The organism is Rubricella aquisinus (assembly GCF_014199445.1).
Taxonomy (GTDB): Bacteria; Pseudomonadota; Alphaproteobacteria; order Rhodobacterales; family Rhodobacteraceae; genus Rubricella; species Rubricella aquisinus.
Genome location: NZ_JACIJS010000005.1, coordinates 278,542 through 334,607, shown reverse-complemented (window position 1 = coordinate 334,607; position 56,066 = coordinate 278,542). Strand labels below are relative to the sequence as shown.

General features: G+C 61.8%; 55 protein-coding genes and 1 pseudogene (2 of these 56 only partly in view). 21 read left to right on the top strand and 35 right to left on the bottom strand.

What is annotated here, in order from left to right:
• Both FHS89_RS10280 and FHS89_RS10275 read right to left on the bottom strand, forming a co-directional pair.
• Nucleotides 1-180, bottom strand: the 5' end (the start) of a protein-coding gene (locus FHS89_RS10280) for an anti-sigma factor (protein WP_184011261.1). The gene continues 486 nt to the left of window position 1, outside the view; 180 of the gene's 666 nt are visible here — the first part of the coding sequence; it begins with the start codon at nt 178-180; the stop codon falls past the left edge of the window.
• Nucleotides 177-719 carry a sigma-70 family RNA polymerase sigma factor gene (locus tag FHS89_RS10275; protein ID WP_184011259.1) on the bottom strand — a complete coding sequence of 181 codons (543 nt, stop codon included), beginning with the start codon at nt 717-719 and terminating at the stop codon, nt 177-179. Before FHS89_RS10275 ends, FHS89_RS10280 begins: the two co-directional genes overlap by 4 nt.
• 186 nt (nt 720-905) lie before the next feature.
• On the opposite strand from FHS89_RS10275, the gene FHS89_RS10270 reads away from it, so the two are divergent.
• Nucleotides 906-2,036, top strand: coding sequence for a class I SAM-dependent methyltransferase (locus FHS89_RS10270; RefSeq protein WP_184011257.1), 1,131 nt, complete (start codon nt 906-908; stop codon nt 2,034-2,036).
• A 26-nt stretch (nt 2,037-2,062) separates the two neighbouring features.
• On the opposite strand, the gene FHS89_RS10265 is transcribed toward FHS89_RS10270, so the two are convergent.
• Both FHS89_RS10265 and FHS89_RS10260 read right to left on the bottom strand, forming a co-directional pair.
• Nucleotides 2,063-5,113 carry an efflux RND transporter permease subunit gene (locus FHS89_RS10265; protein WP_184011255.1) on the bottom strand — a complete coding sequence of 1,017 codons (3,051 nt, stop codon included), beginning with the start codon at nt 5,111-5,113 and terminating at the stop codon, nt 2,063-2,065.
• A gap of 1 nt (nt 5,114) precedes the next feature.
• Entirely contained in the window at nt 5,115-6,257 is a 1,143-nt protein-coding gene (locus FHS89_RS10260) for an efflux RND transporter periplasmic adaptor subunit (protein WP_184011253.1), read from the bottom strand.
• A 139-nt stretch (nt 6,258-6,396) separates the two neighbouring features.
• Between FHS89_RS10260 and FHS89_RS10255 the strand changes: the two genes are divergently transcribed.
• Nucleotides 6,397-6,981, top strand: coding sequence for a TetR/AcrR family transcriptional regulator (locus tag FHS89_RS10255; protein WP_184011252.1), 585 nt, complete (start codon nt 6,397-6,399; stop codon nt 6,979-6,981).
• Here the strand turns inward: FHS89_RS10255 and FHS89_RS10250 are convergent.
• A complete protein-coding gene (locus FHS89_RS10250; protein ID WP_246413748.1) occupies nt 6,966-7,556 on the bottom strand; it encodes a TlpA disulfide reductase family protein in 591 nt (196 codons plus the stop codon). The two genes, FHS89_RS10255 and FHS89_RS10250, sit on opposite strands and share 16 nt — an antisense overlap.
• Nucleotides 7,557-7,586: 30 nt before the next feature.
• Here FHS89_RS10250 and argH point away from each other — a divergent pair, with 30 nt between their 5' ends.
• Nucleotides 7,587-8,981, top strand: a complete 1,395-nt coding sequence (gene argH, locus FHS89_RS10245; RefSeq protein WP_184011250.1) for an argininosuccinate lyase — start codon at nt 7,587-7,589, stop codon at nt 8,979-8,981.
• A gap of 112 nt (nt 8,982-9,093) precedes the next feature.
• Here argH and FHS89_RS10240 read toward each other — a convergent pair whose 3' ends face one another.
• The 3 genes from FHS89_RS10240 to FHS89_RS10230 are packed head-to-tail and all read right to left on the bottom strand — an operon-like array spanning nt 9,094 to nt 11,400.
• Entirely contained in the window at nt 9,094-9,822 is a 729-nt protein-coding gene (locus FHS89_RS10240) for a lysophospholipid acyltransferase family protein (RefSeq protein ID WP_184011248.1), read from the bottom strand.
• A 4-nt stretch (nt 9,823-9,826) separates the two neighbouring features.
• Nucleotides 9,827-10,726: an FtsX-like permease family protein gene (locus tag FHS89_RS10235; RefSeq protein WP_184011246.1), complete on the bottom strand. Its 900-nt coding sequence runs from the start codon at nt 10,724-10,726 to the stop codon at nt 9,827-9,829.
• Nucleotides 10,723-11,400 carry an ATP-binding cassette domain-containing protein gene (locus FHS89_RS10230; RefSeq protein WP_184011244.1) on the bottom strand — a complete coding sequence of 226 codons (678 nt, stop codon included), beginning with the start codon at nt 11,398-11,400 and terminating at the stop codon, nt 10,723-10,725. The genes FHS89_RS10235 and FHS89_RS10230 overlap by 4 nt, the downstream gene beginning before the upstream one ends.
• Nucleotides 11,401-11,584: 184 nt before the next feature.
• Between FHS89_RS10230 and FHS89_RS10225 the strand changes: the two genes are divergently transcribed.
• Complete coding sequence (locus FHS89_RS10225; RefSeq protein WP_184011242.1) at nt 11,585-12,928, top strand: zinc-ribbon domain-containing protein; 1,344 nt, start codon at nt 11,585-11,587, stop codon at nt 12,926-12,928.
• Nucleotides 12,929-13,014: 86 nt separating this feature from the next.
• On the opposite strand, the gene FHS89_RS10220 is transcribed toward FHS89_RS10225, so the two are convergent.
• From FHS89_RS10220 to FHS89_RS10210, 3 genes are read right to left on the bottom strand one after another with little or no spacing between them, the layout of a single operon-like run.
• Complete coding sequence (locus FHS89_RS10220; RefSeq protein WP_184011240.1) at nt 13,015-15,570, bottom strand: TIGR02302 family protein; 2,556 nt, start codon at nt 15,568-15,570, stop codon at nt 13,015-13,017.
• A 28-nt stretch (nt 15,571-15,598) separates the two neighbouring features.
• Nucleotides 15,599-16,873, bottom strand: a complete 1,275-nt coding sequence (gene lysA / locus FHS89_RS10215) for a diaminopimelate decarboxylase (RefSeq protein ID WP_184011238.1) — start codon at nt 16,871-16,873, stop codon at nt 15,599-15,601.
• 5 nt (nt 16,874-16,878) lie between these two features.
• Nucleotides 16,879-17,196 (bottom strand): DUF2834 domain-containing protein, encoded by a 318-nt coding sequence (locus FHS89_RS10210; protein WP_184011320.1) that lies wholly within the window; start codon nt 17,194-17,196, stop codon nt 16,879-16,881.
• A 118-nt stretch (nt 17,197-17,314) separates the two neighbouring features.
• Between FHS89_RS10210 and FHS89_RS10205 the strand changes: the two genes are divergently transcribed.
• On the top strand, nt 17,315-17,899 hold the full coding sequence (locus FHS89_RS10205; protein ID WP_184011236.1) for a Pr6Pr family membrane protein: 585 nt from the start codon (nt 17,315-17,317) through the stop codon (nt 17,897-17,899).
• Nucleotides 17,900-18,085: 186 nt separating this feature from the next.
• Here the strand turns inward: FHS89_RS10205 and FHS89_RS10200 are convergent, their stop codons facing one another.
• Nucleotides 18,086-19,042 carry an acetyl-CoA carboxylase carboxyltransferase subunit alpha gene (locus FHS89_RS10200; RefSeq protein WP_184011233.1) on the bottom strand — a complete coding sequence of 319 codons (957 nt, stop codon included), beginning with the start codon at nt 19,040-19,042 and terminating at the stop codon, nt 18,086-18,088.
• 122 nt (nt 19,043-19,164) lie between these two features.
• Between FHS89_RS10200 and FHS89_RS10195 the strand changes: the two genes are divergently transcribed.
• The 3 genes and pseudogenes from FHS89_RS10195 (at nt 19,165) to FHS89_RS10180 (ending at nt 21,069) form a co-directional block, all read left to right on the top strand.
• Nucleotides 19,165-19,620 (top strand): GNAT family N-acetyltransferase, encoded by a 456-nt coding sequence (locus tag FHS89_RS10195; protein WP_221229370.1) that lies wholly within the window; start codon nt 19,165-19,167, stop codon nt 19,618-19,620.
• 66 nt (nt 19,621-19,686) lie between these two features.
• Nucleotides 19,687-20,528 (top strand): annotated as a pseudogene (locus FHS89_RS10190) (AraC family transcriptional regulator).
• A gap of 97 nt (nt 20,529-20,625) precedes the next feature.
• Nucleotides 20,626-21,069, top strand: coding sequence for an AraC family transcriptional regulator (locus FHS89_RS10180; RefSeq protein WP_184011227.1), 444 nt, complete (start codon nt 20,626-20,628; stop codon nt 21,067-21,069).
• 219 nt (nt 21,070-21,288) lie between these two features.
• On the opposite strand, the gene FHS89_RS10175 is transcribed toward FHS89_RS10180, so the two are convergent.
• Nucleotides 21,289-22,260 (bottom strand): HpcH/HpaI aldolase/citrate lyase family protein, encoded by a 972-nt coding sequence (locus tag FHS89_RS10175; RefSeq protein WP_184011225.1) that lies wholly within the window; start codon nt 22,258-22,260, stop codon nt 21,289-21,291.
• A 147-nt stretch (nt 22,261-22,407) separates the two neighbouring features.
• Between FHS89_RS10175 and ftsY the strand changes: the two genes are divergently transcribed.
• The 4 genes from ftsY to FHS89_RS10155 all read left to right on the top strand — a co-directional run bounded on the left by ftsY (nt 22,408) and on the right by FHS89_RS10155 (nt 25,705).
• Complete coding sequence (gene ftsY / locus FHS89_RS10170; protein WP_184011223.1) at nt 22,408-23,400, top strand: signal recognition particle-docking protein FtsY; 993 nt, start codon at nt 22,408-22,410, stop codon at nt 23,398-23,400.
• 90 nt (nt 23,401-23,490) lie between these two features.
• A complete protein-coding gene (locus tag FHS89_RS10165; protein ID WP_184011221.1) occupies nt 23,491-24,396 on the top strand; it encodes a DMT family transporter in 906 nt (301 codons plus the stop codon).
• A gap of 1 nt (nt 24,397) precedes the next feature.
• Complete coding sequence (locus FHS89_RS10160; protein WP_184011219.1) at nt 24,398-25,000, top strand: septation protein A; 603 nt, start codon at nt 24,398-24,400, stop codon at nt 24,998-25,000.
• Nucleotides 25,001-25,705 carry a hypothetical protein gene (locus FHS89_RS10155; RefSeq protein ID WP_184011217.1) on the top strand — a complete coding sequence of 235 codons (705 nt, stop codon included), beginning with the start codon at nt 25,001-25,003 and terminating at the stop codon, nt 25,703-25,705. It begins immediately after the preceding gene.
• Here the strand turns inward: FHS89_RS10155 and FHS89_RS10150 are convergent.
• From FHS89_RS10150 to FHS89_RS10115, 8 genes are all read right to left on the bottom strand, one after another.
• Nucleotides 25,702-26,247 carry a DsbE family thiol:disulfide interchange protein gene (locus FHS89_RS10150; protein WP_425502787.1) on the bottom strand — a complete coding sequence of 182 codons (546 nt, stop codon included), beginning with the start codon at nt 26,245-26,247 and terminating at the stop codon, nt 25,702-25,704. The genes FHS89_RS10155 and FHS89_RS10150 overlap by 4 nt on opposite strands.
• Nucleotides 26,240-26,401, bottom strand: a complete 162-nt coding sequence (gene ccmD, locus FHS89_RS10145; RefSeq protein ID WP_184011215.1) for a heme exporter protein CcmD — start codon at nt 26,399-26,401, stop codon at nt 26,240-26,242. The genes FHS89_RS10150 and ccmD overlap by 8 nt, the downstream gene beginning before the upstream one ends.
• Nucleotides 26,398-27,132 carry a heme ABC transporter permease gene (locus FHS89_RS10140; protein ID WP_184011213.1) on the bottom strand — a complete coding sequence of 245 codons (735 nt, stop codon included), beginning with the start codon at nt 27,130-27,132 and terminating at the stop codon, nt 26,398-26,400. Before FHS89_RS10140 ends, ccmD begins: the two co-directional genes overlap by 4 nt.
• A gap of 144 nt (nt 27,133-27,276) precedes the next feature.
• The gene (locus tag FHS89_RS10135; RefSeq protein ID WP_184011211.1) at nt 27,277-28,308 is read right to left on the bottom strand and encodes a quinone-dependent dihydroorotate dehydrogenase; all 1,032 of its coding nucleotides are present in this window, start codon (nt 28,306-28,308) and stop codon (nt 27,277-27,279) included.
• Nucleotides 28,305-28,640, bottom strand: a complete 336-nt coding sequence (locus FHS89_RS10130) for a DUF952 domain-containing protein (protein WP_184011209.1) — start codon at nt 28,638-28,640, stop codon at nt 28,305-28,307. Before FHS89_RS10130 ends, FHS89_RS10135 begins: the two co-directional genes overlap by 4 nt.
• A 32-nt stretch (nt 28,641-28,672) precedes the next feature.
• Nucleotides 28,673-29,614 (bottom strand): DMT family transporter, encoded by a 942-nt coding sequence (locus FHS89_RS10125; protein ID WP_184011207.1) that lies wholly within the window; start codon nt 29,612-29,614, stop codon nt 28,673-28,675.
• A gap of 54 nt (nt 29,615-29,668) precedes the next feature.
• Complete coding sequence (locus FHS89_RS10120) at nt 29,669-30,004, bottom strand: DUF3140 domain-containing protein (protein ID WP_184011205.1); 336 nt, start codon at nt 30,002-30,004, stop codon at nt 29,669-29,671.
• Complete coding sequence (locus FHS89_RS10115) at nt 30,001-30,261, bottom strand: DUF7218 family protein (RefSeq protein WP_184011203.1); 261 nt, start codon at nt 30,259-30,261, stop codon at nt 30,001-30,003. The genes FHS89_RS10120 and FHS89_RS10115 overlap by 4 nt, the downstream gene beginning before the upstream one ends.
• 92 nt (nt 30,262-30,353) lie before the next feature.
• Here FHS89_RS10115 and FHS89_RS10110 point away from each other — a divergent pair, with 92 nt between their 5' ends.
• A complete protein-coding gene (locus FHS89_RS10110; RefSeq protein WP_184011201.1) occupies nt 30,354-31,028 on the top strand; it encodes a DUF2161 domain-containing phosphodiesterase in 675 nt (224 codons plus the stop codon).
• Here FHS89_RS10110 and FHS89_RS10105 read toward each other — a convergent pair.
• From FHS89_RS10105 to FHS89_RS10095, 3 genes are all read right to left on the bottom strand, one after another.
• A complete protein-coding gene (locus FHS89_RS10105; protein ID WP_184011199.1) occupies nt 30,982-31,377 on the bottom strand; it encodes a GFA family protein in 396 nt (131 codons plus the stop codon). The genes FHS89_RS10110 and FHS89_RS10105 overlap by 47 nt on opposite strands.
• Nucleotides 31,378-31,379: 2 nt before the next feature.
• On the bottom strand, nt 31,380-32,750 hold the full coding sequence (locus tag FHS89_RS10100; RefSeq protein ID WP_184011197.1) for an aminotransferase: 1,371 nt from the start codon (nt 32,748-32,750) through the stop codon (nt 31,380-31,382).
• 681 nt (nt 32,751-33,431) lie between these two features.
• Nucleotides 33,432-33,887 carry a hypothetical protein gene (locus FHS89_RS10095; RefSeq protein ID WP_184011194.1) on the bottom strand — a complete coding sequence of 152 codons (456 nt, stop codon included), beginning with the start codon at nt 33,885-33,887 and terminating at the stop codon, nt 33,432-33,434.
• A 295-nt stretch (nt 33,888-34,182) separates the two neighbouring features.
• Between FHS89_RS10095 and FHS89_RS10090 the strand changes: the two genes are divergently transcribed.
• Together FHS89_RS10090 and FHS89_RS10085 are read left to right on the top strand one after the other, a co-directional pair.
• The gene (locus tag FHS89_RS10090; protein ID WP_184011192.1) at nt 34,183-35,772 is read left to right on the top strand and encodes a bifunctional metallophosphatase/5'-nucleotidase; all 1,590 of its coding nucleotides are present in this window, start codon (nt 34,183-34,185) and stop codon (nt 35,770-35,772) included.
• Between the two features lie 328 nt (nt 35,773-36,100).
• A complete protein-coding gene (locus tag FHS89_RS10085) occupies nt 36,101-41,212 on the top strand; it encodes a beta strand repeat-containing protein (protein ID WP_184011190.1) in 5,112 nt (1,703 codons plus the stop codon).
• 5 nt (nt 41,213-41,217) lie between these two features.
• On the opposite strand, the gene FHS89_RS10080 is transcribed toward FHS89_RS10085, so the two are convergent.
• The 8 genes from FHS89_RS10080 to FHS89_RS10045 all read right to left on the bottom strand — a co-directional run bounded on the left by FHS89_RS10080 (nt 41,218) and on the right by FHS89_RS10045 (nt 49,493).
• Nucleotides 41,218-42,606, bottom strand: coding sequence for a hypothetical protein (locus FHS89_RS10080; protein ID WP_184011189.1), 1,389 nt, complete (start codon nt 42,604-42,606; stop codon nt 41,218-41,220).
• On the bottom strand, nt 42,606-43,712 hold the full coding sequence (locus tag FHS89_RS10075; protein WP_184011188.1) for a TFIIB-type zinc ribbon-containing protein: 1,107 nt from the start codon (nt 43,710-43,712) through the stop codon (nt 42,606-42,608). The genes FHS89_RS10080 and FHS89_RS10075 overlap by 1 nt, the downstream gene beginning before the upstream one ends.
• Nucleotides 43,705-44,115 (bottom strand): hypothetical protein, encoded by a 411-nt coding sequence (locus FHS89_RS10070; protein ID WP_184011187.1) that lies wholly within the window; start codon nt 44,113-44,115, stop codon nt 43,705-43,707. Before FHS89_RS10070 ends, FHS89_RS10075 begins: the two co-directional genes overlap by 8 nt.
• Nucleotides 44,116-44,125: 10 nt before the next feature.
• Nucleotides 44,126-45,244, bottom strand: coding sequence for an SPFH domain-containing protein (locus tag FHS89_RS10065; RefSeq protein ID WP_184011186.1), 1,119 nt, complete (start codon nt 45,242-45,244; stop codon nt 44,126-44,128).
• Nucleotides 45,245-45,255: 11 nt separating this feature from the next.
• Nucleotides 45,256-46,464: a GSCFA domain-containing protein gene (locus tag FHS89_RS10060; RefSeq protein ID WP_184011185.1), complete on the bottom strand. Its 1,209-nt coding sequence runs from the start codon at nt 46,462-46,464 to the stop codon at nt 45,256-45,258.
• A gap of 3 nt (nt 46,465-46,467) precedes the next feature.
• On the bottom strand, nt 46,468-47,625 hold the full coding sequence (locus FHS89_RS10055; RefSeq protein ID WP_184011184.1) for a toxic anion resistance protein: 1,158 nt from the start codon (nt 47,623-47,625) through the stop codon (nt 46,468-46,470).
• 5 nt (nt 47,626-47,630) lie between these two features.
• Complete coding sequence (locus tag FHS89_RS10050) at nt 47,631-48,539, bottom strand: 5-bromo-4-chloroindolyl phosphate hydrolysis family protein (RefSeq protein ID WP_184011183.1); 909 nt, start codon at nt 48,537-48,539, stop codon at nt 47,631-47,633.
• Nucleotides 48,540-48,680: 141 nt separating this feature from the next.
• On the bottom strand, nt 48,681-49,493 hold the full coding sequence (locus tag FHS89_RS10045; RefSeq protein WP_184011181.1) for a TerC family protein: 813 nt from the start codon (nt 49,491-49,493) through the stop codon (nt 48,681-48,683).
• A gap of 219 nt (nt 49,494-49,712) precedes the next feature.
• On the opposite strand from FHS89_RS10045, the gene FHS89_RS10040 reads away from it, so the two are divergent.
• The gene (locus tag FHS89_RS10040; RefSeq protein WP_184011179.1) at nt 49,713-49,919 is read left to right on the top strand and encodes a cold-shock protein; all 207 of its coding nucleotides are present in this window, start codon (nt 49,713-49,715) and stop codon (nt 49,917-49,919) included.
• Nucleotides 49,920-50,003: 84 nt separating this feature from the next.
• Here the strand turns inward: FHS89_RS10040 and gatA are convergent, their stop codons facing one another.
• The 3 genes from gatA to FHS89_RS10025 form a co-directional block, all read right to left on the bottom strand.
• The gene (gene gatA / locus FHS89_RS10035) at nt 50,004-51,488 is read right to left on the bottom strand and encodes an Asp-tRNA(Asn)/Glu-tRNA(Gln) amidotransferase subunit GatA (RefSeq protein WP_184011177.1); all 1,485 of its coding nucleotides are present in this window, start codon (nt 51,486-51,488) and stop codon (nt 50,004-50,006) included.
• 5 nt (nt 51,489-51,493) lie between these two features.
• Nucleotides 51,494-51,781 (bottom strand): Asp-tRNA(Asn)/Glu-tRNA(Gln) amidotransferase subunit GatC, encoded by a 288-nt coding sequence (gene gatC / locus FHS89_RS10030; RefSeq protein ID WP_184011175.1) that lies wholly within the window; start codon nt 51,779-51,781, stop codon nt 51,494-51,496.
• A gap of 160 nt (nt 51,782-51,941) precedes the next feature.
• On the bottom strand, nt 51,942-52,598 hold the full coding sequence (locus tag FHS89_RS10025) for a ceramidase domain-containing protein (RefSeq protein ID WP_184011173.1): 657 nt from the start codon (nt 52,596-52,598) through the stop codon (nt 51,942-51,944).
• A gap of 57 nt (nt 52,599-52,655) precedes the next feature.
• Between FHS89_RS10025 and FHS89_RS10020 the strand changes: the two genes are divergently transcribed.
• The 5 genes from FHS89_RS10020 to FHS89_RS10000 all read left to right on the top strand — a co-directional run.
• Nucleotides 52,656-53,348: a metal-dependent hydrolase gene (locus tag FHS89_RS10020; protein ID WP_184011171.1), complete on the top strand. Its 693-nt coding sequence runs from the start codon at nt 52,656-52,658 to the stop codon at nt 53,346-53,348.
• 9 nt (nt 53,349-53,357) lie between these two features.
• The gene (locus FHS89_RS10015; protein WP_184011169.1) at nt 53,358-54,020 is read left to right on the top strand and encodes a M35 family metalloendopeptidase; all 663 of its coding nucleotides are present in this window, start codon (nt 53,358-53,360) and stop codon (nt 54,018-54,020) included.
• Between the two features lie 63 nt (nt 54,021-54,083).
• Entirely contained in the window at nt 54,084-55,142 is a 1,059-nt protein-coding gene (locus tag FHS89_RS10010; protein WP_184011167.1) for an AI-2E family transporter, read from the top strand.
• Complete coding sequence (locus FHS89_RS10005; RefSeq protein WP_184011165.1) at nt 55,139-55,849, top strand: HdaA/DnaA family protein; 711 nt, start codon at nt 55,139-55,141, stop codon at nt 55,847-55,849. Before FHS89_RS10010 ends, FHS89_RS10005 begins: the two co-directional genes overlap by 4 nt.
• A 32-nt stretch (nt 55,850-55,881) precedes the next feature.
• Nucleotides 55,882-56,066, top strand: the start of a protein-coding gene (locus FHS89_RS10000) for an RNA degradosome polyphosphate kinase (protein WP_184011163.1). The gene runs 1,996 nt beyond the window's last position; the window shows 185 of its 2,181 coding nt (coding positions 1-185); the start codon lies at nt 55,882-55,884; the stop codon falls past the right edge of the window.

The following is a 56,066-nucleotide window of genomic DNA, read 5'->3' as shown; positions in this document are numbered from 1 at the left end:
GGGCTCATCAGGCAGGGTTTCGGCAAGCGGGGTCAGACGCTCTGTCCAGTCCCGCACCTCCGCGCGCAGGGCAGGATCGGTCGCAAGGCGGGCTTCGAACGTGGCGCGCTCCTCCGCGCTCAACACGCCAAGCACATATTCAGCTGCGCCGATTTCCTCATCCTTCTCATCTTGGGTCATCGGGCCATACACTCCTTCAGGCTCAGGAGGGCGCGGCGCAACCATGTGCGCATCGTGTTGAGCGGCACATCATGGCGCGTCGCCAACTCCTGATAGCTGTCGCCATTGAGATAGGCCCCGCGCACGGCTGCGGACTTCTCGGCGTCCAACTCATCAAGGCAAGCAAGCACCCGCTGCTGTTCGGAGCGCGCAATGCTCTGCCGTTCCGGTCCCGGTGTACTGTCGGCAAGGTCATATTGCGTGTCGATATCGTCCGCCGCCGGTTTGCGCTGCCGCAGACGGTCAATGGCGTGATTGCGCGCGATCGCGACCAGCCACGAGATCGGGCTGTATTGCGATGCCGCAAAGCTATCGGCGCGGTGCCAGATTTTGACGTAAACCTCCTGCATACTGTCCTCAGCCTCCCCCCGATCTTTCAAGATACGCAGGATAACGGCAAAGAGTTTCGCGCTGGTCGCCGTATACAGGTCTTCAAACGCGGATCGGTCGCGCAACGCGCAGCGCGCGATCAGGTCAGATATGTCGTCGGGTGTGGTCATGCGACGGCACGTTCCTCAATATGCGTGCCGTACCCTATGTCGCAATCGCGGCCATGTCATTACGAGACTGCGGGCGTATGGAGTAGGGTTCGCTCCGCAATTGGCCACTGCTGTCGATTGGGGCTTTTGCCCTGCGCGCGATCCGCTCATACTCGCCTTGACCGGCGACCAGCCAAAGGATGCGACATGGTGATCACCCAATGCGCGGATCATATCCTGCGCGCTTTTGCCTCTTGGCCGGAGGCGGCCCTCTGCGCGCGGGACACGCGCTTGCTGGCGTTTTGTCGTGAGGTGACGCAAAAACCCGCGCTGGCGAATGAACTCGGCTCCGCATGGCGCAGTTTCGAAGACGATCTGTTCCTTCAGCCGGGATTTCTGGATTTCTTGCTGCCGCTTGAAGATGAAGCGGTGCGCGCGGCTCAGGCCGATCTGGCGCGTTTGCAGATCGCAGGCGTGGCCACACCCGACCGGGCGGAGGCGCAGGCGTTTCTGCGTGGGCTCGCGGCGCAAACGGCTGATCCGGGCCGGTCGCTTCTGGAAAGCAGCCTTGTCAGTTGTTTCCGCCGTCGTGGCCTGCGCCCGCGCTGGCCGTTTTATGCCCGTTTTCTGCTGATCACGGATGCGGTTTATCAGCGGTTTGTCGATGACGTTCACGCGGCGGTGTTTGCGCGGCTGGTGCATCAACAGTTTCTCCAGCGCCGCCATTGGCCGACGAGCTATTGCGGCGGGTATTTCTATCAGGGGTCGGCAGCGTTGGGCATTCGCGGCGTCAAACCGAGCGAGGAGCGGTACGAAGCCTATCAGCTAGACCGTTATCTGACCTCAGACAGCAGGGTGCTGGATATCGGCGGCAATGCCGGTTTCCTTGCCGCGAAAATGGCGCAACGGGCCGCACAGGTCGACATGATCGAGCTGAACCCGTTTCTTGTGCGGGTCGCGGATGAGGTGAAATCTGCGTTGTCCTTAAATAACCTGCGTACGATTGTGGATGATTTCCAGTTCTTCGACAGCCCCGCAGGCCAGTATGACGTGGTCGTGTCCCTCTCGAACCACGCGACCATCGACACCCGGCTTTCGATCGATTTTCACGCCTATATCGACAAGATCGCGCGCCTTTTGGCACCCGGTGGGCTGCTGATCTTTGAAAGCCACAACATCAACGGGCCGGGCCGGGGGCTGCCGGGGGATGACGGGGATATCGAGGATAAGATCGCTTATATGCAAACCCGGTTTGAGGTGCTTGACCGCTATATGGTCGATTGCTGGGTGCCCGCGCTCGATATCGACAAGCTGTTCTTGGTGTTGCGCAAAGCATAGCCCGACCCTGATGGGCCGGGCCGGGATCAGGCCATCCGCTCCTCACGCCGTCCCTTGCGGAACAGCGTGTGATAGAACACTGGTGCGGCGAGCAGGGTCAGGACAGACGCGAAGGCCAAGCCGCCCATGATCGTCACCGCCATGGAGGCAAAGAACGCGTCCGTCAGCAGTGGGATCATGCCAAGGATCGTCGTGCCCGCAGCGAGCACCACAGGCCGGAGACGAGAGACAGACGCGGTCACGATCGCTTCTGTCTGAGGCAGGCCGGTGGCGCGCTGCAAATCAATCTCCTCCACCAGCACGATACCGTTCTTGATCAACATCCCCGACAGGCTCAACAGGCCCAAAAGCGCGGTGAAGCTGAACGGCAGGCCGGTCGCCAGCAGGCCCACCGCCACCCCATTCACCGACATCGGCACCAGAAGCCAGATCACCAATGGCTGACGCAGCGCGCCGAACAAAAGGATGGAGATCAGGACCATCACCAACAGGCTTAGAGGCAATTGCTGACCCAGCGATTCCTGTGCCTGCGTGGAGTTTTCATATTCCCCACCCCATTCGAGCGCATAGCCCACCGGCAGGTCAATCGCTTCGATCAGCGGGCGCACTTCAGCAAAGGCGGTGGCGGGGGTCACGCCATCCACCGTGTTGCCCTGCACCGTGATCGTGGGCAGACGGTTGCGCCGGTGCAAGAGCGTGTCGGAGACCTCAATCTCGAACCCGTCGATTACCTGCGCGAGCGGGACGTAATCCTGCGCGGCATCGGACCAGACGATCTGATCCAAGAGATAGCCGGGATTTGCGCGCTCCGCCTCTGGCGCGCGGACATAGATCGGGATGATCCGGTCGCGCTCCTGAAACTGCCCCGCGCGCAGACCATCCGTGGCGATCAGCAGCGTGCTGGCCACATCGTCCCGGTCCACGCCAAGGGCTTGTGCGCGGTCGGTGGCATAGATCGGCCGGATCACCGGCTCCCGCTCCCGCCAATTGTCGCGGATCGTGTGCAACAACCGGTCGTTTTCGCGGAAGATCGCCTCTGCCTGCTCCGCAAGATGGCGCAGCACATCGGGGTCTTTCCCGCTGAAGCGGGCCTCCACATCCGCGCCACCGCCGGGGCCAAAGATGATCCGCTCCAGCCGGATTTCCGCCGTCGGATCGGAGCGGTCGATGAACGCCTGAAGATCATCCTTCAGGGGCGGAATTTCCTCGATCGTTTGGGTGCGGATCAAAAGCTGCCCATAGGACGGATCAGGCCGGCCCGGCTCATAGGGCAGCATATAGCGGCTGATCCCCTGACCCACGGTGGTGGTGACGCTGACCACATCGTCGCGCTCCAGCAGCCAATCCTCGATCTGGGCCAACCCGTCAGAGGTTTGATGGATCGTGCTGCCCTGCGCGAGCTTATAATTAAGATAGAAAATCGGCGTGTTCGAGTTGGGGAAGAATTGCTGCTTCACCTGACCAAATGCCACGAAACAGGCCGCCGTGATCCCGATCAGGGCGAGGATCACCAGCCAGCGCACCCGAAGCGCACCGCGCAGGGTCGCGGCATAGCCCCGGAAGATGATGCCGCCATAGGCGTCCTCCCCATCGGCCAGCCCGCCCACACGGAACAGGTAATGCGCGAGAAGCGGCGTGACCGTGACGGCCAGCACCCAGCTGAGCATTAGCGAGATGCCGATCACCGCAAAGAGGGAGAACAGGAATTCACCCGTCGCATCTGGCGACAATCCGATCCCGGCAAAGGCCATGATCCCGATGATCGTGGCCCCCAGAAGCGGGATTTGGGTCTTTGACGCGACCTCTTTTGCGGCCTCATGCGCCTTGCGCCCTTTGCGCATTTCGACCTGCATGCCTTCGGCCACCACGATGGCGTTATCCACCAGCATCCCCATCGCGATGATGAGCGCGCCCAGCGAAATCCGCTCCATCTCGATGTTGAAGATCGACATGAAAAAGAAGGTGGAGATCACGGTCAGCAACAGGGTGATCCCCACCACCGCCGCCGCGCGCCAGCCCATCGCAACGGCAAGCACGATGATCACGATGCTGACGGACATCGCGAGGCTGATGAGGAACGAATTGCTCGCCTCATCCACCACGGTGTGCTGTTCATAAATCGAATGGAGCGTCACGCCGAAGGGGATTTCGGTTTGCAATTCGGCCAGTTTCGCGTCCACCGCGCGGCCCACATCCACGATGTTTTCCGAACTCAGGCCCGCAACGCCAAGGGTAAACGCCTCCACCCCGTCAAAGCGGATGATCTGGTCGGGATCGTCAACGCGGGTGCGGTAGACTTCCGCCAGATCGGTGAGGTTGATGATCTCCCCACCGACACCGAGTGTCAGGCTGGAGATGCGGCTCACACTGTCATAGCCCTGCGGCGCATCAAGCTGGATGGAGCGGCCCGCACTTTCCGTCGATCCTGCATCCTGCACCTGATCGCTGGCGTTGATCGCCCCGATGATCGCGCCGGGCGGCACGCCGAAATTCGCGGTCTGCTCGGACGAAGGTTCGACGAAAATCGCCTCCTCGGGCAGGCCCTGCAATTCCACATCCGCGACACCATCCACGGCCAAAAGCTCGCGGCGCAGGAAATTGGCGATCTCGTGGATTTGCGCGTCCGAATAGCCGGGTGTCTCGACCGCATAGAGGATACCGAACACATCGCCAAACGCGTCGTTCACGATGGGCGGGCGCGCGCCAGCGGGCAGGTTTCCGGCCGCGTCGCCGACCTTGTTGCGCAATTCGTCCCAGATTTGCGGAAGTTCGGTGCCGTCATAGGTCGGCTTCATTTCCACTGTGATCTGCGACAGGCCCGCCTGATTTCGGGAGGTGATCCGGTCGATCTGTCCCATCTGTTGAATGGCGGATTCCAACGGCTCGGTCACTTCGGTTGCGACCTCCTCCGCCGTGGCGCCGGGATAGGGCGTGATGACAACAGCGGCCTTGATGGTGAAGGCCGGATCTTCGAGCCGCCCGACGGAGGAAAACCCCCACAGCCCCCCGAACACACAAAAGGCGATCAGGAGCCATGTATAGAGCGGCTTTACGATAGCGGTGCGCGCGATATCCATGTCAGTTGATCTCGTTAAAGCCAAGGAACCGGCGGACGGATTGCCCATCCTGCAAGAGATGCCCACCGGACAGGACGATTTCTTGCCCCGCTTGCAGATCGCCGTCGATCTGGAGCGTCGTTCCATCCACGCTCGACAGGGTCACGGGCACGCGGGCGACTTGCCCCTCATCCGCGCCAGTGGGGGAGAACACCATGACATAGGGCCGCGCATCCGCGTCAAACATCACCGCAGAGGCAGGCACGACGAAACCGGGGCGCAGCGTCTGATCAACCCGCACGACAACGCTGGCGGATTGGCCGGGGATCGGGTTGAGGTCCGCGCGGTCGGGCAGCGCGACAGAGACCGTGTAGGTTTGCCCGACGCCATTGGTTTCAGCCGTGAATTCGCGCAATTCCACCGGAATATCGGCATTCCGGTCGGACAATGTGGCGGTAAAGCCCACGGCGCGCGGATCCTCGATCAGATCGAACAGGCGCTCGGGGATGTCGATCTCGATCCACACCTCGGACATATCATGAAGCCGCAGGATCGGCTGACCGGGGGAGACCGTGTTGAAATTGGCGACCAACCGGTTCGCGACCAACCCGTCAAAGGGTGCGCGCAGGGTTGCGTCCCGCAGCGCGTCGCGGGCTTCGCGCAACTGCACCTCGGCGAGGGCCGCTTGGGTCTCTGCGTCCTCGGCCTGCACGCGGGAGCCGACATTTTGGTCGGCCAGCGTATCAAGCCGCGCGACCGTCCGCTCCGCCTGCTCAAGGGACAATTCGGCGCGGGTGACAGCCCGGCGGAAGGGTTCCAGATCCAGCTCCGCCAGAAGCTGCCCTTCCTCGACATAAACGCCCTTTGGCGCGTCGAGCCGCTGGATTTGCCCGCCCACCTGAAACGCCAGATCGACCGTCTGACGGGCCGCGACCTTACCGAAGAATTGCCGTTCCAACGCGCCGCCTTGTGCCTCAAGCGTCATCAGGCTCACCGGGCGCAGGGCTGGTGCTGTATCAGCCTCTTGGGCTTTGGCCGCCATGCCGCACAGGGCGATGCTGGCGAGGATCATCATGCCCAAAAGTCCCGGTTTCACAACGTCTTGCCAGTATGACAGCTTGGCGCCGGGATTGCGCGCGGCGCGGATGTGACGGGGGATCGGCATTGAATTTCGCATTTGCATCACCACATAAAATCAGGTTACTGACGGGTCAGTCACCTATTTAGGATAGATATCCATGAGTCAAGATATCGACACCCAAAAAAATGAACAAAACGGTTCAGATCGGCGGAATCAGATATTGATGGCCGCGGTTAAGGTGTTCAGCGAGCAGGGGTTTGCGGCAACGCGCGTGGATGATGTCGCGGCTCTTGTCGGCATCTCCAAACCTGCCGTGTACCTCTATTTTCGCAACAAGGAGGAGCTGTTCAAGGCGGCGGCGACCTTTGGCCCTGATCAGGCGATGCCGTTTGTACGCGCGCTGGTCGCGGATGCCGACCTGCCATCGGATGAAAAGCTCAAGCGATTGCTGGAGATGCTCTATGCCGAGTTTTTCGACGGCAGCACGGGCGAATTGATGCCCGTGATCGCGGAGACGACCCGCCGGTTCCCCAATGTCGCGCAGTTTTTCCGCGATACCTGCATGTGTGAAATGGATGAGGCCGTTCTGGGCGTGATCCGCGAAGGTGTGTCGCGCGGCACCTTCGTGGCGACGGAGATGTCGGACAATGTGGCCCTGACCGTGGGACCGATCCTCGCGCTTGCACTGCGGCGGTCGATGTTTGCGGGCCTGCCGGACCGGGAGGTCGTGGATATCGAACAGGCCCGGCTGGATCACGAACGGATGATTTTCCGCGTCCTGATGCCGGGCGATCAGGCGTCCGGCTGATTTGCGATCACTTCGGACAGGATCGCACGGGCATTCTCGGTGTTCCAATGCGCGCCGCCCTGAAGGCGACCGATCTCCATCCCCTCGCGGTCAAGGATTACCGTCACAGGCAGTCCCAAAACGCCAGAGGCGCGCGCCATCTGCCCGCGCGGGTCAAGCAGGATCGGCAATGCCTCAATCCCCACCTCGGCAAAGAAGGCCTTGATCCCCGGCAGGGAATTGCGGCCCGTCGCGATGGTGACGACCTGAAAATCCTCACCTCCCCATTCAAGCTGCAGCGCCTCAAGATCGGGCATTTCCTCCCGGCAGGGCGCGCACCATGTGGCCCAGAAATTCAACAGCACCACCTGACCCTCATACGCGGCAAGGCTCAGGTTCGCCCCGCTTGGATCGGTAAACTCCCGCCCGCCCAGCGGCATGGGCGCGTCATGGATGACGAGCTTGCGCATGTCGCCTTCGCGCATCTCGCGCAGGGCGTCCACATCAAGCGGGTCGGCGTTTGCACTTAGCCCGACTGCGGAGTAGAACAGCGCCAAACCGAGGGTGGCCATCAGGCTGCGTCTGCGGAGCGTCATAATCTCATTCCTTTCGTGCGGATCATCATCATGTCAGACCCAAAATCGTCAAACGCCATGTGGGGCGGTCGTTTCGCTGCCGGACCGGACGCGATCATGGAAGCGATCAATGCCTCCATTGATTTTGACCAGCGCCTTGCCGCGCAGGACATTCAAGGCTCCCTCGCCCATGCTGCCATGCTCGCCGCGCAAGACATCATTACAGATGCCGATGAAAAAGCGATAAGGGAAGGGCTGCTCACGGTCTTGTCAGAGATTGAGGCGGGGGATTTCCCGTTTTCCCGCGCCTTGGAAGACATCCACATGAATGTGGAGGCCCGCTTGCGCGATCTCATTGGGGCGCCTGCGGGGCGGCTTCACACGGCGCGGTCGCGCAACGATCAGGTGGCAGTCGATTTCCGGCTTTGGGTGCGGGACCAATGCGATCAGGCCGAGGCCGCGCTGACGGCCCTCATCAAGGTGCTCGTGGATCAGGCTGAGGCAGGGGCGGATGCCGTCATGCCCGGTTTCACCCATCTGCAAACCGCGCAGCCCGTCACATGGGGCCATCACATGATGGCCTATGTGGAAATGTTGGCCCGGGATCGGTCCCGTTTTGTCGATGCGCGCGCGCGGATGAACGAGTCGCCCTTAGGCGCGGCAGCCCTTGCCGGGACGGGCTTCCCGATTGATCGGGATGCGACGGCAAAGGCGCTCGGGTTTGACCGGCCCATGGCCAATTCGCTTGATGCGGTGGCGGATCGGGATTTCGCGCTGGAATTCCTCTCTGCCTCCTCGATCTGCGCAACCCATCTGAGCCGTCTGGCCGAAGAGATCGTGATCTGGTCCTCCGCCCAGTTCCGGTTCGTGACGCTATCGGATCGGTTCTCCACCGGCTCGTCGATCATGCCGCAAAAGAAAAACCCCGACGCGGCGGAGCTGATCCGGGCAAAGGTCGCACGGATCACTGGCGCGCTGGTGGCGCTTTTGACGGTGATGAAGGGGCTGCCCCTGACCTATTCCAAGGACATGCAGGAAGACAAAGAGCAGGTGTTTGACGCCGCCGATACGCTGATGCTGGCGTTGGCGGCGATGACCGGGATGATCGCGGATATGGAGCCGCGTCGCGACAATCTGCGCGCAGCAGCGGCAAGCGGCTTTTCCACCGCGACCGATCTGGCCGATTGGCTGGTGCGGGAGGCGGGCCTGCCGTTCCGCGATGCGCATCACGTCACGGGCGCGTTGGTCAAGATGGCCGAGGATAAGGGATGCGATCTGCCGGACCTGACGCTCGCGGATATGCAAAGCGTCCATGGCGATATTACCGAGAGCGTGTTTGACGTGCTGACCGTTGAGGCATCGGTCGCGTCGCGGCAATCCTATGGCGGCACAGCACCTGATCAGGTGCGCGCGCAAATCGCCCGCTGGCGGGAGGCGTTGGCATGATCCTGCGGGTGATGCTGATCGCGGCGATCGTGCTGGCCCCAGCGGCCTGCGGGCGGCAAGGGCCGCCCATCACCCCGAGTGAGGCCGCCGCGCGCGCCGCTGAGGAGGCGCGCTAGACCGGTTTCGAGAGATGCGCGAGGCCTTCGTCATGGAGCGTGTCGGAGGCCTGTTCGATCCGCTGTTCCAGCGTCTCCATGAACGCCTTGCGCTCCATCCCTCCGGGGATTGGCTCAAGGAATTCGACCACTGCAAGGCCCGGTTTGCGCAGCACCTTGTTGCGGCCCCAGAACAGCCCGGCATTGGTTGCGACGGGATAAACATCCAGCCCGAATTCCTCATAGAGCACGCCCGTGCCGATCTTATAGGGCACTTTCGCGCCCGGCTGCGTGCGTGTGCCTTGCGGATAGATCACCAGTTGACCGGGATCGCGCCGTTCCTCGCGGACCTTGGCAACCATATCCTGAATGGCCTGTCCCCGCTTGCCCCGATCAATCGGATAGCAGCCCATGCGCCAGGCATAAAATCCAAGGATCGGCGCCCATTTGAGCTGCTTTTTCATAATGAATTTCGGGCGTTTGAGCGCGTTGGCAATGAGGACGATATCCAGAAAAGACTGGTGCTTTGCGGCAACGATCACTTCACCCTCGGGCACCCGGCCGCGCACCTCTACCCGTGTGCCGCACATCACGGGTAACAGCCACATCGTGATCCGGCAGAAAGTATGGATCGCCCATTGCGCGCCATCCCGGTTCACAATTGCATAAGGAAGCGCGATCAGCCCAATGACCGGCATCAGCGCGTAAAAGATCACGTTATAGGCAAGGGACCGGATCAGCATCATGGCGTTACGCCTCTTCAATCGTGTTGAGCGCCCGTTTGGCCGCGCGTGCGGTTGCGATATAGGCGGTGATCGCGGCGATCAAGGGGACACCGGCCAAGGCCAGCCATTCCTGCCCTTGGGGGGCCAATCCCGTGACAAACGCTCCCTCGGCCCCCACATCCGGCACGAACAGAAAAGCCAAGGCAGCGCCCGCCGCGCCAAGGCCCGCGCCAATGAGCGCGCGCAGCGTAAAGCGGCGGGTAAAGGCCCCCGCGATGAACCGATCCTCAGCGCCCACAAGCCGCAACGTGGTGATCACCCGCGCATTCGCGGCCAAGGCCGCGCGGGAGGCAAGCGTCACCATCGCGGCCGTTGCAAACAGAATGAGCGCAAGGGCTGCCCCCGAAATCAGGCGCAACCGATCCGCCGCCGCGATCATCGGGCGGCGCCAGCGGGTGTGGTCGTCATATTGCGCGCCCGGTGCCTCCGCCGTGAGCCGCAGGGCAAGGGCCGCCGCATCGGGGCCCTCAACGGTTTCTTCGATCACGATAAGGCGCGGGACGGGCAGGGCATCCAGCGGCAATCCGGTCCCGATCCATGGCGCAAGCAGGGCTTCCTGCTCTGCCATATCAAGCGCGCGGGCCGACACGATCCCGGGCGTCGTGCGCAGCGCGGCAAGGGCCGCGGTGACCTGACGATCCACCTCTTCCGCCGGGGCCAGCACCTGAACCGTGGAGGACCGCGCGAGTTCCGACGACCAGCGATCCGCCAGACGCCCCGCCGCGAATGTCGCAGCCAGCGCACAAACGGCAAGGGCCGCCATGGCAAAGGCCGTCAGCCCGGTCAACCATGCGGTAAAGCCCGCGCGCGGCACGATCTGCTCTGCCGCCGGGTGACCGCGCAAGAGGCGCAGAAAGCGGCTCACAGGTCGCTCCCGGCAAGCTGAAGCTGCCCTGATTTCAGGCGCAGCACACGCGCATTCACCTGCCCCTTGACGCTGCGAATGATGTTGAGGTCATGGGTGGCGATCAGCACCGCTTTGCCCATCCGGTTCAGCTCCACCAGCAGGGTGAGCACGCGCTGGGCCATATCCCAGTCAAGATTGCCCGTCGGCTCATCCGCGATGATCACATCGGGGGAGATCATCACCGCCCGCGCAAGGGCCGCGCGCTGCCGCTCCCCGCCTGACAATTCGGGGGGCAAGGCTGCGGCACGATGCGACAGCCCCACCCAATCCATTAGATCGGCGAGGTCCGTGGCGCGGCTTTCGGTGAATTTGTCCTGCACGCGCAGGGGCAGGGCGATGTTGTCCTCGACGCTCAGATGGTCAAGAAACTGGCAATTCTGGTGCATCACGCCGATCTTGCGCCGGAAGCGGGCAATGTCGTCGCGCGTCAGCATCGCGGCCTCCTTGCCAAACACCGTCAGCCCGCCGCCCGTGGGCGTCAATGCCATGTAACACAGTTTGAGAAACGTGGTCTTGCCCGCGCCGGACGGGCCGGTCAGGAAATGGAACGAGCCGGGCGTGATGCTGAGGTTCAGATCGGACAGGATCGTGTCCTGCCCATAGCTGAACCGGGTTCCGGAAAATTCGATCACGCGTGACTGCTCCTCTGCCCGTGGCCGCGCTGACTTTTGCAGAAACTGCCTCGCGATACAACGGCACCGGATAGGACAGGGCAGGTCAGATGCAGCCAATGCTAGGCACCAGTGAATTTGCTTGTTACAAAGAGGGATGCGGGGGGGCCCGCACGCGTCTTTTCACTGCCTCGGGGGAAGCTTCATGCGCCTGATCTGTCCAAATTGCGCTGCGCAATACAATGTGCCTGATACCGCGATCCCCGCGAAGGGGCGGACGGTGCAATGCGCGCGGTGCCACACGTCATGGCATCAGGCAGGGGCAGAGCCGGAGGTGGCAGATGTCACGCCGATCACGCCACCAGCGCCCGCACCCGCGCCGGAACCGGCGGTCGAGGACACCTCCACGCCGGCATGGAGCAACCGCGCGCCCGATCCCGCACCTGAGCCTGAGCCACAGCCGGAAGCAGCCAGCCCCCAGGCCGACCCGGCAGAAGCCCTGCGCGCGCTCCTGCGTCAGCGGGTCGATGAAGAAGAGGACCAGTCCACCGGCGACATGGACGCCGGGGAGGTGTTCCCAGAGCATGACCGCGCCACGTTCGATTTTGGCGGGGAGGATGAAGGCGACGCGACCTCCCGCGCGGCAGAGCCGGAAATGGATGCCCCCGACGCCCCCCACGCCGACGCGCAGCCCGATCTGCCAGAGACGACCATGCCACCGCTGCCCGATCAGAACCGCCGCCCGGTGGAGGGCGATCGCGGTCCGGTGATCGCCACGCCTGCGGATGATGCGTTTGAGGAATTGCGGGCCCGCCGTGCGCGCCGCCGCGCAGAGCGTCGTATTCTGGTCGATGACGAGGATGTGCCCTCCGCTGAGGAGGCAGGGGCGATCCCACCGCGCGAGCCAAGTGCGCCGACACCTCCGCCCGCCGAGGAAACACCCTCCCTGCGCCGCCAACCCCCTGCGGAGGAGCCAGAGCCGGAACAGGCCGCACCCGCCGCATCCGACGCGGCAGCCGAGGAGGAAGACATCCTCGAACAACTGCGCAGCATGATTGATGAGGAGCCGTCTGACGCGCCGCAGGAAGAAACGCCCGCCGCCGCGCCTGCCGATCCCGTTGCGGAGGAAACCGCAGAGGAATCCAGCCGCCGCCGCAGAAAGCGGGAGCGCCCGCCGCGCCCCGACGCCATCGCGATGCCCCGCACGGAGCAGGTCGATACCGTCGCCAATCTGCGCGCGTCCGAGGCAGAGCGCCCGGCCGCTGCCGCCGCTGCGGCTGCCCTGGGAACCAGCATTTCCGGCGTCTTGCCGAAAGGGGACGAGGACGAAGCTCCGGCCAAGGCGGATGACCGCCCATCACGCGCGCCGCTTGGCTTTGCCATGGCGGTGATGCTCTTTGCCATCGGGGCCGGGATTTATGTGCTGGCACCTGAGCTAGGCATGGCAGTGCCGGCCGTGGCGCCGCTGCTCGATTCCTATGCGTCCGGCGTGGACGTGCTGCGGATCGGTGTGCAGACCCTGTTTGCGGATTTGACCGGCACCGCCTGATCGCCTTGCGCTCACCCACAAAAAAAGGCCGACCGACATCGCTGTCTGGTCGGCCTTTCGCATGTCTGGGATCAGCCGATGCGCGCCTAGAACCGTTCCAGAAGGCGGCGCAGGTAGTCGCGCTCCTCCACGCTGCGGTTCTGCTCCCCGGCGCGGCGGCGCAATTCGTCGAGCAGCGCGCGGGAGCGGCCAATCGCATCCGCATCGGGCAGATCGGTGCCGCGCCCATCCAGTGCGCCCTGTGCGCCGACGGGGCGGCCCAGCGGATCACGCTGGCCGTTCGGATCGTCCATGGCTTGCCCGGTGCCGTTGCGTTCCTGATCGTTTTGCGCCTGCTGGCGGGCTTCGTTGCTCAATTGACGCATCGCCTCGCGCAGGTTTTCCATGGCCTGCGCCTGCTGATCAAGCGCGCGGCCGCCATCCTCGTTGCGCAGCGCGTCGGTCGCGTCGGCCATATTTTCCTCAGCGTCTTCGAGCGCGCGGCGGCCTGCCTCTCCTTCTTCGCCCTCGGCGTCACCGGGCAGTTGGCTGCGCAAACCTTCGAGCATTTCGCGCAGTGCCTCTTGCCGCTCGGCAAGCGAGCCAAGCCCGTCGCCCAGTGATTGGGGGTTGTCTCCACCCTGACCCTGCTGCGGCTCCCCCGGTTGCGGCTGTTGGCCGGGCTGCTGGCCTTGACCCATCCGCTCCCGGAACTCGCGCTGCATCTCGCGGAAGCTTTCATCGGCGAGGTTCTGCTGTTCGCGCAGCATGTCCTGCAAGCCTTCCTGTGTGCCGCCCTGACCGGGCTGCGGCTGGCCATTTTGCCCCTCGGCCATCTGCATTTGCATGTTTTCCATCATCTGTGCGAGTTGGTCGAGCATGGCCTGCGCCATTTCGCGCTCTCCCGCCTCGGACAGATCTTGTATCTGGTCGAGCAATTCCTGCAGATCCTGCCCGTCCATGGTCGGGCCTTCGGGCATGTTCTGGGCCTGCTGGCGGTCGGGATTTTCCATCATCTCCCGCGCCATCTGCTCCATGTAGTTTTCCATCGCGTCGCGCAATTCGTCCATCAGTTGCGCGATTTCTTCGTCACTGGCATCGCTTTCAAGCGCCTCTGACAGCCGCTCCTGCGCGCGGCGCAGCCGCTCTTGCGCATCAGAGAGCGCGCCATCCTCGATCATCAAGGCGACGTCCCAAAGCTGTGCTGCAATCGCGTCCCGCTCCACCGCGACCCGGTCATCCAGCCGGGCCAGATCCAGTCGCGTGATCGCGGAGCGCAGCGCGAGATACGCGCCGCTTGGCAGGTTCAGATCCTCGGGCATATGGGTCGTGGCGCGCAGCACCTGACTGACCCGTTTTGCATTGGCCTCCGCCCACAACAGATCGCGCCGCATCTCCACAACCGCAGCCGCGACAGGATCAAAGAACAGCCGCTGGGGGAGCACCGCTTGGGTCACCTCAGGCTGGCTTGTCTGCCCCGCGCCATCCGTGGCCTCAAGCGTGATGATGACCGGGTGACTGGCAAGCGGGTGGGTCGAAAAATCCTCGACCAGCGTTTCGGTGAACGCATCGCGATCCCCGCTCAGGGGCAAGGGCAGGTCAATCTGCAACGGCTCCATCGGGTCGGGGTCCGCAGTCAGGCCATAACGCCGCTCAACCGCATCAAGGTCGAGCGTCACGGTCGCCGTCACCTGTTGAACCGCGAAATCGTCGCTGGCGGAAAAGATCACCTCGGTCGATCCACCAGTAGAGCGGCGCACAGCCTCGTCGAACGTCGCCACGGGCGGCGCGTCGGGGGAGATGGTGAATTGCCAGCGCGCGGCGTCCTCCCGCCCCGGCAGGGCAACGATGCCGGATTGCACGGCGGTGAAGGTCGCGTCGCGGATGCCGATGCCCCGCTCAGCGAGTTCGACCGTGTCGGGGGTCACGGATTGCTCCAGCGTCGGATCGGCATCGCCATAGAGCCGCAAGGTTATCTCACTGCCCTGTGGCAACGGGATCGGCGCGCCAGTGGTCAGGTCCGGTAGATAAAGGGTTGGCAGGCCGGTATAGGCTGGCGGCGTTGCCCAGCCTTCAAAATCGGGGCCAGCGCTGATCTGCGGGCCAGAGGCCGTGAGCGCCGGTGCGACCGCCTCGAAAGACGGGCCACGGCTGAACAAAAGCGCGGTCACGATGGCCACAACCGCCAAAAGCCGCAAGGCGAAGGGATCGCGGTCCGAGAGGCGCAGATCGGGTGCGGTGGCTTTTGCACGCTCCGCCGCACGCGCCATCCGCTCCAGATGGGCTATCCAAACCGCCTGCGCGCCTGCGTCATCCGCACCAATGATCGGGCGGTCCTCCAGCGTGGCCAGCGGCCGACCGGGCAAGTCCGCATCAAGCCGCGCGCGGGCCTCTGCCCTGCTTGGATGCCGGTAAGACCGGACGCCCGACACCAGAAAAACCACCAAGGCGAGGATCAGCACCGCATGAAGGCCGATAAAGACCGGCGCGCTCACCCCGGCCAGCAGGCCAAAGGATTCGACGCTGATCGCGAAAAACAGGATCGTCCAGACGGGCCAGAACGCCCGCGTCCCCCGCTCTGCCATCATGGCCAGACGGGTCCGCGTGACAGCCGCGGAAATCCGCGCCTGTGCCGTGCTCGTCAGATGATCCGCTGCACTCATACCTGCTCCCCTTTGGGGGCCGGGGGCGCTATTCCTCCGCCAGCCATTCAGGGATGGTATCGCGGTTGAGCATCTCGTCAAATGTCGGACGGGCCCTGACCACGGCAAATTGATCGCCATGGACCAAAACTTCAGGGATCAGGGGGCGCGAATTGTATTCTGATGCCATAACGGCCCCATATGCTCCCGCAGAGCGGAAGGCGACCAACTCCCCCTCGGCCACCGGGGCCATCATCCGGCCTTTGGCGAAGGTATCCCCCGATTCGCAAACAGGGCCAACAATGTCATAGGTGACTGGCTCCGTCGCGGGGGCGGGCTCCTTCACCGGGATGATGTCATGCCATGCGTCATACATTGCGGGGCGGATCAGATCGTTCATCGCCGCGTCAAGGATGAGGAAGGTGCGGCCCTCCCCCTCTTTCACATAGATCGTGTCGGCGACCAGCAATCCGGCATTTCCGGCAATCAGGCGGCCCGGCTCAATCTCTATCTCGCAGCCCAGATCGCCCACGGTGCGCTGGATCACCTGACCATAGTCAAAGGGCAGGGGAGGTGCCTCATTCGAGTTCACATACGGAATGCCCAGCCCCCCGCCCAGATCAAGGCGGATGATCTCATGCCCATCGGCGCGCAACTCCTCGGTCAGGGTGCGCACCATGCGGAACGCCTGCTCGAACGGCTCAAGTTGGGTGAGTTGCGAGCCGATATGCACATCCACGCCGACAACCTTGATCCCCGGCAGGGCGGCTGCGCGGGCATAGACCTCCCGCGCGCGGCTGATCGGGATGCCGAATTTGTTTTCTTTCTTGCCGGTGGCGATTTTCGCGTGGGTTTTCGCGTCCACATCCGGGTTCACGCGCACGGTGATCGGCGCTTCAAGCCCAAGGCGGCTTGCAACCGCGCTGAGGCGCTCCAGCTCCGGCTCGCTTTCCACGTTGAACTGGCGGATGCCGTGGGTCAGCGCGTATTCCATCTCATCGGCTGTTTTGCCAACCCCGGAAAAGACGATCTTTTCGCCCGGAACACCAGCGGCCCGCGCGCGGCGATACTCCCCGATGCTGACCACATCCATGCCCGCGCCCAGCTTTGCCATCACGCGCAGCACGGCCATGTTGGAATTGGCCTTCATCGCGTAGCAGATCAGATGCGGCATCCCGGCAAGTGCGTCGTCAAACACCTGAAAATGCCGGGTCAGCGTTGCAGTGGAGTAGACATAAAAAGGCGTGCCGACCGCCGCTGCAATCTCGGACAGCGGCACATCTTCGGCGTGAAGCATGCCGTTCTTGTAAAGGAAATGATCCATGAGGCTTAGTCCAGTTGGCGTGACCGCAGAAAGAGGTACAGCGGTAGCCCGGCGCTCACCCCGATGCAATAGGTGGCGGGTATCGCGATGAGGCTCAACCAATCCTTACGCACCACAGCCTCCGCGATGATGAAGATCGTGAGGGTCACGGCTGCGACCGTCAGATCATAAGTCAGCCCGGTGGTCGCGTCATTGACATTCCATGCCTCGGCCATCGCCATGATGGACCAGCCAAATTCGTTGAACCACGAAATGAAGTAATACATAGGCAAAACGGTGCCGATCACGAACAGGGCAAGGTAGGTCAGGCGCAGCGGGGTCAGGGGGCGCATAGTTCAGCTCCTCGTTGAGGCTTAGGTGACGCGACGTAGCCCGCTGCCCCGACTAGATCAAGCGCGCGGCGCCTGCTTGATTGGCAAAAACGAACCGGAGGGCCGCCCCATGATGCTCACACGCCTGATTGCCACCATCGCCACACTGTCCCTTCTTGGGCAGGTTTATATCAACTTGGGCAAGGAGCCGGATCTGGGCACGACGATCTGGAACATGCTGCGCTATTTCACGATTGTCGTGAATTTGCTGATCGCTGTCGTGTTCATCCGCGCCAGCGTGACGCGCCGTTTGCCCGGTGCGGGGCTATCGGCGGCGCTGACGACCTATATCATCGTGGTGGGGAGCGTTTATCATGCGCTTTTGGCGCGGAACCATCCCTTCGGGACGCTCGATTTCTTCACCGATCACGGGTTGCACACGATCGTGCCCATTCTGATGGTGATCTGGTGGGCCAGTATCGCGCACAAGAAGGGGTTGCGCTGGTCAGGACCGGCGAAATGGATCGGCGTTCCGGTCGGGTATCTGATCTATGTGATGATCCGGGGGCTGACGGGGGATATCTATCCCTATTTCTTCATCGACGTGGAAACGCTGGGGATCGTGGCCACGTTGATGAATGTCGCGGGTCTGGCGCTGTTGTTCTATCTGCTTGGGCTGATGTTGGTCGGGGTCGGGCGGGTGATCGGGCGGTAACTGGTCAGATTTGGACCGGAATCAAGCCGAAGGTGCCGGTCCAGCGGCCGTCCGCCCCTCAGGCGGCCGCTTTTCGACAGCAGTCATAGAACACGGGTTTGCAGACTTGGAGACATAAATCGCGCAGCACGTCTGTCCCCGCGGCCACCTCGGACGGCCGCTGGACCGGCTTGCGCAAGGCCGTGCTCAAAGCCCCTTCTTGCCCATATCAATGAATTTCTGACGCCGGTTTTTGCGCAGGGTATCGGCGTCTTTCCCGGCAAGCTCTCCCAGCATCGCAGATATCGCACGGCCCACGCGCTGGATCGCGTCGTCGCGGTTGCGCTGTGCGCCGCCTGTCGGCTCCTCGATGATGCGGTCGATGACGCCGAGCTTGTGCAAATCCTGCGCGGTGAGGCGCAACGCTTCTGCGGCCTCGCGCATTTTCTCCGCGTCTTTCCAAAGGATCGACGCGCAGCCCTCAGGGCTGATGACGGAATAGATTGAATGCTCCAGCATCGCCAGCCGGTCGGCGGTGGCAAACGCGACCGCGCCGCCTGACCCGCCCTCACCGATGATCACGGAGACGAGCGGCACACCGATGGTGAGGCATTTTTCCGTCGAGCGGGCGATGGCCTCCGACTGGCCCCGCTCCTCCGCGCCCTTGCCGGGATAGGCGCCGGGCGTATCAACGAGCGTGATCACGGGCAGGCCGAACCGGTCCGCCAGATCCATCAGGCGGACGGCTTTGCGATACCCTTCGGGCCGGGCCATGCCGAAATTCCGGCTGATCCGCGATGTGGTGTCCGAGCCTTTCTCATGCCCGATCACCACCACCGGCTGATCGTTGAACCGCGCAAGCCCGCCCAGGACCGCCAGATCCTCGGCAAAGTTCCGATCCCCGGCGAGCGGCATGTATTCGGTGAACAATGCCTCGATATAATCCTTGCAATGGGGCCGCATCGGATGGCGGGCCACCTGCGCTTTCTGCCACGGGCTCAGATCATCATAGAGGTCCGACAGGAGCGTCGCCGCCTTGCGGTCCAGCGCGCTGGCCTCATCGCCAATATCCATCTTGGCGTCATCGGCGGACAATGCGCGAAGTTCCGCTGCCTTGCCTTCGATTTCCGCAAGACCTTTTTCGAAGTCCAGATAGTTTTGCATCGGCGCCTGCATCCCCCTTTAGGTTTGTTTCATATAGGGCAACCTATGGGCCTGTTGCAATGCAAGAGGGGCGGCCAGCGATGGAGTTTGTCGAAGGATACAGGCGCGGAATGCTCGCGGGCATGATCCGGCTGCATATGCGGTATTACGGCGAAAAATGGGATTTCGGTGCGGGGTTCGAGGCGCTTTTGGCCAAGGAAATGGGCCTTTTCATGGATCGGTTCGATCCGCGGCGCGATTTGCTGTTGACCGTGTGGGAGGGCGATTGGCTGGCCGGATCGCTCGTGATCGACGGGGCAAAGCCGCTGCGCGCGCATTTGCGCTGGTTCATTGTGGATGATCGGGCGCAGGGGCTTGGGCTGGGGCGGCAGTTGATGGAGCGGGGCGTCGAATTCCTTGATAAACGGGCGGTTCCGGTGACCTATCTGACCAGCTTTGCCGGGCTGGATGCCGCCGCGAAACTCTATATCGAGGCCGGGTTCCAGATCGTGCGCGAGGATGAAAAGGACCGCTGGCAGGGCGGCGTGACCGAGCAGATGTGGGAGCGCCCCAAACCCCGCCGTCACCTGATGGGCTAAAACTCAGCAAGACCTGCAAGGTCGCCCTGTGGCAGATAGGTTGGACCGGACACAAGGACAGCCATCATGCCCCAGACCAGACAAGCTCAGTATGAGACCCGCATCCTGCGGGTGATCGCCCATATCAACGCACACGCGACAGAAACCCTGTCGCTCGATGATCTGGCGGATGTGGCCTGCCTGTCCCGGTTCCACTTTCACCGGGTGTTTCGCGGGATGACGGGCCAGACGGTGGCAGAGGCCGTGCGCAATGCACGCCTCACGCGCGCCAGCGCCCTGTTGCGCGACGGGGCGGGCGTCGCGGACGTGGCTGGTGCGTGCGGCTATGGGGATGCGACCAGCTTTTCGCGCGCCTTCTCCGCTGCGTTCGGGGTGCCGCCTGGCCGGTTTCGGGATGCGCACGCCGCCCTGCGCACCCAGTTACAGGCCCGCGATGATCAAACGACCTTTCCGGTGGAGGTGCGGAACGTGCCCGCTTGCGCCGGGATCGGCATCCAGCACCGGGGCAGTTATATGGAGATCGGCATCGGGTTTGAGCGGCTCGGCGCGATGCTCGCCGCGCGCGGATTGTTTGGCCAGGCGCGCACGATGCTTGGCATCTATTATCATGATCCCAGCGCGGTTGAGGAGCCGTTCCTTGAAAGCCTCGCTGCTGTGGTGATGGATGGCCCAGTGGAAACGCCAGATGGTTTCGTGCCCGTGGAGATACCCGCCGCGCGCCATGCGGTGATGACCTTTCGGGGCATTATTCGGGGCTGACATCGGCCTATGGGTGGCTCTATGGCACATGGTTGCCGCAACAGGATCTGGAGCCAGCGGACCGGCCAGTGATGGAATTCTACCTCAACTCGCCACGCGATGTGGCCCCGGCGGATCTGGTGACGGAAATCCATATCCCGCTGCTCTAGCCCCGCATTTTCGACCCATGGCGATGCCCTGAACCCTGCCGCGTGCGGGCATGGCGGAGCTGTGTCTACCCTCCCCTCCAGACAGAAAGGAAATGAAATGGAGATCACGATTGTAAAACGACCCGCGTTGCGCTTTGCAGCCCTAGCGCATCACGGGGCCTATACGGGGATCGGCCCGCTTTTTGCGCGGCTTGCAGCCCTTTGCCCGCCCGAGGGTCCGATGGAGGCGCTCTATCACGACGACCCGGACACGGTGGCGGAGGAGGCGTTGCGCGCACATGCCTGCACCCGGCTCAGTGCGGGACGGGCGGTGCCCGATGGCTGCGAGGAGGTCAGCCTGCCTGCCGGACGTGACCTCGTCTACCTGCACACGGGGCCGTATCAGGGGTTGCGGGAGGTCTATCAGCGGCTCTTTCAGGATGTGTTGCCGCAACAGGGCCTGACGCCCGCCGCGCTGCCTGCGCGGGAAGTGTATTTGAACACTGCCGGTCAGGTGCCCGAGAGGGATTTGCGCACCGAAATCCATGTGGCCGTGATTTGAGAAAAGGGCCCGGTGGGGGCTGCGCCCGTCACCGGGCCCTCGTCCGAGAGCGGACCGACTTTGGCGCGGGGTGACGGGCGACGGGATCCTTGCGCTGAGGTGTTTGAGGAACAGGTCTGTTCCTCAAATCACCCGCTCAATTGTGGGTGTCACGATTCGCCCGCGCGTCAAGGTCGCTCGTTCCTCGGACCTTGACCCACGGCCGAATCGCAGGGAGCGTCAGCCGATCATCTCAGCCTGTTTCACGATCACATGGGCCTGCCGGATGGAGGCAAGATCGACGAGACGCCCCTTATAGACCGCAGCCCCCGCGCCATCCTTTTCCGCCTGTTCCATCGCGGCAAGGATTTCGCGGGCTTCTGTCACCTGTTCGGCGGAGGGTGTGAACACCTCATTTGCAAGGGCGACCTGTTTGGGGTGGATCGCCCATTTCCCGACCATGCCCAGCGTGGCGGAGCGTTTTGCCTGCGCGGTGTAGCCCGCATCATCCGAGAAGTCCCCAAACGGGCCGTCCACCGGCAACAGACCATGTGTCCGGCAGGCCGCGACGATCGCAACCGTCACGCTGTGCCATGGATCAACGAGGTAAGTGGGGCGGGACGCGTCGCCGTCATGGTCCGCGATCATGTAATAATTGGCCTGCGTGCCGCCGATCCCGGTGGTCTGCATCCCCATGGAGGCCGCGTAATCCGCCGCCCCAAGGCTCATCGCGCGCATCCGGGGCGAGGAGGCCGCGATCTCCTCCACATGGGCAAGGCCCGCTGCCGTCTCGATGATGACCTCAAAACCGACAGGTTTTGTGCGGCCTTTGGCGGCCTCGATGGCCGTCACAAGGGCGTCCACCGCGTAGATGTCTTTTGCGTTTCCAGCCTTGGGGATCATGATCTGATCAATCCGGTCGCCCGCCTGTTCGAGCACTTCCACCACATCGGCATACCAATAGGGGGTGTCGAGCCCGTTGATCCGCACGCTGAGGGTCTTATTGCCCCAATCAATGTCGTTGATCGCCTCAATGATGTTTTTGCGCGCTTGCGGCTTGTCCCCCGGTGCGACCGAATCCTCCAGATCAAGGTTGATCACATCGGCCGCACTGCCTGCCATTTTCTCGAAAATCTGGGGGCGGGAGCCGGGGCCGAAAAGCTGGCAGCGGTTCGGGCGGGCGGGGGCCTGGGGTTGGACGATAAAACTCATGGTGCCTCGCAAGGAAATGTCGTGTTGATTTCCATATCGGATAGAATGTTGCGCGGTCAGCGTCAAGCGGTTTTGCTGCATCTGCGAAGGCGCTTCCCCTTTCCTGCGCGCATCGCTAGATACGAGGACAGGTTTAGGAGAATGCCCATGTCCTTTTTTGGCAAATTGCGCGATCGGCTGACACGGTCCTCATCAAAACTGTCCGAAGGGTTGGATGATATTGTCGAGCAGGCCCCGGCGGAGGACAGCCCGGCGGAAAAGCCCGGCATGATCGCCCGCGCCATGGGCCGCGCCGATGCACCGCGCCGGGTGATGGATGACGCGATGCTGGAGCGGCTGGAGGAGTTGCTGATCACCGCCGATATGGGCGTGTCCACGGCGCTGAAGGTCACAGCGAACATGGCTGAAGGGCGCTATGGCCGAAAGGTCACCTCAGAGGACGTGAAAGGGTTCTTGGCGCAGGAAGTGACCAAAATCCTTGAGCCGGTGGCGCGCCCCATGCCGATCTATCCCAAGAAACCGCAGGTCGTGCTGGTCGTCGGCGTCAACGGGTCGGGCAAAACGACGACCATCGGCAAGCTCGCGAGCCAATTCCGCGCGGCGGGCAAATCGGTGGTGATCGCAGCAGGCGATACGTTCCGCGCGGCCGCTGTCGAGCAGTTGCAGGTCTGGGGGGAGCGGGCCGGGGTGCCGGTGATGACCGCGCCCGAAGGCTCCGACCCGGCGTCGCTCGCCTTTGAGGCCATGACACGAGCAGAGGCCGAGGGTGCCGATTTGTTGATGATCGACACGGCGGGGCGGTTGCAGAACCGGGCCGATCTGATGGAGGAGCTTGCCAAAATCGTGCGCGTGATCCGCAAGAAAGATCCAGATGCGCCGCATAACACCCTCTTGGTGCTGGATGCGACGACCGGGCAAAACGCGCTCGGGCAGGTGGAGATTTTCCAGAAGGTCGCGGATGTATCGGGCCTTGTGATGACCAAGCTTGATGGCACCGCGAAAGGTGGTGTGCTTGTCGCCCTTGCGGATCGGTTTGGCCTGCCCATTCATGCGATCGGGGTGGGTGAGCAGATTGATGATCTGTCCCCCTTCGATCCCGATGAATTTGCCAAGGCGCTGACCGGGGCGGCTGAGGAGTGAGCCTCGAACAGGTTTTGCCGGGGCGGTTGTCCCAGCGCGAGCGATGGCCGGCGGAGCGGGCGCTGGCCTGCCGCAGCGTATCGGTGCCGCTTGTCTGACTTCATCATCTCCATCGACGGGACACCCGCTGGTGCGCAGCTTGCCATGTTTCTGGCGCTGTTTTCTGCCGTGGCGCATGCGCTTTTTGGTGCGCTTCAAAAAGGGCGCTATGACCCGTGGCTGACGCGGGGTGCGATTGATATCTTCTACGGTGCGGCGGCGCTGCCTGTTGCGCTGATCTTTTTCCCGCTGCCTGACCGGCAGCTTTTGCTGATCCTTGTTGGCGTGCTGATCATCCACACGGTCTATAAACTGTTGATGGCGATGGCCTATAGCCGCGCGGCCTATACGGTCGTGTATCCGGTGGTGCGGGGCACATCGCCATTTGTGACGGTCATTTTTGCCTACATGGTGTTCGGTGAGGTGTTCGAGCCGATGCAATGGGCAGGGGTGGCGCTGCTGTCCGGGGCGATCCTGAGCCTTGCGCTGGTCAATCTCGCGCGGGAGAAGATCGGGCGCGCCGCGCTGAAGAATGCCCTGATCATTGCTTTCATCGGTGGGCTGACCACCGCAGGATACACCACCTATGACGCGTGGGGCATCCGGCTGACCGCCGATCCATTGCAATTCCTTGTCTGGTTTTTCGTGGTGGATGGGTTGTTCGTGTTTCCGTGGATTGCGCTCGTGCGCTGGCGGCGGATGGCGGATCGGCCAGCGCCGGGGCCGTTGCTGCGCAAGGGGGCGTTTGGGGCGTTGGTCGCTGTGGGCAGTTTTGGCGCGGTGATGCTGGCCACGCGGCTCGATTCCGTTGGGGAGGCGGCAGTTTTGCGCGAAACATCGACCGTTTTTGCCGCCCTGATTGGCTGGTTTGTGCTGAAAGAGCCGGTCGGGCCATTGCGCGCGGGGCTTATGGCATTAATTGCACTGGGCGCAGTGCTTGTGGAATTTGGAGGCTGACATGGCCGAGAAGCAGATTAACCCCTTGCTGAAACTCCTGTTGGAGATTGGGCCGGTCGCCGTGTATTTCTTCGCCTATCAGCGGTTCTCTGACGGGATCACGCTGGGCGGCGTGGAATATGGCGGGGTCGTTGCGGCGACGATGGTGTTTGTGCCGCTGATGCTCGTTTCCATGGCGGTCAGTTGGTCGCTGACACGGACGCTGCCGCGTATGGCGGTGTTCACGGCGATCATCGTGGTTGTGTTTGGCGGGCTGACCGTCTGGCTCAATGATGACACGTTCACCAAAATGCGGCCAACGGTAGTCTATGGCATGTTTGCCTTTATCCTTGGCGTCGGGTTGTTCGTGCAAGGCCGCTCCTATCTGCAATACCTGATGGGGGAGACGATGGCGCTGGATGACGAAGGCTGGATGAAATTCACCCGCAACTGGGTGTTTTTCTTCGCCTTCATGGCGGTGTTCAACGAAATCATCTGGCGCGGCTTTTCCGAAGAGGTCTGGATCTGGCTTGATACATTCGGGCAGATGATCCTGACTTTCTTGTTCCTTGCCACGCAGTTTCCGCTGTTGCGCAAGCATATGATCGACGAGGACGCGGGCTAGGTGCCGGGCAATCGTGTCCTTCTTCTGGGCAGCGGCCCGAATGTCGTGGCCGCGCGGGATTGGGCGCGGGACGGGTTCAGCCACATCGTTGTGATCAACAACGCGTGGCGCGTGCGGCCCGATTGGGACGTGTTGGTCCATGCGGGCGATTTCCCGCTCGATCGGTTGCCGCCCCTGCTGGGGTCAGAGCAGATCATCATTTCCGACCGGGATTACGTTCCGGCGCAAAACGCGCTGGGTGGGTTTGTGTATGCCGGGGGGACCATGGCCTTCACGGCGGCCTATTGGGCACTTCATGCGCTCAAGCCATCGCTGATCGCGACGGTGGGCTGCGACATGGTCTATGAGCCGGATCAGGACACGCATTTCTATGGCACCGGCACCGCCGATCCGTTGCGAAAGGATATCACCTTACGCTCCTTGGAGGCGAAATCCGCGCGGCTGATGGTGATAGCGGCAATGCAGGGATGCGCGATGGTCAATCTGTCCGAAGCGGATGAGAGCAGGCTTGTCTATCCACGGGCGGGTTTGGCGGAACTGGATGCAGTGACGCCGGGCCGCTTTGATCCGGCGGCCCCTTTGGCACGAGAGGCCGCGCTGGGCTATATGGTCCCGTCAGGACAATACTGGCTGGAGGCGGATCGTTTCGACGTTGCCGCTCTTGATGCGCTGGATGCGATGTGGCTCCGGGTGGCCGGGGTTTAGCGCCGCGCCTCTTCGATCGCGGGGCGGATGCGGCTGTTGAGCACACTTTCCGTCACGGGGCCGGGAAACCGCAGGACCACATTGCCGTCGCCATCAATCACGAAAGTTTCCGGCACGCCATATAGCCCCCATTCGATACCATTGCGCCCATTCGCATCGGCGCCGATCTGCGCATAGGGATCGCCAAGCTCATTGAGGAAGCCAAGCGCGTTTTCGGGCTGATCCTTGTAGTTTACGCCGATGATCGGGATGCCTTCCGCGGCAAGGTCCATCAGGATCGGATGCTCCACCCGGCAGGGCGCGCACCAGCTTGCCCAGAAATTCACGATCTTCACCCCATCCGTGCGCAAATCGGCATCGGTGGGCGTTGGGCTTGTGCCAAGGGGGGTCAGCGTGAGCGGCGGCGCGGTTTGCGCGATAAGGGTTGACGGCAATTCTTCAGACGAATTGTTCAGCCCCCAGACAAACACGCCCACGAGCGCGAAAAACACCGCTGGCACGGCAAAGGCAAGGCGGCTGACCTTTTGCTTTTCCTCAGCCACGCGGGGTGCGCCCCCGCCGCGCCTCAAGCGCCTCCAGCTCGATCCGGACCTTTTCGGACCGGCGGACAGATTGCAGCACGAGGGCTGCGATCAGGGTCAGAGTCACGCCATAGGCGGACAGGACATAAAAGCCATAAGGTCCAAGGTCGATCATGCGGAATGCTCCCCTTCGCGTTGCATCAGCGCCATGGCGCGCCTTGCCCTAATCTCGGTCCGGGTGCGCAGGACGACAAGCGTGACAAACAGAAGCACGAAGCCCGCAAGGCACACCAGAAGCGGGAAGTAGAACACATCCGCCACGTTCTCCTCCTTATCGAGGGACAGGGACGCGCCCTGATGCAGGCCCTGGTTCCAGAACTGCACGGCCCAGCGGGAGAGGGCCGCGAAAACGCTGCCCACCATGCACAAGACGGCCGTCAGATCGGCGGCCTTGTCCGGATCCTCAATCGCCTCCCAAAGCGCGATATAGCCCAGATAGAAGATGAACAGCACCATGAAGGACGTGAGGCGCGGATCCCATTCCCAATAGGTGCCCCACATCGGCTGTCCCCAGATCGCCCCGGTAAAGAGTGCGATCAGCGTCATAACCGCGCCAATCGGGGCCGCCGCCCGCGCGGCGAGCGCGCTGACATGGTGGCGGCGAATGAGCCAGACAAGCGAGGTGGCAAACATCATGAACCACGCATTGATCGCCATCATTGCCGAGGGGACATGAATATAAATGATCTTGACCGTGGAGCCCTGCTGATAATCGTCAGGCGTGAAGAAAAAGCCCCAGATCAGGCCAATCCCAAGGCACAGCGCGGTCGCCCCGGCAAGCCAAGGCAGGGTGCGGGTGGCCAGACGGTTGAATCGGACCGGATTTGCAAATTCCCAAAACGACATAGGCCAGATGTATCCTGCGGCAGCGGGCGCGTCCAGCGGCGGCGTGTCACGGTTTTGATAGCGGGCAAAGGGGGCTCATTGCCGCCCCCTCTGGCGGGCCTGCGCCCGCCATTCACCCCGCTAGGCATATTTGGAGAAAGTGAATTATGTGTGGTCCGCGCCAATGGCTGCACTGACATGCGCAAACCCATCCGCCTGCAGGAGCGCATCCAGATCACGCGCGATGCGGGCCGCAAGGCCAATGCCATGAAACACAAGGGCCGTGTAGAGTTGCACGGCAGAGGCGCCCGCGCGGATCTTGGCATAAGCATCCGCGCCGGAGGCGATGCCGCCCACGCCGATGAGGGGAATGGTGCCATCCGTCTCGGTATAGAGTTGGCGCAGCACTTCTGTTGCACGGTCCATCAAGGGCGCACCCGACAGGCCGCCCTTTTGCACCCGGTGGGGGCTGGTGAGGCCATCGCGGTTCAGCGTTGTGTTGGTCGCGATGATGCCCTGAATGCCCGCATCCCGCGCCACGCGCGCAATGTCCGCGATGTCCTGATCGGTAAGGTCCGGCGCAATCTTGAGGAAGACCGGGGTTGTCCCGCGCACCGCCATCACCCGCTCCAACAGGGCGGAGAGTGCGGCAGGGCCCTGAAGATCGCGCAGCTTTTCGGTATTGGGCGAGGACACGTTCACAGTGGCGAAATCCACCAGATGCGCCATGCGCGAGAGCACGGTCGCGAAATCCACCGCCCGGTCGGCGCTGTCCTTGTTTGCCCCAAGGTTGATGCCGAGAATGCCGGTGCGAGGGGCCTCCAGCCGTTTGGCAATCGCCTCCATCCCGTCATTGTTAAAGCCAAACCGGTTGATCGCGGCGTGATCCTCGCTCAGCCGGAACAGGCGCGGTTTGGGGTTGCCGGGTTGCGGGCGCGGGGTCGCGGCACCCACTTCGATAAAGCCAAATCCCGCGTTGAGGAGCGGCTGGACGGCTTGTGCATTCTTGTCGAACCCGGCGGCAAGGCCCACCGGGTTGGGCAGGTGCAATCCCGCCACCGTGGTTGCAAGCCGCGCGGACGTGACCGGGCCGGGCTGGGGGGCAAGGCCTGCGCGCAGTGCCCGAATGGCCAGCCCATGGGCCGTTTCAGGGTCAAAGGCGCGCAGGAGCGGCAGGCCGATTTGCTCAAGGGTCATGTCAGATCCGGGAAAATGTGACCCTCTGGCCCAAGCGGCAGGTCCGCGACCCACGCCACATCCGCCATGGTCAGGCTGCGATAGAGATGCGGGAACAGCACGCCGCCGCGCGCGGGCTCCCATTTCAGGGCGGCACCGAACGTGTCGGGGTCCGCGGCGAGCAGGACAAGCCCCTCAGCCGCGGCAAAATATTTGGCAGCCGTCTCCGCCACCGTCTCTTTGGTTGAGAAGTGGATATAGCCATCGGCAAGGTCGATGGGCGCGCCCTCGGTTTGCCCGTCACGCTGGAGTGCGGCCCATTCATCGGCCCGGAAAATCTTATAAATCATCATGGGCCGTCATGTGCCGTGAAGTGCTGCGCGGGTCAACCCTGTGGCGTCAGCGCGCGGCGCGATCCACGGCGGATGCCCAATTGCCGCTCCCGCCAGATGATCAACAGGCCCGCTGCCATCACAAGGCTCGCCCCGATCAGCATCGTGCGCGTCGGCACCTCGTCAAACAGCGTGTAGCCAACGGCAAGCGCCATCAGCATGGACACATATTCAAACGGCGCGATCACGGAGGCCGGGGCCATGCGGTAGCTGTTCGTGAGGAAAATCTGCGCCACGCCGCCCAAAAGTCCCGCAAGGATCAAAAGGGCGAATTCACCGCCAGTGGGCATGACCCAGCCGAACGGGATCGTCAGCAGGGCGAGGCTGGAGGCCGAGACCGAAAACCAGAACACAATCGCAGGCGTCTTCTCCGTCAGGGTCAGTTTGCGGACAAAGATTTGCGCCAGCGCCATGAACACCGCTGACATCAGCATCAGGAGCGCGCCAAGCGCTTCGGTGTCCGTGGCGGAACCATCGCGCAAGACCGACAGGCGCGGGGACAGGACGATCACCACGCCCACCAACCCCAATGCCACCGCTGAAAGGCGAAAGAGGCGCACCTCCTCCCCCAGAAACATCGCGGCGAAGATCACCACAAGGAGCGGTGCGGCATAGCCGATCGCGGTCACCTCGGGCAGCGGCAAAAGGCCAAGGGCCGCAAAGGACAGGCCCATCGCGGTGGTGCCCACAAGCCCGCGCCAGAAATGGCCCATCGGGTTCGCGGTTTTCAGCCCGTCGCGCAGATTATGCGCAAGGCCAAGCCAGATCAGGATCACCGGAATGGCAAAGAGCGAGCGGAAAAACACCGTCTGGCCGGGCGGCACATGATCGGCGACCGCCTTGATACAGGTGGCCATCGCCATGAACAGGGCCACGGCGATGACCTTGAACGCGATGCCGCGCAGCGGATTGGCATATGTGATCGGCTCAGACATTCCCCTGCATCGCTGACCGGGCCGCGCCTGTCCAGCGCCGTGGGCGCAATGCCGCTATGCAGATTTGAGGGGATCATGGCCCCAGTTCATCAGGGAATGGCGCCATGCGCTGTCTTTCACGCCGCTCTCTGGCCCGCCCTGTGCCAAGTGACGATTGATGTAGCCAACGACCTTGCCCATATGGGACCATTGCTCTTCGGTCAGGTCGTCTTTGTTGGTGCGCTTGATCTTGACGATCTTACGGCCGGATTTGTGGCCAGTGCTCTCACCTGTGTCACTGTCGCCAACAGCATGGCTTTCATCCGTATCGAGCCAGTCGGACAGTTCCTGCGGGGCCATGTTGACGAGCTTTTGCCATTCGTCCCAGATGTCGTCTCGTGATTTGCTCATTGGTTTCGCAATGCCTCGATCAGTTCGTTTTTGCGCATGTCCCAGCGATTGGTGATGCCCAATTCCTGCGCCCGTTTGCGCAGGTCGTTGAGCGACCAGTCCTCGTAAGGGGGGCGCTTGCCGCCCTTTTCGGACGGGTTCATGTCGTCATTTGCTTGCGCATTCGCAATCGCGGCGGCTTTGGACTTGCCGTATCCCTTGTCGCGCAGGGCCTCATAGGTATCGTCGTTTTTGATCGCTTTGCCATGATCGGCCATATCGTCCTCCTTTCGCTGGATAACGGGTCTGCGCTGGGGCGGGTTCCATCATGGCTGCGGGCGCGGTAGCAAAGGGGATGGTAAACGCTGCGATGCAAGAGAGTGATCTTTACCCGGCGATCAAGGCGCTTTTGGAAGCGCAAGGGTATGAGGTCAAAGGCGAAATTGGGGCTGCCGATGTGGTGGCCCTGCGCGGTGACGCCATGGTCATTGTTGAGATCAAGACCGCCTTTTCCCTTGCCCTGTTTCATCAGGGGATCGCGCGGCTGGCGGTGACGGAACATGTCTATCTTGCCGTGCCTCGGCCCAAAGGCGGGCATCGCGGGAAGGCTTTTCGCGCGAATGCCGCGTTGTGTCGCCGGCTGGGGCTGGGGCTGATCACCGTGCGGCTGCGCGATGGGGTGGCGGAGGTGATGCTGGACCCGGGCCCCTATGCGCCGCGCAAGTCAAAGGCGAAACGCACCCGCCTGTTGCGCGAGTTTCAGCGGCTGGAGGGTGATCCGAACAGGGGCGGTCAAACGCGCGTCGGGCTGATGACGGCCTACAGGCAAGATGCGCTGCGCTGTGCGCAGGTGCTGGCGGATGGGCCACTGAAAGGGGCGGTCGTTGCCAAATCCTCCGGCGTGCCGAACGCGACGCGACTTATGGCGGATAACCATTACGGCTGGTTCGAGCGGGTCGCCATTGGCATCTACGGACTGACCAAGGCGGGGAGGCGGGCTACTGCCCGGCCTCCGGAAACCGGCGCAGGTGATCAGAAATCGTAAACCATTCAAGCGCTTCTTCCGTATGCACATGCGCTTGGGGTGGGATGGCGTTGGGGTCCATGAGCGTGGCGACATACAGGTGAATGTTGTCGCGATCCCGTTCGTCCGCGAAGAACATTGGTGTTCCGCATGTCCCGCAAAAGTCGCGCGTCACACCGGGGGAGGACGCGTATTCTTTTGGTTCCTCCCCTGTCCATTCGAATGCTCCCCATGGGACGCCCACAAAGGTCGTGACGGGCGACGCCGTGGCCCGCCGACAGCTTTCGCAATGGCAATTCACGACCCATGAAGGCGGCGCATCAAAGCTGAACGCGACACGACCGCATAGGCAGCGTCCGCGATCAGACACGCCTACATCATCCCTTCCGCCTTGGCCCAATGGTGGGTGGCGTCGAGGGCGGTCTCGATGGGGGCGAACATTTCCTCCAATTCGTCCTCGGTGATCGTCATGGGCGGGCAAAAGGCCAGCGTGTCGCCGATGGCGCGCAGGATCACGCCATGCTTGACCAGTTCGGCGGCGAGCCTCGCGCCTACTTTGCCGGGTTGGTCGAACATCGCCTTGCCGCCGGGGCTGAGTTCCAGCGCACCCAAAAGCCCGATGCCCCGTGCCTCCCCCACCAGCGGATGATCGGCATAGGAGCGGATGCGGCGCTGGAAGCCCGCTTCGATGCTTTGCACATGGCCCAAAATGTTGCGCCGTTTGTAGATGTCGAGAGCCGCTACACCAACCGCGCAACCCATCGGATGCCCGCCATAGGTGAAGCCATGGCCAAAGATGCCGATCTCTCCCGAATGGGCCTCAATAGCGTCGGCCATGTCCTGATTGATCGCCACGGCAGAGAGCGGCGCATAGCCACCCGTGAGCTGCTTGGCCATGCTCACGCTGGTGGGCTGCATATTCAGTTTCTGGTGACCAAACCATTCGCCCGTGCGGGCAAAGCCGCAGATGACCTCATCCGCGATGCACAGCACGTCATATTTGTGCAGCACCGGCATGATCGCCTCGAAGTATCCTTCGGGCGGGACGATGACGCCGCCTGCGCCCATCACAGGCTCCGCGATGAAGGCTGCAACGGTGTCCGGTCCTTCGGCGAGGATCATCTCCTCCAGTTCGGCAGCCAGCCGGGCGGAGAAATCACGCTCGCTCTCGCCCTCATGGGCCTCGCGCCAGTGGTGCGGGTTTGAGGTGTGGTGGATGCGGTCCACCGGCAGGTCGAAGGATTTATGGTTATAGGGCAGGCCGGTGAGGCTCGCGGATACGATACTCACCCCGTGATAGCCCCGCACGCGGCTGATGATCTTTTTCTTTTCGGGGCGGCCACGCGCGTTGTTGTAATACCAAGCGAGCTTGATCTGGGTCTCATTCGCCTCAGAGCCGGAGGATTGATAAAACACCCGCGCCATGGACGGCATCAAATCCTTGATCCGTTCGGCCAATTCGATCGCCGGCTCATGGGAGCGGCCGCCGAACAGGTGATAGTAGGGCAGCTTATCAAGCTGCTGCTTGGCCGCATCCACCAGTTCCGCATCGCCAAAGCCAAGGCCGCAGCACCACAGCCCGGCCATCCCTTCGATATAACGTTTGCCGTCGGCATCCGTGACATAGACACCCTCGCCGCTCTCGATCACATGGGCCCCGGTTTGGCGCAGGGTGACAGCATTGGTGTAGGGATGCAGCAGGGCCTCGACATCGCGGGTCTGCATATTGGTCAGGACGGTCATCGTGGCTCTCCCCTAGGGTACAAATTGCACCCACGGTGCATCCATATGACCCGGCTTGGCAAGGGGGGCGACAGGCGCTTTTTGCAGGTCAAGCGCCTGCCAGAGAATTCAATAGGTTAGAGTTGGAAACCCCGTCCACCGCGCACGACGCCCCGAGGCTTACCAGCGAATGCGTTGTCCCATCGTGTATCGAGCAGAAAGCAATCGGCAAATTGATCAGAGGGGCGCTCCGGGTCCGCTTGGGAGGTTAGAGGAGAGAAACCGATGTTCTTCGTAATCTCCTGATCATCTATTGTCTGCAGGTCGCTGCGCACCAGCAACTCGCACGAGAACCGACCGACGATGTTACCGGGTGAATGAAACGTCGCGATGCAAAGCTCAGTCATGTTGGCTTCGTCCCTCCGCGTCTTGGTGAAAACGACGGTTCTGACGCCGTCTCCCCATCTGATTGGCGGCACATTATGGGCATCGGTGATGGGCTCGGATCAGGTCGACTCGACCGTGTCACAGGCTGCCATAGGCATTGCCGCGGCAAGTGTTTTCATCCTCATCTCGAACTACTTTTCATTTTTGTTTGGGTGTTGGTTGAGGTCCCGTCCCATTTCGTTGGGTGCATTGTGCGTTTGCGAGAAGGCGGCGCGTGGATTTGATGTCTGCCAAGAGGGTGGTCCGCTGGCCGCATCAGAAACGGACACGGTTGCCACCTATGAGAACGATTTCATGCTCATTGCCGAACTCTGGTTGCCATTCCACCTCTAGATTTGTGCAATGCGCAGCCCGCCCACTGACTGAGTTTGGATTGGACACCGAGCGGATTGAGGCGAAACTCAAGTTCGGTGTGATCACGCCGCCATCTTCTGTTTGCAAACTGGTCTTCGCGAGGAACTCTTTGGTAACACGCCCGTTGTTGGCTCCAGGCGTGTAGCGTGCCGCAGCGCAGAGTAGGGTCATTCCGTCGGCGGTGGGTTGTGCTTTTGTGAATATCGCTGCGCCGTCATCCCCGCCCCAACCAAGCGTGTTAACGGAGAAGGTTTCATCAATCTGTGCGGTCCCGGAAACATCACTTGTTGCACAGGCTGAGAGTATGCCAATCCCAAGAGCTGCTAAAATATACCTAGGTGCGTGTAATTTAAACATCTGAAAGATTACCTATATTAGAAATCTATTTATTTCGTCCGACTTAGTCTGGGAGAACACTTCAACAAGCCAACCCTCTCGGTGCGCCAATGATTTGGAGGCGCTAAACATTTATGCCGTTGCCACGGTTTCATGGTGAAATGATCTGGTCAATACTTTGAGGCGTAAATTATGCGTGAAAGTGATCGATGTGCGGCGTGGCCTTTTTGCGACGGCTACGTCGCGTCCGCGTTGACTTGAATCGCTTTGGGTCTCAGCATCCGGCACAGTCCAACACCTTCAAGGAGACAATCTGATGAGAGCATCCAGCCTTTTGGCGGCAACGACCGCGTTGACGATGATGGGAGGGGCGGCGCTGGCCGACTTTACCCTCGTCATTGCGCATACGAATGACGTTCACAGCCGGATAGAGCCGATCAACCGCTTCGACAGCACCTGTAATGCCGAGGATGACGCGGAAGGCAAATGCTTTGGCGGGGCCGCACGGATCAAGACGATGGTCGATCAACTGCGCGCCGAGCATGACAATATCCTCGTGCTCGATGCGGGTGATCCGTTCCAGGGCTCGCTGTTCTACACCACCTATAAGGGGGCGGCGGCAGCCGAGTTTATGGAAGCGATCGGCTATGACGCGATGGCGGTCGGCAACCACGAATTCGACGATGGCCCCGCAGCACTTGGCCGGTTCATCGACGCGGTGTCTTTCCCGGTTCTGTCCGGTAACCTCAGCGTGTCGCAAGATCCCGAGCTGAACGGGAAGGTCGGGCGCACTGCCGTCCTCAGCGTCGGTGGGGAGCAGGTGGGTATCGTCACAGCGCTGGCCACCGATACGGTGGAAACCTCCAGCCCCGGCCCGCGTGTCGTGTTCTCCGACGAGATCGAGAGCCTTCAGCAGCAGGTTGAAGAACTGACCGCGCAGGGCATCGACAAGATCATCGCCGTCACCCATGTGGGCTTTGCCAAGGATCTGGAAATTGCGCAAAACGTGTCCGGCATTGATGCGATTGTCGGTGGGCATTCGCACACGTGGTTCGGGCGTTCGCCGGATGCGGACGTGGCCTATCCCTATTGGGCGTCTGGCCCGAATGGGGAGCTTGTGCCCATCGTGCAGGCCTATGCGTATTCCAAATTCGTCGGCGAGTTGACACTGGAATTCGACGATGCGGGCGAGGTGAAAGACGCCTATGGCGACACGATCCTGCTTGACGCGTCGGTCGTTCCCGACCCGGCGATCAGCGCGCGCGTCGCGGAAATGGCGGCCCCGATTGAGGAGCTGAAAAACCAGCCTGTTTCAATGACTTCGGCAGCGATCGAAGGGGATCGCAGCGTGTGCCGGGCGATGGAATGCGCCATGGGCAATCTTGTTGCTGATGCCATGCTGGAGCGGGTGAAGGATCAGGGTATTTCCATCGCGATCCAAAACGGTGGCGGCCTGCGTGCCTCCATTGATGAGGGGCAAATCCTGATGGGTGAAGTGCTCACCGTGCTGCCATTCCAGAACACGCTGGCGACCTTCCAACTGCCCGGCTCTGCCGTGATTGCGGCGCTGGAGAACGGGGTGAGTCGCGTCGAGGATGGCGCGGGCCGGTTCCCGCAGGTGTCTGGCCTGCGCTTCGTCTGGGATGCCGCCGCTGCGCCGGGGTCGAGAATCGTCTCGGTCGAAGTGATGGGCGATTCTGGCTGGACCGCGATTGATGAGGACGCAATTTATGGCGTCGTTTCAAACAATTACATGCGAAACGGTGGCGATGGCTACGCCATGTTCCGGGATCAGGCGATCAATGCCTATGACTTTGGCCCGGGCCTTGAGCAGGTGGTCGCAGACTACCTTGAGGCGAGTGGAACCTACACGCCCTACACCGATGGGCGTATTTCCCAAAATTGATGTGAAATTGTTGTAAATTCACAACGCTCGCCCCTGACGCGATCAGGGGCGGGCTTTTTTTTGGTGACGCGGCGGCATTGCAACCTGTGGTTGCTGGAATTCACGTTAGCCGCCCGAATTGCCAGAATTGGACGCTGTTCCGCCCCAATCCCGCCCGAATCTGCTCCTACCAAAACGCTATGAAGTTCAGGCGGGATGCCTTATTTCATTGGCTAACTAGATCGCGTGCAGGTGGGGGCTTCGCATTCGATCGGCTGGTAGGCGCAATGAGTGACGCTCCAGTTTGAAGGGGACAGCCCGTAATGGGCCAAACGAGGAATGTGAGATCATGGGACGCAGCAAGTACAGCTGGAAGAGTTTCTCCGCGATCAATGAAGACGCGATTGCCGCCGACGGCAATTTCGGCGTGGGTGACAGCTTCACCTATTCCGGCGCCACCGCTGAGATTTATGTGTACGACAACGATGCTGGCCTCGCGGGGGATCGCGGCCGCAACGAGCGTGGCACCGATTGGCAGCCGGGCAAGGTTTTCGAGAATGGCGAATGGACCGATGTGGGCAATGCCTACTGGGAAGGGTATTTCGTCATGCGCGGCAGCGACGGCAAAATCTACTACCTGATCGAGGTAGAAGGTTCCGGCTCCTGCGATGACTACTTCACCTTCTATGGTCGGACCCCAGCGACCGGCGTGACCCTCACCGCGCTTTGCTATTACAATGATTGTGGATCGCTGCACTATGGCTGCCTTGGCGCCGGTGCGGTGGACGTGGATCCGACTGCTGTTGCCGATGTCCTCGGGGTGACAGTGGGTGAGATTGATGCCTCCCCGATTGCAAACATCCTTGAGAATGACGACTCCAACAACGGCGAAGCGATCGTCGTGAAGTCCATCGACGGCTCTGCCGAGATGGTTGGCGTCTGGATCGACCTGCCGGAAGGCGGGCGCGTTCTGGTGAGCGCGGACGGCAATGTGAGCTTTGACGATGCGGGCGATTTCGCGGCTCTTGCCGAAGGCGAAACCGCAACCGTGACGCTGACCTACACGATTGAGAACACCCAAGGGAACACCGCAACCTCCACCATCTCCATCACCGTGACCGGTGTGGATGATGCGCCGGTTGCAAATGACCTCGCTGTCGTCACTGACGAAGACACGCCGATCAGCGGCAACGTGCTGGACGCTGCGTTTGACGCGGATGGCGACGATATCGAACTCGCCTTCATCACCTTCAACGGTCAGACCGTTGAGTTTGGTGTGGAAACGGCTGTCGTGACCGAAGGCGGCTACACCGGCACCCTCCTGGTGCAGGCCGATGGTTCCTATACCTTCACCCCCGGCCCGGACGCAAACGACATGGCAGAAGGTGAGCTGGATCAGCTCCAGTTCAGCTATTCCATCGTGGCCGGTGAGCAGGTTGTGTCGAACAAAGTCACCAAGACGATTGATTTTGAGACCTCCGATGCCGTGATCGAAGGCGCAGCCAATGGCAACCCCGGCAATGATAAGGGCGTCGGCAACGCTGGTGAAAACCCGAACGGTAAAGGCGGCGGTAACAGCAATGGTACGCGCGGCAACAGCGACGGCTTTGCCGATGATGGTGCATCCAGCCGCACCGAGCTGAAGGCCGGCGATGTGATCACCAATCAGTTTGATGGCGTGTCCGTCTCGGTGAAAGGGTACGGTAAGGCGCGCAAGCATAACGAGGCGATGATCTTCGACTCCAACAACCCGACGGGTGGGGATCGTGATCTGCGCACGTCCACGCAGGACAATATCCTGATCATCTCTGAGAACGGCAACAGCCGGAACCCGGATGACAACGCAAAGGGTGGCGAGATCCGCTTCACCTTTGACGAGCCGGCGGATGTGTCCTCCCTCACGCTGATCGACAACGAAGAAGGCGTCTGGATCGGCTTTTATGATGAGAACTGGCAGAAAACCGGCTCCCAGTGGGTGCCCGGTGGCCGTGACAATTCCATCAACGAGGTCGCGCTGAACGGCGAAGACGTCACGCACATGATTGTTGTGCTCAAGGGCTCCGGCGCGATTGACGATCTGGTCTACAGCGTTGGTGAAGATGTGGTCGAGCCGATCTTTGAGACTGGCGAAGTGACCGTCACCATCGAAGGCCTGTCCGACAATGAAGCACCGGTCGTCGTGGACACCTCCGTGACCACGCCCGAAGATGTGGCCGTGTCCGGCAACGTGCTGGCGGGTGCAACGGATGAAGATGGTGACACGATCACCGTGTCCTCCACCTCCCTTGGTGCGGTTGGCGCAACGCTTCAGGCGACCACCGCCGCAGGCGTGGCCGTCAGCCTGATCGTGAATGCCGATGGCAGCTACACGGTTGATCCCGAAGGCAACCTGAACGGTCTCGCCGTGGGTGAAACCGACAGCCTGACCTTCACCTTCACCGCAGAAGACGGGAACGGCGCGTCCGATGAGGGCACCGTTGTCATCGTGTTCGAAGGCGAGAACGATGGCCCGACCGCGATTGACGATTTTGTCACCATTGGTGAGGACGACATCCCGTTCACCGGCAACGTGCTGGCAAACGACTCCGATCCGGACACCAGCGATGTGTTGACCCTGACCGATATCGGCCTGATTGCACCCGGCTTGATTGATGTGCCGGTGCTTGGCGTGTCCTCCGCTGGTAAGGCGATCACGGGGACGCTCTCTTTCGATGCGCAGGGCAACTACACCCTGAACATCCCGGCGGCCAACACGCTGTCCGAAGGCGAAACGGTCGAGATTTCCACGGCTTACGGAATTTCCGATGGCAATGGCGGGACCGATCGCGGCGTGCTGACGATCACGATTATCGGCGCGAATGATGGCCCGGTTCTGGCCAACACCAGCTTTGTCACCGACGAAGACACCGCCGTGACCGGCAACGCGCTTGCTGGCGCGTCCGATATCGACGGCGACATGGTGAGCCTGTCCGGCTCTTCCCTTGGCAACATCGGGGAGACCGTAACGGCGACCACCGATGGCGGCCGGACGGTCGAAGTCACCGTGAACGCGGATGGCAGCTTCACCGTTGTTCCGGGTGCACAGATGAATGAGCTGAGCGTCGGTGACACCGACAGCCTCACCTTCACCGTGACCGGCACGGACGGGAATGGCGGCTTTGGTGACGGCACCGTCACGGTCGAAATTCAGGGAACGAATGACGGCCCCGTGGCTGTTGCGGATACCGCAACCACCACCGAAGACGCACCGTCTGTGTCCGGCAACCTGCTCGACAACGACTCTGACCCGGATCAGAACGACACGATCTCTCTTGTGTCCGTAAACGGCGCGGATGTGGCGACTGGCTCTGTGGTTGTCAACGGCCTGTCCGAGCGTGGCGCGGCCATGACGGCCACCGTGACCTTCGCGGCAGATGGCTCCTACACGGCGGTTATCGCGGATGCGGAAGTGCTTGCTGCCGGTGAAACTGGTTCGTTCCTGACGACCTACACCATCACCGACAACAATGGTGCGCAGATCACCTCCACGCTTGAAATCACGATCACGGGCACGAACGATGTGCCGACAGTGGTTGCGATTGCTCAGACCGTGGATGAGGACACCACCGCTGTTGGCAACGTGCTGGCAGGCTCTGCCGACGCGGATGGCGACACGCTGACCGTGACCGCCACATCGCTGGGCGCGGCCATCGGCTCTGCCGTCACTGTGGCGACGGCGAATGGCGCGACGGCACTTGTCACCGTGAATGCGGATGGCTCCTACACGGCAGTGCCGGGTGCGGGCCTCAACGCGATGAGCGATGGCGACACCGACACGGTGACCTTCACCTACACCGCCGATGACGGGAATGGTGGCACCGCGACCGAAACGGTCACGATCACCTTCGTGGGTGCGAATGACGGCCCGACGGCTGTGAATGACGGGTTCACCGTCGGTCAGAAGACCGTTGGCGTCGAAGGCTCTGTGTCCGGCAACGTTCTGCCGAACGACACTGATCCCGAGAATGACGCACTGACTGTGATCGGCTTTGGCAATGGCAAGGTGCCGGGTGAAACCCAGCGCGTGCTGCTGCCCGATCCTGCTGGTGGCTTCTATGTGGCGGATATCACCCTCAATGCGGATGGTTCGTTCACCTTCACGCAGATCAACACGGTTGGTATCGCAGAAGGCGAAACCGAAACCTTCGCGGTGGAATACACCATATCCGATGGCAATGGCGGCACCTCAACGGCTGTACTTGAGATCAACGTCGATGGTGTGAACGAGCCGCCGACCGCGCTGAACGATCCGGATTACCGGACCGATGAGGACTCCGCTGTTTCTGGCAATGTGCTGTTCAACGATGAGGACGAGGATCTTTCCGACGTGCTCACCATTGATGGCTTGGCGGCGAACACCAGCCTTAACATCAACGTCATCTCCGATCTGGGAACGGGCCGTGAGGGTGTCGTGACGCTTCGTGCGGACGGGACATTCACCTTTAAGCCGGGTGAGAACTTCCAGGACTTGAACACGGGAGAAGTCGACCAGGTTTCCTTCACCTACACGGTGTCGGATGGCAATGGCGGCACCGACACGGCGCAGGCAACCATCGTGATTGATGGCATGGATGATAGTGTCTCCCCGCTTGAGGAAGAGATCATCAACATGGTCTTCGTGATTGATAACTCGGTGTCCATGCTGGCGCAGAACAACTTCACCGGTCGGACGGCAGATATCTTCGGTAACCAAGATGGTGTAAACCAGCTTGTTGACTGGGCGATCCGCTTCACCTTCGGCATGTCGCAATCTGTGTCCGAAAACCGCGACGTTGCCTTTGACGAGTTCACGGCGCTCAGCCCGGATCGTGATTTCAGCTTCATCAACCAGGGTGAGGTTGACGCGAACGGTACGCCGATCGACATCACGGGCCTGACGCCCGAGGAGCGTGGCGGCACGATTGTGCGGTCTCAGATCTTCGGTTTCGGTGAGACGGTAAAGGATTTCGGCAACTACGAATCTGACGATGCGTTCATTGATACGGTGCTGGAGGGCATGGATGTGCCGCTCGGCAGCGGGTCCAACTACACGCTCGCACTTGAAGCAGTCGCGGATTACCTCGAAAACTCCCCGGCGGCACGTCAGACGAAGGTTTACTTCATCTCTGACAGTGCATCCACGTCCACCGGCTTCGGTGATGTGGCACGGCGGATCGAGCAGGATTACGGTGCGAAGATCGAAGCGATCAACGTTATCCCGCGCGATCGGACGGATGTTGCCGGGCTCGACCTTGAGATCATCGACACTGCCGGTTCCGGCGAGGCCGTCGATATCTTCACCCGGAACTCGTCCTCTTCGGAACTGATCCGGGATGAGGAAGAGGACTTCGTGTTCGATCCGGCACCGTTCGGTGACCCGACGATCCTTGATCCGTTCGGTGTGCTGATCGGCGGTGGCGAAGGGCCCCAAGAGGCGCAGTAAGCTGGTTAAAACCGCTTAACAAATTGGAAGCTCACCTTTGAGAAATCGAAGGTGAGCTTCCTCCATTCTTGGGCAAGGCGTTGGGTCACATCGGTCCAGATCGGGCCAACGGGAACCATCCCCGGGCTGACCTCAACTTCATAGAGGTATGGCTTCAGATCGCTATCAATCCCGATATCGAGCGCCATCAGTTTTGGCGGCAGCGCATCTGGATGCGGCAAAGCGGCGTATCTGTCATAGAAGCCGTGAGCATCCAATCGCCCTGAAAGATCGCGTACCAGTTGCTCCAACCGCTGTGTCAGGATCCTCCGGTCATCCGGGCCAAATGCGGCATCCATAAACGCGTTGAGGCCGCAGACATGGCTCGGGAGCGTTCCGATGGGTGTGTTGACCTCTGTCTCCGACAGGATCAACGGATTGGCGATATGCCCCGCAAGCGTGTCCCCGTCCATACGGGGATAGGGTGTGGCGCAAATCGTGACGAGACCGTCATGCCATTGATATAGCGCCCGTTCAGCCGCTGAGCGCAGCACGATGTAGAGCCGAAGGTTGACCTTGCGCCCGTGATACAGGAACGGATTTGCGGTGTAGCGTTGGGCCACGCGCCGGGTCAGCCCCTCTTTCACGGTGTGAATATGGTCCCCGCGCACAAGGGCGGTTTCCGCACCCGCCGTCAATTGCACCGATTTGAACATCCAGTAATTTCCCGAATGGCCCCGTGCGGTAAGCCGCGATGCGTCTTCGGGAAGGATGAACGTCTCCGGATACCAGTCGGGGGCCTGCCCGTTTTCGTCCCGCAAGATGCGGGTCAATTCCGCCTTATCGTCCAATTGGCGGGCGATATGTGTGTCTGTGCTCTTCCAAAATCCGGCAATAGGTATGGCATCGGATTGGGACAGAATAAATTTGGCCAACACCTCCCGTTTCGGGCTCTCGGGTGGTTCGGCAAAATACGCAGCGGTCGCCACATAACAGGGCGCCCTTTTTGTCAGGTGCTTTTGTGCGATGGACCGGGCGAGGGGGCGCTGTCCGGCAAGCAGGGCCGTGCTGATGGTTTTCGCGATCAGCCTTTGCCCATCTTCCGACACCATGTCCGGCGTGATTGCCATGGCGCACAAGAACGCGCTGAGCGCCTCGGGGTAGCGCCCCAACCGACGATAGGCCCAGCCCAGCGATTGATGAAGCTGATCAAAGCTGTGATCCCGCTCCAATCTCTGCAATGTCGCCAAGGCGTCCGCTGCTAAACCCGCGAAACGTTGCGCCGTAGCAAGCGCATAAAGGGCCGCGGGATCATCTGGATGGGTCTTGGTGAGGAGGAGTGCCGCGTTAAGCCCGGCGCGGGTGTCGCGCCGGATCAGGCGTTGAATGTCATGCGCGGCGCGCTGCACATCCATCAGACATTTTCCATCAACACGATGCCGTAGCTGATCGCCGCCGCAAGCAAGACTGCGAGCAAAGCCGCGAACGCGATCTTCCAGAGGCTCCACGGGCGGTCCCCCTGCACCCGACCCGTCCGGCCATTGACCACGAATTGATACGGTTTGCCGCGATATCGGTAGGCCGCGATCCAGACGGGCAAAAGCACATGCTTGAAACGCACGTCCCGCACTTCGGTCCTCGTATCGGTGATCCGCTGACGGTCGCCGCCGATATCGCGGCGGATGTCATCGCGGATGATGTGATCCATGATCTGGCGCGCTTCCTGATACCCGTCCGTGATCTCCACCTGATAGACCTCCGACCGGAACCCGGCGAGGTAGGAGGGCTGGTAGGGTTCAAGGGCGCTCAGATCCCATGGGGCCAGCGCATCCGTGTGCCGCTTGGGCAAGGTGCGGGAGCCAAGGATCAGGATGTCGTCAAACATCCGCGCGACCCGCCCCTTCACGGCGTTCCAGCGCACGCGGGTCTCGGTCCGACGGTTCTTGCCCGAACCGGTCGTCACCTGATGCTCGATCCCGCGCATCCCCTGATACGCCGTCCGGGTGGCCGCGTCGAAGGTCCAGAAGGGGACATACACGCCCTGCAATTTCCGCCCCTTCTTGGCGTATTGCTGCAAGCCGTTTGGCGCGAACCACAGGCTGCCGAGCCAGCGGTCCATGGCCTGATGCGCCTCCCGCTCCGCCAGCGCGAAGGGCAACAGCGCGCTGGGTTTGATATGCCGGTTCAACCCCGTACCGATCACGATCGGAGAGGCGCAGAACGGGCATTCATCCGCGTGCTCGCCATCCTGAAAATCCACCTGCGCCCCGCAAGAGGAGCAGGACACGACGCGGGTCTCCTCCATCTCTTCGGTGGCAAGCTGGTCGGCAATCGCGGCGCGGTAGTCCCGTTCGCTCAACGCCTCGACATAATCGGGGCTGTCGGGCAGCGGCTGTTCGGCACCACAATGGGTGCAGCGCATAGCATCGGTGCCCGGCGCATAGTTGAGGTTTGATCCGCAACTGTCGCAGGGGAATTCATGCATCTCCGCTGCATGAGGCGTGTCTTGTGCCTTAGCCATCTACCTCGAACACACAATTGTCTTTCCAGTTTGCAGCGTTTCCGAAACGCCCTTCGCAGAAGTAGCTTCCCGGTTCAACCGTGTAGATGTCGATACACGCGCCGGTCCAGCCCTCATCATTCGGGGCGAGGCAGACTGTGTTGCCCTCAATCGACGCAAGCTGCGTGCCAATCACGAAGTTTCCGGTCGTCCCGGTTGGGCGAAACTCCGCAGCGCCATTCCTATAGAAGGTGAATTTGCCCCGCGATCCGGTCGTGAGTGTCGCCGATGTTGCGCCTGAGCCTATGAAGGCTTCCTGCAACGCGGGCATATCGGCCGGCATCGCCGTGTCAGGTCGGGTCGCGGCACAGGCGGCCAGAGTGACCGCAAGGGCTGCTACGGACAGATACGGTGTTGCTGTCATCGAGCGCCTCTTATTCTGCGAGAGGGGGCGGCGGTGGTGGCGGGGGCATGACGGTGAAGAGCTGTGCAAGCTCCATCACGTCGCCTGCTGGTTTCCATCCGTCCTGTCCCGCTGTCCAGACAAGGGTTTCGCGGCTCAGGCTGCCATCGCTGGCCATCCGGCCAAGGGCGGCTTTGGAAAACGGCCCCTTGGTCGCGCCATTCTCCGCGATATGCCAGACATGCTCCACGGGGGGTGGTGGTGGGGCCGCTGCGGGCGCGGCACCCCATGGCCCGGATTGGCCAAGGTTCTGCGCCATTGCCATGCCCATCCCCATGCCAAGCCCGGCCCCCATCCCGCCGCCACCGGCACCGGGATTGCGCGCGGCCTCCGCCATTGCTTCAGCGGCCTGAAACTGTGTGTAGCGGCCCAGATCGCCGATCACGCCCATGGAAGTGCGCTTGTCCATGGCCTCCTCCACCGCGGCGGGCAGGGAGATATTCTCGATGTAAAGCCGGGGCAGTTCGATCCCGTATTCCGCGATTTCCGGCGCGATCTTGGCCGCGACATATTTCGCCAGATCATCGGTGTTGGCCGCCATGTCGAGCACCGGAATGCCCGACGCCGCGATCGCCGCTGAGAAGCGTGACACGATGGTGTTGCGGATCTGATAGCTGATCTCATCGGTGGTAAACTCGCCATCCGTCCCGACGATCTCCTGCAAGAAGCGCGCCGGGTCATTCACCCGGATCGTATAGGTGCCAAAGGCGCGCAACCGCACCGGCCCGAATTCCGGGTCGCGGCACATGATGGGGTTTTTCGTCCCCCATTTGAGATCCTGAAACCGGGTCGTGTTGACGAAATAGATTTCCGACAGAAAGGGTGATTTGAACCCATGATCCCAATGCTGAAGCGTCGTCATGATCGGCATGTTGTTTGTCTCAAGCATGTAGAGCCCCGGCGGGAACACATCCGCCAATTGCCCCTCATGGATCATCACGGCGGCCTGTCCTTCGCGCACGGTGAGTTTCGCGCCATATTTGATTGCGTTTCCATGCCGCTCGAACCGGTAGACGAGCGTGTCATTGCTGCTGTCGAGCCATTCGATCACGTCGATGAACTCGCCCTTGAGAAAATCGAAAATGGGCATGATGCGCCTCCTTATCGGGTCTTGAGCCAGGTGCGCAGGGCGTCACCGGCACTGTTGGTCATACGATGGCCTGCATCGCGCGCGGCTGCAAGGATCAGGCTCACATCATCGGCGTCTGACAGGCTTGCCAGCAAACGCTCAAGCCTGCCGGTGTTCCCGTTCTTGATCGCGCGGCTGAGGGTGGGCGGCAGCGCGCCTGTCGCCGCACGGGCATGGACCAGAGCCTCCACCGGGGTGATCCGGGGGGTGGAGCCATGGCACCAGAATGTCTCAAACAGCGTGAGGACATAGTCCAGCACCTCCCGCTTCACATGCCGCCGGTCGGGCAGCCAGCGGTTGTCGAACGCGTCCATCACGATTTCATAGGCGGGCCAATAGTGCAGGCGCGGATCGCGCGCGGCATTCATCGCTTCATCGAGCGCGGCGCGCAATGTGGCCTTTGACACCGCATTGGCCGGGATCGTGGGCATGGGGCGGAAGGTGGCGACAAGGGGGATGGGCGAGAGGGTAAAGATCACCCGCGCGTCGGGCCGGTGTTTGCGGATCAGCGCCTGAATGGCGAGGATATTGTCGCGGTTCTCTGCCACGGTGCTGGTGCGAAAGCCGTGCCGTTGCGGATCGAACACCGGCTCTGGCACCGCGCGCCAAAACACGCCACCCGAGGGGATGTCATACCAAATCTCCGACAGGCCAAGCGTCAGTATGAACACATCTGTATCAAGGATCATCGCGCGGGTCTGTTGCCGGATGTCATCGGAATAGGGATGCGCCGTGCCAGCGTCATCATACCAAAGTGCCGTTGGAAAGCGCGCGCCCTCCAGCGCCCATTCAAACTGTTGGCGGAGCACGAAACTGTTGACCAGCCCTTCGCCAAAGCGAACGATATAGGCGTCTTTGCGCGCGTCGTCCGTGTTCAACACCGTATAGCTGCGATTGGCTAGCCAGCGGGTGACATGGATCGCAAAACAACTGCCAAAGGCAAGCACCCGCGTGTCCGGCCCGATCACCGGGGTTGGGGGCAGAAAGCCTGCAAGGATATGCTGAGGCACCGCATCGGCATCGCGCATTTGCGCGGCGGTGGGGTTGAAGCGCGCGATGTGCCCCCGAAACCAGGACTGGCTTGCCGATCCTGTTTCCTGCCCGAACGTATAGGCGAAGGGGGCGTCGTGGTGATCCAGCGCGCTGATCGGCTCGCTTGGATCACCGGGGCGCAGGGCCATGGATCAGGCCGGGTTGCTCGGCGCGGGCGAGGCTTTCGCCGCAGCGAGCGTGTTTTTCAGATCGGCTTCCATCTTCTGCAGGTCCACTTCGGCCGCCGCGCGCATAGCCTTGCCCTCATCCGCGATCTGGAGGCTTTCCTGAATCGTGGCAATGAGGGTCGCGTTCGCTTCCTTGACCGCTTCGATATCGAACACGCCGCGCTCCATCTCCCGCCGGATCTCGGCATTGGCGGTTTTGAGGTTATCGGCGTTCTGGCGCAACAGATCATTGGTCAGGTCATTCGCGTCACGCACGACGCTCGCGGCCTCCCGGCTGCGGTGGATCGTGACGGCCTGCGCAAGCTGGTTTTCCCACAGCGGCACGGTGTTCACGAGGGTCGAGTTGATCTTGGTCACCAGCGATTTGTCATTCTCCTGCACCAATCGGATGGAGGGCAGGGATTGCATCGTCACCTGACGAGTGAGTTTCAGGTCGTAAACCCGGCGTTCCAGATCGTCCCGCGCGGCGCGCAGATCGCGCAATTCCTGCGCCTTGAGCACCGCATCGTTTTCATTCGCGGCAGCGACCTCCGCCTCTTTTGCGGGAATGTCGTTTTCGTCGAGGCGGCGGATTTTCTCCTCACCCGCCGCGATGTATATCGCCAATTCGTCGTAAAAATTCAGCGTCTTTTCATAGAGGATATCTAGGGATTTGATATCCTTCAGCAGCACCGTTTCATGATCGAGAAGTTCGTCCTGAATCTTGTCAATCTGGCCCTGTACCTCTTCGAATTTGGCCATGAAATTGGCCATCGGTGCGGCGCGACCCAACAGGCGCTCCCACCAACTGCGTTTGCGGTTCGGGTCCAGCTCATCCACGGAGAAGCCGCGCAGCGCCGTCACCATATCCCGCAGGGAGTTGCCCGCCGGGCCCACATCCTTGCTTTTCACGCCCGCGAGCATCTGCTGGCTGATCGCCTGCAATTCGGTCTGCGCAGCGGTGCCAAAGCGGATGATGGTCTGCGTATCCTCCATGTCGAGTTCCGCGATGCGCTGCTCAACCGCCGCCTGATCAGTGGCGACGGCGGGCACCGCATCGGTCAGTTCGGGCAGCAGGGTGGAGGTAATGACCTCCGCATCCTTCAGGGTGGCTTCGGCCTTGGCGCGGGTCGCGTCAGACATGGGTGTTACTCCTCTTTCAGGGGCATAAGCCCCTCCTGTTGCAGTCGGTGGCGCAGCACGTCGATTTCGATATCGAGGTCGCTGCGGTCTTCAATCATCAGCTTCTCGCGATGGGCGCGGAAACTGGTTTCAAGGTCATCAAGCAGGCACTCATAGTCTGCGCGCGCCTGCGCATCGCGGCTGCGGGTCCAGATATCTGCAAACTTGATCGTCGCGTCGCGCGCGCCCGTGAGGTAAAGGCCAAGGAATTTGCGCGCGCGCGGCAGATCGCGGGGATCGTCCTCTACCGCGCGGATCACATCACGGGCGGCAGCGGCAAGGCGTTCCACCCGGCCGATCAGCGCGCGGTCCCGGATGCGGTTTGCAGCCTCCAAGAGTTCATCAAGCAGACCTTCGGCCCGGTCCACGGCATTGGCGACACGCTCGCGGTCAAACTCCGAATGCGCCTCCAGCCCCTTGGCCCGCATCGGGTCGAGCTCGAAGGCAAGCACGCTGGTCGAAAGGGCAAGCCCGCCCAAAACAGCCCCCGACAGAATGCCGATACCCCAGCCAAAGGCTGCGGCAAAGCCAACGCCCGCGCCGATCACCACACCGCCAAACAGCTTGCGCGGGAAGCGGGGTGGTTTGGCGACGCTGCGCGCCTCAAACGCCTGTTCGGCCTTCACCCCTTCATTGACGAACCATGCCCCGGCCATAAGGGCTGCAAACCCGCCAAGCTCAGCCAGAATGCCAAGAGGATCGCCCTGCATGACCTCACCAAGACCCGCGAAAAACAGGGGGATCGGGGCGACATAAAGGAGTTTCGCGCCCTTGGAGCCACGCCTTACAGGCCGCGCGTCCCACCGGCTCGCCCCCGGCGCGGACCCCGTGGCCCCGCCCGTGCTGTGCTGTCCGCCGAACCGTTTCCCGACCATCAGGTCACCCCTGTCTGCCCCAGCGCCTGAAAGGCAACAGCGGCGATTAGCACGACCAGCACGATCAGGCCCAAAAGGCGCGGCATGAAGGGCTCCCTTTTCTTAACTCGGGTTTAAGATAGGTGCTCTGCGCCCTGAGCGCTAGTGATTGGGCGCGGCACGACCGGCGGCTTTCGCCCGCATGGTGCGCACGATCTCCAACTTGCGGCGATATCCGGTCTGGACCGCCTGCACGAGGAACAGCACCACGACGGAGAAGTAGAAGGTCGTCTTGCTCATCGCTTCCACATGATAGCCAAACAGCGTCAGATCCGCCTTATGCCCGCCTTCGCCCAGCAGAACGACACCGACGATCAGCAGCACGAACAGGCCCAGCACCTCATACATCCGGTTTTTCTCCAGAAACTCCGCGACACTATCGGCAAGCATCAGCATCGCGGCGGAGCTGACCAGAATGGCAATGGCAAGGATCGGGAACACTTCGGTAATCGCAATGGCCGACAGGATGGAATCGAAGCTGAAAATCAGGTTCATGAACACGATCAATGCGATGACGGAGAGGGTGGATTTCCGCCCCTTATCCTCTGTCCCTTCCTCAAGGTGATCGACCGCCAAAAGGTGCATGATCTCCTTCACCGCTGTGTACATGATGAACACGCCGCCAAACAGGAACACGATCACGGCAAAGGTGAACTCGCCACTGATGATGCCGGGAATGTCAATGCTGAAGAACGGCACCTGTAGCGCCGCGAGCAGTTGGATCATCACGAACAGCAGCACGATCCGCAGGGCCATGGCGACCAGAATCCCGATCCGCCGCACCCGCGCCTGATCCGCAATCGGCGCCCGTTTTGATTCGATTGAGATGTAGAGCAAGTTGTCGAAGCCCAGCACGGCCTGCAAAAAGATCAGCATCATGAGGTTGCCGAGGTTCTCAACGGTCAGGATTTCCATCCGGTTGCTCCCAAATCAAAACTAAGTCTATGGCTGCGCGGCCACAGGGGCAGCATATGCCAGAAAAACAACCGTGCGTAGGTGTGGAAATTTGTGAAAATCGCTTTTTTCTGGTAGTTTCTGTGGCGTCGTCGATCTTCTCGTTCATCCAACGCGCCGGTCGGCGCAATACTCCGCCGGTATGCGGTTGTACCGGCAACGATCTGGAAGGACGACAATATGGCCACCGGTACGGTGAAATGGTTCAACCCTGACAAGGGTTTCGGCTTTATCCAGCCCGATGAGGGCGGCAAGGACGTTTTCGTGCATATCAGCGCGGTCGAGCGGGCGGGGCTGCGGACCCTCGCGGACAATCAGCGCATTCGCTACGAAATGATCGAAGGCCGCGACGGGCGACAGAGTGCGGGTGAACTTGTTCTGGAATAACGGTGACGGGGCCAGAAGCGCCCCCGCCATAGAGTGATCTGTCGTCCTTGCTGGTGTTCCGGCAAGGACGTTTTTATTGGGGTGTCACCACCAGCGTTCCGGCTTTGCGGTGAATCCAACGGCAGTTTCGAGCGCGCCCGCGATGTTGAGAAGATCGCCCTCTTCCCACGGGCGGCCGATCAGCTGCAGGCCAAGCGGCAGGCCCTGACGGTTCAGCCCTGCCGGGACCGACACGCCGGGCAGACCGGCAAGGTTCAGCGGCACCGTGAACACGTCCTCCAGATACATCTGCACCGGATCATCGGTCTGCATCTCTCCCAAACCCCATGCCGCCGATGGGGTCGCGGGTGCGAGGATCGCGTCCACGCCATCCCCGAACGCCAGTTCAAAGTCGCGCTTGATCAACGTGCGGACCTTTTGCGCGCGCACATAATAAGCGTCATAAAACCCGGCACTCAGCACATAGGCCCCAAGCATCACGCGGCGCTGCACTTCCTCCCCGAAACCTTCGGCGCGGGTTTTTTCGTACATATCGGTGATGCCGTCGCCCTGCGCGAGCGTGGCACGGTGGCCGTATTTCACACCGTCATAGCGCGACAGGTTCGAGGACGCCTCGGCAGGTGCGATGATGTAATAGGTCGGCAGCGCGTATTTCGTGTGCGGCAGGGAGATATCGACGATGGTGGCACCCGCGTCGCGCAGCATCTCCGCACCCTCACGCCACAGGGTATCGAGCGTTTCGCTCATCCCTTCGACGCGGTATTCGCGCGGGATGCCGATGGTCTTGCCCCGGATATCGCCGGTGAGTGCGGCCTCGAAATCCGGTACGGGTAGGTTGGCGGAGGTGCTGTCTTTCGGATCATACCCGGCCATCGCACCGAGCATGATCGCCGCGTCGCGCACGGTTTTCGTCACTGGCCCCGCCTGATCCAGGCTGGAGGCGAAGGCAACCATGCCCCAGCGTGAACAGCGGCCATAGGTCGGCTTGATCCCCACCGTACCAGTAAAGGCCGCAGGCTGACGGATGGAGCCGCCAGTGTCGCTTGCCGTTGCACCAAGGCACAGATCCGCCGCGACCGCCGCCGCCGATCCCCCGGAGGAGCCGCCGGGCGTGATCGGGGTCTCGTCGCCCGCGCGCCGCCACGGGCTGATTGCCGGGCCATAGGCGGAGGTGATGTTGGAGGAGCCCATGGCGAACTCGTCCATATTGAGCTTGCCCAGCATCACGGCGCCGGAGGACCACAGATTGCCCGTCACCGTGCTTTCATATTGCGGTTTGAAGCCTGCAAGGATGTTGGACGCGGCCTGTGTTGCGACGCCTTCAACAGCATACAGGTCTTTCACGCCGATCGGGATGCCGCACATCGCGGGTGCATCGCCCGCCTTGATCCGCGCATCCGCGGCGGCGGCCATGTCGCGCGCCTGCTCAGGCGTTTTGGTGGTATAGGCGTTGAGCGCGTCGCTCGCCTCTGCCGCCGTGAGGTAGGCGTCGGTCAGGTCCACACTGGTAAGCTCGCCCTTGCGCAGCGCGTCGCGCGCCTCGGCGATGGTCAGGGTGCTGAGGTCCATATCGCTTACTCCACCACTTTTGGCACAGCGAAGAAGCCTTCGCGCGCATCCGGTGCGTTGGCCAGCACCTTGTCCTGAATGCCGCCATCGGTGACGCCATCCTTGCGGCGGGGCAGCGCCATGGGCGTGACGGAGGTCATCGGCTCGATCCCGTCGACATCCACCTCGTTCAATTGCTCCATGAAATCGAGAACGGAGGACAATTGCTCTGCCAGATGCGGCAGGCGCTCTTCCTCGACGCGGATGCGGGCCAGATGCGCCACCCGGCGCGCGGTATCAATATCAATGGACATGGGGCATGTTCCCGGATTTCTGTCGGTCAGCGTGGGTGTACCCCTGCGCGCGCCCGCGTGCAAGAAGGGGCGGGCCTGTTCTGCTCCGTTCCCATGGCGCGGGGAGGAGAGATGCGCGCCTCGCCGGCGCGGGCGGATATTTGCAGAAAGTGAATTGTCCTCATGTGGTGCGCGGATGCCGGGCCATCACGACAATCATCCAGCCCAGCATGATCCCGTTGAAGATGTGCCAGAAGATATGCGTGCCGATGGGAAAGGCCGCGCAGGTCGCCTCGTCAATCGTGCGCATTGTGAGGGAGACAGCGAGGATCGCCACGCCAATCATCAGCCCCCGCGCCGTTTGCGGAGCAGAGTTGCGGATCAAAAACGCATAGATCGCGATCAGGATCGGCACCGGGATATAGCCGACAGAGCCATTGAGCGGCCCGAACACGGAGCCAACGGCCCAGCCGACCAATCCCGCGTAAGGCACGAACAGAACAAGGGCCGCGACCCCGCCCCACCACGGCAGCGCCAGAAACCGGGTCGTGGCGAGATAGATATAGATCAGGATGTAGAACAGGATCGGCAACACATCCGCCATCGCGGCCCATCGCGTCGCAAAGGTGTGGAACAGAAAGGAGCCGATGCCAATCGCCGTCAGCACCGTGAGGAGCGCCCAGATACCCGGATCAAGTCGCCCCTCCCGTTTTGCCACGCGCCACGCGATGAACGCCGCGATCAGGAAAGCCGCGTTGGTGATCGCATTGAGCGGCTCTCCCCAGAAGGTGAAATCCATCCGCTCGCAGTAATTGTCGACCTGTTGCGTCCAATCCATTCCCGTGCTCTCCTTCGTTTGATCAAAGAGTTAGCGGCTTAGAGCGTGGAGGCAATCATGAAGATCACATGGCTTGGACATTCCGGGTTTCGGATCGAGATCGCGGATCAGGTTTTGCTGGTGGACCCATGGATGACCGGCAATCCGATGTTTGCCGAAGGCGACCGGGCGCGCGCCATCGACGGGGCCACGCTGATCCTCTTGAGCCACGGGCATGGCGATCATTCGGGCGACGTGCTGGGCATCGCGAAGGAACTGAGCATCCCCGTTGCGGGCATCTATGATCTGATGAGCTGGTGGGAGGATCGCGACGGGATCGAAACCATCGGGTTCAACAAGGGCGGCACGATCCGGATCGGGGAGGTGGCCGTCACGATGGTGAACGCGAGCCATTCCTCCTCAATCGGGTCAGAGAATGGGCCGGTCTATGCCGGAGCGGAGGCCGGGTTCATGATCGCAGGCGAAGGACACACGATCTATTTCTCCGGCGATACGGATGTGATGGCGGATATGGAGATTTTTCAGGCCCTGCACAAACCCGATATCGGCATCCTGTCGGCGGGCGGGCATTTCACCATGGACATGACGCGCGCGACATTCGCCGCCAAAAGCTTTTTCGACTTTAAGACCGTGATCCCCTGTCATTACCGAACCTTCCCACTGCTGGAACAATCGGCACAAGTGATGATTGACGGATTGCCGGGCGTAAACGTGATCGAACCTGAGGTGATGCAGGCAATCGAACTCTAGGCGGGTATTATGCGTGGACTGACTATTATCTATGTCGAGGATCAGGACGCGATCCTTGCGGAAATCTCGGCCCTTTTGGGGCGTACGATTGAGGCCGACGAGGTGGAGGAGATCATCCGCACAGCGGCCCTTCAGGCCGAGCAGTATGCGCTCGCAGGCCAACGACTCGTGCGCACTTTGTTGGATGCAAGCGGCGCGCAGCGGCGGCAAATCTGGGAGGGCTCGCCCGGTTTCGCGCGATATATGGGCGAGGATATGCCGGGGCGCATCACGCGCCTTGCCATCGCGCGGCGGTTTCGGCGGCTCGTGCGTGTGCTGAGCAATCGCACAGTGATCATCAGGATGCGGTCCCAATCGACCGACCGGGAAAGCACGCCCGCGCTCAACCGGGGTGGGCCGTTCAGTCACCGGACTTTCCAAATTCTGCCAAAGTATTTTGAACGTAAGCCGGCGCGACAGGCGCGCACGATCTTGCATGAATACTGCCATAACTGGATGTTCGACGCGCGCGAGCGTGACGCGGATGGCAACACGATCCGCAATGCGGATGGAGAGATTGACCGGGTCTATGGCCGGGCGGAATGCGAGGCGCTGGCGCTCAGCGATCCGGCGCGCGCCCGGCGCAACCCTGACAACATCACGTTTTTCAGCATCGATGCGTTCAACGGATAGAAATCTGCCGCTTTTCAACCCATCTTAACGGCGATAGACGGGGCTCAAACAGGGGAGCAGCCGATGGCACTCAGCACACGCGAACAGGTCGGATGGTGGACATTCGGCGGCCTTGCCTTTCTGGCGATCCTTTGGGTCGTGGGCGACAGTCTGTTGCCCTTCATTGTGGGGGCGGCGCTCGCCTATCTGCTTGATCCGGTGGCGGACCGGCTGGAGGCGCGTGGGCTGAGCCGGGTCTGGGCCACGGTTCTGATCACGCTTGGGCTTGTGCTGATCTTCTTGTTCACGCTTTTGTTGCTGATCCCGCTTCTGGTCGATCAGGTGCGGGTGCTGATCGAGACCTCGCCACAGTATTTCGAGAGCCTGCGCCAATGGCTTGGCACGAATTTCCCCGATCTGTTTGAGGAAGGCACGCCGCTGCGCAACGCGCTCGCGCAGGCGACCGACACGATCCAGTCGCGCGCGCTGGGCGTGTTTGAGAATGTGGTGGCGGGCGGAATGGCGCTGGTGGATTTCTTTCTCGTGCTGTTCTTGGCCCCTGTTGTCGCTTTCTACCTGTTGCTCGACTGGGACCGGATGATCGCCAAGATCGACAGTTGGCTGCCGCGCGATCATGCGCCCACCATCCGCGATTTGGCGCGCAAGATTGACAAGACGCTGGCCGGGTTTGTGCGCGGGCAGGGGTCAGTCTGTCTGATCCTTGGGACGTTCTACGCCGTGGCGCTGAGCCTTGTCGGCCTGCAATTCGGTCTGGTGATCGGGATTTTCGCCGGGCTGATTTCCTTCATTCCGTTTGTCGGCGCGTTGCTGGGCGGTGCTTTGTCACTCGGTGTGGCGCTGTTCCAGTTCTGGGGCGAATGGCAGTGGATTGCCGCCGTCGCGGGTGTGTTCATGGTGGGCCAAGCGATGGAGGGGAATGTGCTGACCCCGAAACTTGTCGGCGGATCGGTGGGCCTGCATCCGGTCTGGTTGATCTTTGCCCTGTCGGCCTTTGGCAGCCTGATGGGCTTTACCGGGATGTTGATCGCGGTGCCGGTGGCAGCGGTGATCGGGGTGATGGCCCGGTTCGGGCTGGAGCAGTATATGAACGGGCGGCTCTATCAGGGGCGCCCCAAGGAATGAGCCACCCCCGCCAATTGGTGATGGATCTGGCGACCCGTCCGGCGCTGGGCCGGGCTGCGTTTTTTGTGGCATCAAGCAACGTTGCCGCCCTGTCACTGGTGGATGGATGGCGCGATTGGCCGGGCGGGCGATTGATGATCCTTGGCCCCGAGGGCGCGGGAAAGACGCATCTCGCCCATGTCTGGGCCGAGCAGAGTGACGCGCGCATTCTGGACGCGACCACTCTGGCGGATCAGGACATCCCGCAGCTTGCCGCCCATGGCGCGGTGGTGCTGGAGCGGCTCGATGCTCTGCCCGATCTGGCGGAGGGTGATCGCCGCGCGGCGGAGCAGGCGGTGTTCCACCTCTATAACCTGATGGGGGCAGAGCAGGGGCGGCTGATGTTGACAAGCCGCATCGCGCCAAGCCGGATCCTTTTCCTCACGCCCGATCTGGCCTCCCGCCTGCAATCGGTCACGCTGGTCGAATTGGGCGCGCCTGATGACACGCTGCTGTCGGCGGTGCTGGTCAAGCTGATGGCGGATCGCCAACTCGACGCACCGCCCGCGCTGATCCAATACCTGATGCCCCGCATGGATCGCTCCCTGCGCGCCGCCGAAGACCTTGTCGCGCGCCTTGATGCCGAAGCTCTGGCCAGTCGAAAGCCCGTCACAATCCCGCTGGCCCGCCGGGTGCTTGAACAGGGTGACGACACGCCATTGTCATAGAAAAGTCATGCGTAATCCCCTACATATCAGGGATGAGCAAAGCTGATTTTCTGAACTGCCCGGCCCCCCGTCCTGTCCCTGCGGATTTTGACCGCGAGGGGCCGGGGCGTTTCTTCAATCGGGAGCTTTCATGGCTGGCCTTCAACTGGCGCGTGCTGGAAGAGGCTGCCAATCCTGACGTGCCGCTGTTGGAGCGGGTGCGGTTCCTGTCCATCTC

Bases quoted from the DNA above. Each gene is read 5' to 3' on its own strand.
- FHS89_RS10010 (WP_184011167.1), top strand. From the start codon at position 54,084: ATGGCACTCAGCACACGCGAACAGGTCGGATGGTGGACATTCGGCGGC.
- FHS89_RS10050 (WP_184011183.1), bottom strand. From the start codon at position 48,539: ATGGTCGGGAAACGGTTCGGCGGACAGCACAGCACGGGCGGGGCCACG.
- FHS89_RS10135 (WP_184011211.1), bottom strand. From the start codon at position 28,308: ATGACCCTTGAGCAAATCGGCCTGCCGCTCCTGCGCGCCTTTGACCCT.
- FHS89_RS10270 (WP_184011257.1), top strand. From the start codon at position 906: ATGGTGATCACCCAATGCGCGGATCATATCCTGCGCGCTTTTGCCTCT.
- FHS89_RS10085 (WP_184011190.1), top strand. From the start codon at position 36,101: ATGGGACGCAGCAAGTACAGCTGGAAGAGTTTCTCCGCGATCAATGAA.
- FHS89_RS10275 (WP_184011259.1), bottom strand. From the start codon at position 719: ATGACCACACCCGACGACATATCTGACCTGATCGCGCGCTGCGCGTTG.
- FHS89_RS10060 (WP_184011185.1), bottom strand. From the start codon at position 46,464: ATGGCCCTGCGCCCCGGTGATCCAAGCGAGCCGATCAGCGCGCTGGAT.
- FHS89_RS10045 (WP_184011181.1), bottom strand. From the start codon at position 49,493: ATGGAAATCCTGACCGTTGAGAACCTCGGCAACCTCATGATGCTGATC.
- FHS89_RS10020 (WP_184011171.1), top strand. From the start codon at position 52,656: ATGAAGATCACATGGCTTGGACATTCCGGGTTTCGGATCGAGATCGCG.
- FHS89_RS10160 (WP_184011219.1), top strand. From the start codon at position 24,398: ATGGCCGAGAAGCAGATTAACCCCTTGCTGAAACTCCTGTTGGAGATT.
- FHS89_RS10015 (WP_184011169.1), top strand. From the start codon at position 53,358: ATGCGTGGACTGACTATTATCTATGTCGAGGATCAGGACGCGATCCTT.
- FHS89_RS10240 (WP_184011248.1), bottom strand. From the start codon at position 9,822: ATGATGCTGATCCGGTCCCTTGCCTATAACGTGATCTTTTACGCGCTG.
- FHS89_RS10125 (WP_184011207.1), bottom strand. From the start codon at position 29,614: ATGTCTGAGCCGATCACATATGCCAATCCGCTGCGCGGCATCGCGTTC.
- ftsY (WP_184011223.1), top strand. From the start codon at position 22,408: ATGTCCTTTTTTGGCAAATTGCGCGATCGGCTGACACGGTCCTCATCA.
- FHS89_RS10080 (WP_184011189.1), bottom strand. From the start codon at position 42,606: ATGGATGTGCAGCGCGCCGCGCATGACATTCAACGCCTGATCCGGCGC.
- FHS89_RS10075 (WP_184011188.1), bottom strand. From the start codon at position 43,712: ATGGCTAAGGCACAAGACACGCCTCATGCAGCGGAGATGCATGAATTC.
- FHS89_RS10220 (WP_184011240.1), bottom strand. From the start codon at position 15,570: ATGAGTGCAGCGGATCATCTGACGAGCACGGCACAGGCGCGGATTTCC.
- FHS89_RS10130 (WP_184011209.1), bottom strand. From the start codon at position 28,640: ATGATGATTTATAAGATTTTCCGGGCCGATGAATGGGCCGCACTCCAG.
- FHS89_RS10205 (WP_184011236.1), top strand. From the start codon at position 17,315: ATGATGCTCACACGCCTGATTGCCACCATCGCCACACTGTCCCTTCTT.
- FHS89_RS10140 (WP_184011213.1), bottom strand. From the start codon at position 27,132: ATGTCGTTTTGGGAATTTGCAAATCCGGTCCGATTCAACCGTCTGGCC.
- FHS89_RS10055 (WP_184011184.1), bottom strand. From the start codon at position 47,625: ATGTCTGACGCGACCCGCGCCAAGGCCGAAGCCACCCTGAAGGATGCG.
- FHS89_RS10115 (WP_184011203.1), bottom strand. From the start codon at position 30,261: ATGGCCGATCATGGCAAAGCGATCAAAAACGACGATACCTATGAGGCC.
- FHS89_RS10200 (WP_184011233.1), bottom strand. From the start codon at position 19,042: ATGCAAAACTATCTGGACTTCGAAAAAGGTCTTGCGGAAATCGAAGGC.
- FHS89_RS10250 (WP_246413748.1), bottom strand. From the start codon at position 7,556: ATGACGCTCCGCAGACGCAGCCTGATGGCCACCCTCGGTTTGGCGCTG.
- FHS89_RS10260 (WP_184011253.1), bottom strand. From the start codon at position 6,257: ATGCCGATCCCCCGTCACATCCGCGCCGCGCGCAATCCCGGCGCCAAG.
- lysA (WP_184011238.1), bottom strand. From the start codon at position 16,873: ATGGATCATTTCCTTTACAAGAACGGCATGCTTCACGCCGAAGATGTG.
- FHS89_RS10005 (WP_184011165.1), top strand. From the start codon at position 55,139: ATGAGCCACCCCCGCCAATTGGTGATGGATCTGGCGACCCGTCCGGCG.
- FHS89_RS10095 (WP_184011194.1), bottom strand. From the start codon at position 33,887: ATGTTTAAATTACACGCACCTAGGTATATTTTAGCAGCTCTTGGGATT.
- FHS89_RS10255 (WP_184011252.1), top strand. From the start codon at position 6,397: ATGGCCGCGGTTAAGGTGTTCAGCGAGCAGGGGTTTGCGGCAACGCGC.
- FHS89_RS10040 (WP_184011179.1), top strand. From the start codon at position 49,713: ATGGCCACCGGTACGGTGAAATGGTTCAACCCTGACAAGGGTTTCGGC.
- gatA (WP_184011177.1), bottom strand. From the start codon at position 51,488: ATGGACCTCAGCACCCTGACCATCGCCGAGGCGCGCGACGCGCTGCGC.
- FHS89_RS10025 (WP_184011173.1), bottom strand. From the start codon at position 52,598: ATGGATTGGACGCAACAGGTCGACAATTACTGCGAGCGGATGGATTTC.
- FHS89_RS10065 (WP_184011186.1), bottom strand. From the start codon at position 45,244: ATGCCCATTTTCGATTTTCTCAAGGGCGAGTTCATCGACGTGATCGAA.
- ccmD (WP_184011215.1), bottom strand. From the start codon at position 26,401: ATGATCGACCTTGGACCTTATGGCTTTTATGTCCTGTCCGCCTATGGC.
- gatC (WP_184011175.1), bottom strand. From the start codon at position 51,781: ATGTCCATTGATATTGATACCGCGCGCCGGGTGGCGCATCTGGCCCGC.
- FHS89_RS10070 (WP_184011187.1), bottom strand. From the start codon at position 44,115: ATGACAGCAACACCGTATCTGTCCGTAGCAGCCCTTGCGGTCACTCTG.
- FHS89_RS10120 (WP_184011205.1), bottom strand. From the start codon at position 30,004: ATGAGCAAATCACGAGACGACATCTGGGACGAATGGCAAAAGCTCGTC.
- FHS89_RS10100 (WP_184011197.1), bottom strand. From the start codon at position 32,750: ATGACCGTCCTGACCAATATGCAGACCCGCGATGTCGAGGCCCTGCTG.
- FHS89_RS10195 (WP_221229370.1), top strand. From the start codon at position 19,165: ATGATCCGGCTGCATATGCGGTATTACGGCGAAAAATGGGATTTCGGT.
- FHS89_RS10180 (WP_184011227.1), top strand. From the start codon at position 20,626: ATGGAGATCACGATTGTAAAACGACCCGCGTTGCGCTTTGCAGCCCTA.
- argH (WP_184011250.1), top strand. From the start codon at position 7,587: ATGTCAGACCCAAAATCGTCAAACGCCATGTGGGGCGGTCGTTTCGCT.
- FHS89_RS10110 (WP_184011201.1), top strand. From the start codon at position 30,354: ATGCAAGAGAGTGATCTTTACCCGGCGATCAAGGCGCTTTTGGAAGCG.
- FHS89_RS10225 (WP_184011242.1), top strand. From the start codon at position 11,585: ATGCGCCTGATCTGTCCAAATTGCGCTGCGCAATACAATGTGCCTGAT.
- FHS89_RS10090 (WP_184011192.1), top strand. From the start codon at position 34,183: ATGAGAGCATCCAGCCTTTTGGCGGCAACGACCGCGTTGACGATGATG.
- FHS89_RS10175 (WP_184011225.1), bottom strand. From the start codon at position 22,260: ATGAGTTTTATCGTCCAACCCCAGGCCCCCGCCCGCCCGAACCGCTGC.
- FHS89_RS10265 (WP_184011255.1), bottom strand. From the start codon at position 5,113: ATGGATATCGCGCGCACCGCTATCGTAAAGCCGCTCTATACATGGCTC.